Source organism: Arthrobacter sp. V1I7, assembly GCF_030817015.1.
Classification (GTDB): domain Bacteria; phylum Actinomycetota; class Actinomycetes; order Actinomycetales; family Micrococcaceae; genus Arthrobacter.
Map to the genome: position 1 here is coordinate 510821 of NZ_JAUSYS010000001.1, position 54867 is coordinate 565687.

58 protein-coding genes and 3 pseudogenes (1 of these 61 running past the window's edge) are annotated in these 54867 nt (G+C 66.5%); 40 read left to right on the forward strand and 21 right to left on the reverse strand.

Going from position 1 to position 54867, the window contains the following annotated elements:
* On the reverse strand, positions 1-408 hold the beginning of the coding sequence (locus tag QFZ69_RS02395) for an IclR family transcriptional regulator (protein WP_306999881.1). Its footprint begins 417 nt before the window's first position; only the first 408 of its 825 coding nucleotides appear in the window; it begins with the start codon at positions 406-408; its stop codon lies off the left edge, out of view.
* 464 nt (positions 409-872) lie between these two features.
* Between QFZ69_RS02395 and QFZ69_RS02400 the strand changes: the two genes are divergently transcribed.
* The 11 genes from QFZ69_RS02400 to QFZ69_RS02450 all read left to right on the forward strand — a co-directional run bounded on the left by QFZ69_RS02400 (position 873) and on the right by QFZ69_RS02450 (position 9978).
* Positions 873-2225: an MFS transporter gene (locus tag QFZ69_RS02400; RefSeq protein ID WP_306915399.1), complete on the forward strand. Its 1353-nt coding sequence runs from the start codon at positions 873-875 to the stop codon at positions 2223-2225.
* Positions 2226-2240: 15 nt separating this feature from the next.
* Complete coding sequence (locus QFZ69_RS02405; RefSeq protein WP_306915401.1) at positions 2241-3059, forward strand: N-acyl homoserine lactonase family protein; 819 nt, start codon at positions 2241-2243, stop codon at positions 3057-3059.
* Positions 3056-3913 carry an SDR family NAD(P)-dependent oxidoreductase gene (locus QFZ69_RS02410; RefSeq protein WP_306915403.1) on the forward strand — a complete coding sequence of 286 codons (858 nt, stop codon included), beginning with the start codon at positions 3056-3058 and terminating at the stop codon, positions 3911-3913. Before QFZ69_RS02405 ends, QFZ69_RS02410 begins: the two co-directional genes overlap by 4 nt.
* Positions 3910-4857, forward strand: a complete 948-nt coding sequence (locus QFZ69_RS02415) for an NAD(P)-dependent oxidoreductase (protein WP_306915405.1) — start codon at positions 3910-3912, stop codon at positions 4855-4857. Before QFZ69_RS02410 ends, QFZ69_RS02415 begins: the two co-directional genes overlap by 4 nt.
* Positions 4854-5258 carry a cupin domain-containing protein gene (locus tag QFZ69_RS02420; RefSeq protein ID WP_306915407.1) on the forward strand — a complete coding sequence of 135 codons (405 nt, stop codon included), beginning with the start codon at positions 4854-4856 and terminating at the stop codon, positions 5256-5258. Before QFZ69_RS02415 ends, QFZ69_RS02420 begins: the two co-directional genes overlap by 4 nt.
* A 2-nt stretch (positions 5259-5260) precedes the next feature.
* Positions 5261-5665 (forward strand): 4-carboxymuconolactone decarboxylase, encoded by a 405-nt coding sequence (gene pcaC / locus QFZ69_RS02425; RefSeq protein ID WP_306915408.1) that lies wholly within the window; start codon positions 5261-5263, stop codon positions 5663-5665.
* Complete coding sequence (locus tag QFZ69_RS02430; RefSeq protein ID WP_306915410.1) at positions 5662-6552, forward strand: NAD(P)-dependent oxidoreductase; 891 nt, start codon at positions 5662-5664, stop codon at positions 6550-6552. The genes pcaC and QFZ69_RS02430 overlap by 4 nt, the downstream gene beginning before the upstream one ends.
* Positions 6553-6588: 36 nt before the next feature.
* Positions 6589-7287, forward strand: coding sequence for a GntR family transcriptional regulator (locus QFZ69_RS02435; RefSeq protein WP_306915411.1), 699 nt, complete (start codon positions 6589-6591; stop codon positions 7285-7287).
* A 112-nt stretch (positions 7288-7399) separates the two neighbouring features.
* The gene (locus tag QFZ69_RS02440) at positions 7400-8179 is read left to right on the forward strand and encodes a carboxymuconolactone decarboxylase family protein (protein WP_306915413.1); all 780 of its coding nucleotides are present in this window, start codon (positions 7400-7402) and stop codon (positions 8177-8179) included.
* 103 nt (positions 8180-8282) lie between these two features.
* The gene (locus QFZ69_RS02445; protein WP_306915414.1) at positions 8283-9272 is read left to right on the forward strand and encodes an Ldh family oxidoreductase; all 990 of its coding nucleotides are present in this window, start codon (positions 8283-8285) and stop codon (positions 9270-9272) included.
* A gap of 115 nt (positions 9273-9387) precedes the next feature.
* Entirely contained in the window at positions 9388-9978 is a 591-nt protein-coding gene (locus QFZ69_RS02450) for a DUF1992 domain-containing protein (RefSeq protein WP_306915416.1), read from the forward strand.
* On the opposite strand, the gene QFZ69_RS02455 is transcribed toward QFZ69_RS02450, so the two are convergent.
* Entirely contained in the window at positions 9975-10733 is a 759-nt protein-coding gene (locus tag QFZ69_RS02455; protein ID WP_306915418.1) for a FadR/GntR family transcriptional regulator, read from the reverse strand. The genes QFZ69_RS02450 and QFZ69_RS02455 overlap by 4 nt on opposite strands.
* A gap of 210 nt (positions 10734-10943) precedes the next feature.
* Between QFZ69_RS02455 and QFZ69_RS02460 the strand changes: the two genes are divergently transcribed.
* The 6 genes from QFZ69_RS02460 (at position 10944) to QFZ69_RS02485 (ending at position 17149) form a co-directional block, all read left to right on the forward strand.
* Complete coding sequence (locus QFZ69_RS02460) at positions 10944-12308, forward strand: MFS transporter (protein ID WP_306915420.1); 1365 nt, start codon at positions 10944-10946, stop codon at positions 12306-12308.
* 137 nt (positions 12309-12445) lie between these two features.
* Positions 12446-14194: a dihydroxyacetone kinase family protein gene (locus QFZ69_RS02465; RefSeq protein ID WP_306915422.1), complete on the forward strand. Its 1749-nt coding sequence runs from the start codon at positions 12446-12448 to the stop codon at positions 14192-14194.
* Positions 14191-14661 carry a ribose-5-phosphate isomerase gene (locus QFZ69_RS02470; protein ID WP_306915425.1) on the forward strand — a complete coding sequence of 157 codons (471 nt, stop codon included), beginning with the start codon at positions 14191-14193 and terminating at the stop codon, positions 14659-14661. Before QFZ69_RS02465 ends, QFZ69_RS02470 begins: the two co-directional genes overlap by 4 nt.
* Positions 14645-15475, forward strand: a complete 831-nt coding sequence (locus tag QFZ69_RS02475; protein ID WP_306915427.1) for a triose-phosphate isomerase family protein — start codon at positions 14645-14647, stop codon at positions 15473-15475. Before QFZ69_RS02470 ends, QFZ69_RS02475 begins: the two co-directional genes overlap by 17 nt.
* Entirely contained in the window at positions 15472-16287 is an 816-nt protein-coding gene (locus tag QFZ69_RS02480; RefSeq protein ID WP_306915429.1) for a sugar phosphate isomerase/epimerase, read from the forward strand. The genes QFZ69_RS02475 and QFZ69_RS02480 overlap by 4 nt, the downstream gene beginning before the upstream one ends.
* A gap of 1 nt (position 16288) precedes the next feature.
* The gene (locus QFZ69_RS02485) at positions 16289-17149 is read left to right on the forward strand and encodes a phosphogluconate dehydrogenase C-terminal domain-containing protein (protein WP_306915431.1); all 861 of its coding nucleotides are present in this window, start codon (positions 16289-16291) and stop codon (positions 17147-17149) included.
* Between the two features lie 179 nt (positions 17150-17328).
* Here QFZ69_RS02485 and QFZ69_RS02490 read toward each other — a convergent pair whose 3' ends face one another.
* From QFZ69_RS02490 to QFZ69_RS02520, 7 genes and pseudogenes are all read right to left on the reverse strand, one after another.
* Positions 17329-18630 (reverse strand): ammonium transporter, encoded by a 1302-nt coding sequence (locus tag QFZ69_RS02490; RefSeq protein ID WP_373463158.1) that lies wholly within the window; start codon positions 18628-18630, stop codon positions 17329-17331.
* A 223-nt stretch (positions 18631-18853) separates the two neighbouring features.
* Positions 18854-18985 (reverse strand): hypothetical protein, encoded by a 132-nt coding sequence (locus QFZ69_RS02495; RefSeq protein WP_307000494.1) that lies wholly within the window; start codon positions 18983-18985, stop codon positions 18854-18856.
* Between the two features lie 84 nt (positions 18986-19069).
* Positions 19070-19333: pseudogene (locus tag QFZ69_RS02500) on the reverse strand (hypothetical protein); the annotation flags it as partial.
* Positions 19326-20702, reverse strand: a pseudogene (locus QFZ69_RS02505) (S8 family serine peptidase); the annotation flags it as partial. The pseudogenes QFZ69_RS02500 and QFZ69_RS02505, both read right to left, overlap by 8 nt.
* A 100-nt stretch (positions 20703-20802) precedes the next feature.
* Positions 20803-21120, reverse strand: coding sequence for a DUF6221 family protein (locus QFZ69_RS02510; RefSeq protein ID WP_306915435.1), 318 nt, complete (start codon positions 21118-21120; stop codon positions 20803-20805).
* Positions 21121-21285: 165 nt separating this feature from the next.
* Positions 21286-22402 (reverse strand): annotated as a pseudogene (locus tag QFZ69_RS02515) (AI-2E family transporter).
* 160 nt (positions 22403-22562) lie between these two features.
* The gene (locus QFZ69_RS02520) at positions 22563-22814 is read right to left on the reverse strand and encodes a DUF2630 family protein (protein ID WP_306915437.1); all 252 of its coding nucleotides are present in this window, start codon (positions 22812-22814) and stop codon (positions 22563-22565) included.
* Between the two features lie 200 nt (positions 22815-23014).
* Between QFZ69_RS02520 and QFZ69_RS02525 the strand changes: the two genes are divergently transcribed.
* Positions 23015-23581: a type 1 glutamine amidotransferase domain-containing protein gene (locus tag QFZ69_RS02525; protein ID WP_306915439.1), complete on the forward strand. Its 567-nt coding sequence runs from the start codon at positions 23015-23017 to the stop codon at positions 23579-23581.
* 145 nt (positions 23582-23726) lie between these two features.
* Positions 23727-24140, forward strand: a complete 414-nt coding sequence (locus QFZ69_RS02530) for a VOC family protein (RefSeq protein ID WP_306915440.1) — start codon at positions 23727-23729, stop codon at positions 24138-24140.
* Between the two features lie 38 nt (positions 24141-24178).
* On the opposite strand, the gene QFZ69_RS02535 is transcribed toward QFZ69_RS02530, so the two are convergent.
* Positions 24179-24424 carry a hypothetical protein gene (locus tag QFZ69_RS02535; RefSeq protein ID WP_306915443.1) on the reverse strand — a complete coding sequence of 82 codons (246 nt, stop codon included), beginning with the start codon at positions 24422-24424 and terminating at the stop codon, positions 24179-24181.
* Positions 24425-24645: 221 nt separating this feature from the next.
* On the opposite strand from QFZ69_RS02535, the gene QFZ69_RS02540 reads away from it, so the two are divergent.
* The 4 genes from QFZ69_RS02540 to QFZ69_RS02555 all read left to right on the forward strand — a co-directional run bounded on the left by QFZ69_RS02540 (position 24646) and on the right by QFZ69_RS02555 (position 28570).
* A complete protein-coding gene (locus QFZ69_RS02540; protein ID WP_306915445.1) occupies positions 24646-25470 on the forward strand; it encodes an alpha/beta fold hydrolase in 825 nt (274 codons plus the stop codon).
* The gene (locus tag QFZ69_RS02545) at positions 25467-26138 is read left to right on the forward strand and encodes a triacylglycerol lipase (RefSeq protein WP_306915446.1); all 672 of its coding nucleotides are present in this window, start codon (positions 25467-25469) and stop codon (positions 26136-26138) included. Before QFZ69_RS02540 ends, QFZ69_RS02545 begins: the two co-directional genes overlap by 4 nt.
* Before the next feature lie 197 nt (positions 26139-26335).
* Entirely contained in the window at positions 26336-27688 is a 1353-nt protein-coding gene (locus QFZ69_RS02550; protein WP_306915448.1) for a phosphoribosyltransferase, read from the forward strand.
* A gap of 9 nt (positions 27689-27697) precedes the next feature.
* On the forward strand, positions 27698-28570 hold the full coding sequence (locus tag QFZ69_RS02555; protein ID WP_306915450.1) for an NAD(P)-dependent oxidoreductase: 873 nt from the start codon (positions 27698-27700) through the stop codon (positions 28568-28570).
* Between the two features lie 100 nt (positions 28571-28670).
* Here QFZ69_RS02555 and QFZ69_RS02560 read toward each other — a convergent pair whose 3' ends face one another.
* Positions 28671-29507 (reverse strand): FadR/GntR family transcriptional regulator, encoded by an 837-nt coding sequence (locus QFZ69_RS02560; RefSeq protein WP_306915452.1) that lies wholly within the window; start codon positions 29505-29507, stop codon positions 28671-28673.
* Between the two features lie 139 nt (positions 29508-29646).
* Between QFZ69_RS02560 and QFZ69_RS02565 the strand changes: the two genes are divergently transcribed.
* From QFZ69_RS02565 to manD, 7 genes are all read left to right on the forward strand, one after another.
* The gene (locus QFZ69_RS02565) at positions 29647-30942 is read left to right on the forward strand and encodes an ABC transporter substrate-binding protein (protein WP_306915453.1); all 1296 of its coding nucleotides are present in this window, start codon (positions 29647-29649) and stop codon (positions 30940-30942) included.
* Positions 30943-31054: 112 nt separating this feature from the next.
* Positions 31055-32008, forward strand: coding sequence for a carbohydrate ABC transporter permease (locus tag QFZ69_RS02570; protein WP_306915455.1), 954 nt, complete (start codon positions 31055-31057; stop codon positions 32006-32008).
* Positions 32005-32898, forward strand: a complete 894-nt coding sequence (locus QFZ69_RS02575; protein ID WP_306915456.1) for a carbohydrate ABC transporter permease — start codon at positions 32005-32007, stop codon at positions 32896-32898. Before QFZ69_RS02570 ends, QFZ69_RS02575 begins: the two co-directional genes overlap by 4 nt.
* Positions 32899-32905: 7 nt before the next feature.
* The gene (gene dgoD, locus QFZ69_RS02580; protein ID WP_306915457.1) at positions 32906-34054 is read left to right on the forward strand and encodes a galactonate dehydratase; all 1149 of its coding nucleotides are present in this window, start codon (positions 32906-32908) and stop codon (positions 34052-34054) included.
* Positions 34055-34107: 53 nt separating this feature from the next.
* Positions 34108-34797, forward strand: a complete 690-nt coding sequence (locus tag QFZ69_RS02585) for a bifunctional 4-hydroxy-2-oxoglutarate aldolase/2-dehydro-3-deoxy-phosphogluconate aldolase (RefSeq protein ID WP_306915458.1) — start codon at positions 34108-34110, stop codon at positions 34795-34797.
* Positions 34794-35780 carry a sugar kinase gene (locus tag QFZ69_RS02590; RefSeq protein WP_306915460.1) on the forward strand — a complete coding sequence of 329 codons (987 nt, stop codon included), beginning with the start codon at positions 34794-34796 and terminating at the stop codon, positions 35778-35780. The genes QFZ69_RS02585 and QFZ69_RS02590 overlap by 4 nt, the downstream gene beginning before the upstream one ends.
* Before the next feature lie 79 nt (positions 35781-35859).
* On the forward strand, positions 35860-37089 hold the full coding sequence (gene manD, locus QFZ69_RS02595) for a D-mannonate dehydratase ManD (RefSeq protein WP_306915462.1): 1230 nt from the start codon (positions 35860-35862) through the stop codon (positions 37087-37089).
* A 107-nt stretch (positions 37090-37196) separates the two neighbouring features.
* On the opposite strand, the gene QFZ69_RS02600 is transcribed toward manD, so the two are convergent.
* Both QFZ69_RS02600 and QFZ69_RS02605 read right to left on the reverse strand, forming a co-directional pair.
* Positions 37197-37406, reverse strand: coding sequence for a hypothetical protein (locus tag QFZ69_RS02600; protein WP_306915464.1), 210 nt, complete (start codon positions 37404-37406; stop codon positions 37197-37199).
* Positions 37407-37764: 358 nt separating this feature from the next.
* Positions 37765-38553: a sigma-70 family RNA polymerase sigma factor gene (locus tag QFZ69_RS02605; protein ID WP_306915466.1), complete on the reverse strand. Its 789-nt coding sequence runs from the start codon at positions 38551-38553 to the stop codon at positions 37765-37767.
* Between the two features lie 301 nt (positions 38554-38854).
* Between QFZ69_RS02605 and QFZ69_RS02615 the strand changes: the two genes are divergently transcribed.
* Entirely contained in the window at positions 38855-39070 is a 216-nt protein-coding gene (locus QFZ69_RS02615; RefSeq protein ID WP_306915467.1) for a hypothetical protein, read from the forward strand.
* Between the two features lie 183 nt (positions 39071-39253).
* Here QFZ69_RS02615 and QFZ69_RS02620 read toward each other — a convergent pair whose 3' ends face one another.
* Positions 39254-39583, reverse strand: coding sequence for a YegP family protein (locus tag QFZ69_RS02620; RefSeq protein WP_306915469.1), 330 nt, complete (start codon positions 39581-39583; stop codon positions 39254-39256).
* A gap of 355 nt (positions 39584-39938) precedes the next feature.
* Here QFZ69_RS02620 and QFZ69_RS02625 point away from each other — a divergent pair, with 355 nt between their 5' ends.
* Positions 39939-40721 carry a phosphatase PAP2 family protein gene (locus QFZ69_RS02625; RefSeq protein WP_306915471.1) on the forward strand — a complete coding sequence of 261 codons (783 nt, stop codon included), beginning with the start codon at positions 39939-39941 and terminating at the stop codon, positions 40719-40721.
* A gap of 41 nt (positions 40722-40762) precedes the next feature.
* On the forward strand, positions 40763-41071 hold the full coding sequence (locus tag QFZ69_RS02630) for an MmcQ/YjbR family DNA-binding protein (RefSeq protein ID WP_306915474.1): 309 nt from the start codon (positions 40763-40765) through the stop codon (positions 41069-41071).
* Positions 41072-41091: 20 nt separating this feature from the next.
* Here QFZ69_RS02630 and QFZ69_RS02635 read toward each other — a convergent pair whose 3' ends face one another.
* Positions 41092-41427, reverse strand: a complete 336-nt coding sequence (locus QFZ69_RS02635) for a MerR family transcriptional regulator (RefSeq protein ID WP_306915476.1) — start codon at positions 41425-41427, stop codon at positions 41092-41094.
* 143 nt (positions 41428-41570) lie between these two features.
* Between QFZ69_RS02635 and QFZ69_RS02640 the strand changes: the two genes are divergently transcribed.
* From QFZ69_RS02640 to QFZ69_RS02650, 3 genes are all read left to right on the forward strand, one after another.
* On the forward strand, positions 41571-41996 hold the full coding sequence (locus QFZ69_RS02640) for an Hsp20/alpha crystallin family protein (protein WP_306919572.1): 426 nt from the start codon (positions 41571-41573) through the stop codon (positions 41994-41996).
* Between the two features lie 216 nt (positions 41997-42212).
* Complete coding sequence (locus tag QFZ69_RS02645) at positions 42213-42602, forward strand: hypothetical protein (protein WP_306915478.1); 390 nt, start codon at positions 42213-42215, stop codon at positions 42600-42602.
* Positions 42603-42704: 102 nt separating this feature from the next.
* A complete protein-coding gene (locus tag QFZ69_RS02650) occupies positions 42705-44249 on the forward strand; it encodes a glycoside hydrolase family 1 protein (RefSeq protein WP_306915480.1) in 1545 nt (514 codons plus the stop codon).
* A gap of 70 nt (positions 44250-44319) precedes the next feature.
* Here QFZ69_RS02650 and QFZ69_RS02655 read toward each other — a convergent pair whose 3' ends face one another.
* Positions 44320-45390 carry an App1 family protein gene (locus QFZ69_RS02655; protein WP_306915483.1) on the reverse strand — a complete coding sequence of 357 codons (1071 nt, stop codon included), beginning with the start codon at positions 45388-45390 and terminating at the stop codon, positions 44320-44322.
* A 25-nt stretch (positions 45391-45415) separates the two neighbouring features.
* Entirely contained in the window at positions 45416-46183 is a 768-nt protein-coding gene (locus QFZ69_RS02660) for a DUF72 domain-containing protein (RefSeq protein ID WP_306915485.1), read from the reverse strand.
* Between the two features lie 136 nt (positions 46184-46319).
* On the opposite strand from QFZ69_RS02660, the gene QFZ69_RS02665 reads away from it, so the two are divergent.
* A complete protein-coding gene (locus tag QFZ69_RS02665) occupies positions 46320-48113 on the forward strand; it encodes a glycoside hydrolase family 15 protein (RefSeq protein ID WP_306915487.1) in 1794 nt (597 codons plus the stop codon).
* A gap of 150 nt (positions 48114-48263) precedes the next feature.
* Positions 48264-48998, forward strand: a complete 735-nt coding sequence (locus QFZ69_RS02670; RefSeq protein WP_306915489.1) for an HAD family hydrolase — start codon at positions 48264-48266, stop codon at positions 48996-48998.
* Between the two features lie 16 nt (positions 48999-49014).
* On the opposite strand, the gene QFZ69_RS02675 is transcribed toward QFZ69_RS02670, so the two are convergent.
* Complete coding sequence (locus QFZ69_RS02675) at positions 49015-49908, reverse strand: CHAD domain-containing protein (RefSeq protein WP_306915491.1); 894 nt, start codon at positions 49906-49908, stop codon at positions 49015-49017.
* Positions 49909-49969: 61 nt separating this feature from the next.
* On the opposite strand from QFZ69_RS02675, the gene QFZ69_RS02680 reads away from it, so the two are divergent.
* Both QFZ69_RS02680 and QFZ69_RS02685 read left to right on the forward strand, forming a co-directional pair.
* Positions 49970-50284, forward strand: a complete 315-nt coding sequence (locus QFZ69_RS02680; protein WP_306915493.1) for a hypothetical protein — start codon at positions 49970-49972, stop codon at positions 50282-50284.
* Between the two features lie 91 nt (positions 50285-50375).
* On the forward strand, positions 50376-51137 hold the full coding sequence (locus QFZ69_RS02685) for an SDR family oxidoreductase (protein WP_306915494.1): 762 nt from the start codon (positions 50376-50378) through the stop codon (positions 51135-51137).
* A gap of 38 nt (positions 51138-51175) precedes the next feature.
* On the opposite strand, the gene QFZ69_RS02690 is transcribed toward QFZ69_RS02685, so the two are convergent.
* Genes QFZ69_RS02690 through QFZ69_RS02700 form a run of 3 tightly spaced genes read right to left on the reverse strand, consistent with a single transcriptional unit; the run spans position 51176 to position 54251 of the window.
* On the reverse strand, positions 51176-51598 hold the full coding sequence (locus tag QFZ69_RS02690; RefSeq protein ID WP_306915495.1) for a sterol carrier family protein: 423 nt from the start codon (positions 51596-51598) through the stop codon (positions 51176-51178).
* A gap of 8 nt (positions 51599-51606) precedes the next feature.
* The gene (locus QFZ69_RS02695; RefSeq protein WP_306915496.1) at positions 51607-52623 is read right to left on the reverse strand and encodes an asparaginase; all 1017 of its coding nucleotides are present in this window, start codon (positions 52621-52623) and stop codon (positions 51607-51609) included.
* A gap of 35 nt (positions 52624-52658) precedes the next feature.
* A complete protein-coding gene (locus tag QFZ69_RS02700) occupies positions 52659-54251 on the reverse strand; it encodes a molybdopterin-dependent oxidoreductase (RefSeq protein ID WP_306915497.1) in 1593 nt (530 codons plus the stop codon).
* Between the last annotated feature and the right edge of the window lie 616 nt (positions 54252-54867).

Consider the following 54867-nt stretch of genomic DNA (forward strand, 5'->3'; position numbering starts at 1 on the left):
GCGCATGCCGACTGAGGAACCAAGTCGCATGCCGCCGGGCGCCTGGCTGATGGCGATGTACACGTTCTCGACGCCGTCCAGAAGGGCGAGCTGAACGGTCTCCCCGAGCGATGCGGAAAGCCGGTCCATTACCGGCTTCGCGACGTTGGCGAGCGTCTGGTGGCCGGTATACAACTGGCCGACCTGCCAGGCCCGCAGCCCCAGTGAATACTGTTTGTTCCCCGTGTTGTGGTGCAGCCAGCCGGCTGCGCACAGGGTATTCAGCAGTCCATGCGCGCTTGAACGCGGCAGGTGAAGGCCCTCGAGGATTTCGGTAAAACTGGCGGAACCCTTGCCCGCGACGAATTCGACCACCGTGAGCGCGCGGTCCGCTGATTTAACGGTCGGGTTGCCCCGGTCTTCACTCATGTCTGCTCCCGGGAATCTGGGCGTGCGGCTCGACGCTTACGCTCGAGTGATGTGACGGACCTGTTCACATACTTGAATTGTAGACGGGCGACTGAGACGGCGCTTCCGGGCGAGACCGGACCGCACACAGACTCTACCGACGCCGTCCTGCCGCCACTGCTGTCTCCGCCGGAACTGGTTCCGGCGTCGCCGTAGTAGCCGCGGGGGCGGGAGCGGCGGGCCACCTCCTGAGCTCCCTTCCCTGCCCGAGGAGCGGGCAGGGAACTATCTGTGCATCCGGCTGCCGATCGCGCCGAGCTACTGAGCGCCGGATGGAAAGGCATAGTCGGGGCCGGGACTGCTGCTGTAGCTGATTCAGAAAACCGTCGCCATCTATTGACGGACTGTACGATTGTCGTACAATTTAGGACAGCGGTCATCGCAATGGAGCGGCCGCTCCATCGGGAGTTACGAGGAGGTAACTAGTGAGCATTAATGAAGCTGATATGCAACACAAGAAGCTGGGCCAGGCCGCTTTCGCAGTCGGCGTTGGCAACTTCATGGAGTGGTTCGATTTCGCCGTGTACGGGTTTTTCGCCGTCATCATCGGCCAGCTTTTCTTCGCGGACCAGAGCCCCGTGGTGTCCCTCCTGTCATCCCTGGGCGTTTTTGCAGTCGGCTTCCTCATGCGGCCGCTCGGCGGGTTCATCCTGGGGCCGATTGGTGACAAGTACGGCCGCCGCGCGGCCCTGAGCTTCTCGGTCCTGGCAATGGGCCTGGCCACCACGATGATCGGATTCATTCCAACTTACGCGGCCATTGGTGTCGCCGCTCCGCTGTTGCTGGTGTTCCTGCGCTGCATCCAGGGGCTTTCCGCCGGCGGAGAGTGGACTGGGTCAGCTGCCTTCCTGATTGAAGGAGCCCCCCGCAACCGCCGGGCCACCTATGCCAGCGTTATTTCGGCAACGGCAGCCCTGGCCACCGTCGCCGGCAGCGGATTCGCCCTCTGGCTCAACAACATCCTGACCAAAGAACAACTTATGGACTTCGGCTGGCGGATCCCCTTCTGGGCTGCCGCTCCCCTGGCGCTGGTAGGGCTCTTCGTCCGGCTGCGGCTGGACGACACGCCAGTCTTCAAGGAAATCAAAAAGACCCGCGAATCGTCCGCGGCTCCTGCGCCGAAGCTCAAGCGCAACATGAAGGCCGTCGGCCTGACCATTTGTTTCGCGGCAGTCCAGGGCCTTGGCTACTACTACCTGGCGACCTACGTGGTGAACTACCTCGAAGTGACCCTCAAGATCCAACGCCCCAACGCACTGATGCTCAGCGCAATCGGCCTGCTCATCTACATGATCTTCTGCCCCATCGCAGGCATCATCTCGGACAAGTATGGGCGGCGCATCCCGAACCTCGTGGGCACCTTGGGATATGTGCTCCTGCCGGTTCCGGTGTTCTTGTTGATGAGCACGGCTAACCCGGCACTCATCATCCTCGGCCTGGTCCTCCTGGGCGCAACGCAGTGCCTTGTCTCGGTCACCACGGTGGTCATGCTCGTAGAGCTCTTCCCGGCGTCCACCCGGGCCACGGGCAGTGCGATTGGCTTCAATATTGCGCTCGCTTTCATCGCCGGCCCGGGCCCCTACATCGGCGCGTTCCTGGCCTCCAGCACCGGCAGCCCCATCGCCCCGGCCTTCTACCAGGTCTTCATCGCGCTGATCGCCCTGTTGGTGCTGCTCAAGTGGCTCCCGGAGAGCAGCAAGCAGGATATCTTCAGCGACGAGATCCACTGGCACGCGAAGACACCCGGGCCGGTCGAGCCTGACAAAGTCACTGCCTAAGCGAGGATTACGAGCATGACGAACAGCGATACGTATCAAGTCAGCATTGTGAAGTTCGGTACCCGATCCACAGTGAAGAGTGACGTGTACCTGAACTTCCACATCTACAAAGCGGCTGATGAGCCTGTGGACATGGATTACTTCTTCTGGGTGATCCGCAACGGGCAACGTACCGTCGTCGTCGACACCGGATTCTCCCGGCACGGCGGGGAGGTGCGGAACCGCACATTCCTGATCGAGCCGGCGGCGGCATTTGCGGCGCTGGGCGTGGATCCCGGAGACGCGCCGCAGGTGGTGGTCACTCATGCGCACTACGACCACATCGGTAACCTGGATCTGTTCCCGGAATCGAACATCATCATGGCCGGCTCTGAACTCGATTTCTGGCTCAGCAGCTTCGCCGCCCGCAAGCAGTTCCAGCACTCGATAGAAACCGAGGAACTGGACTACCTGAAGCGGGCGGCGGGGGAGGGCAGGATCACTACCTTCGACGACGACTACCCCGTTGCCCCCGGCATCCGCATCACACGCGTCGGCGGCCACACCCCGGGCCAGTCGATCGTCACCGTGCAAACCACCGAGGGCCAGGTGGTGCTCGCCTCCGATGCCATCCACTACTACGAGGAATTTGAACAGGACCTGCCGTTCATGTTCGTCAATGACGTGCGGGAAATGTACGCCGCGTTCGACACCATCCGGCAGCTGATGGATACGACAGCCAGCCACCTCGTGACAGGCCACGATCCCTCCACACTGGAGCGGTTCACCCCCGTCACGGACGGCCCCCTGGCGGGACTGGCAGCAACCATCGGCAGAAAGGAAGAACAGTCATGACCATTCAGCGCTTTGATGGCAAAGTGGCCGTCGTTACCGGCGCGGCCGGCGGCCTGGGCAAAGCCTCCGCCTGGCGGCTCGCCGCGGAGGGCGCGCACGTCGTTGTCGTCGACATCAACGCCTCCGCCGCCGCCGCCGTGGCCCAATCCCTGCCCACCCGGTCCATCGCCGTGGCGGCCGACGTGGCGCGGGAGGCCGACGTCCACCGCTACATGTCGAAGGCGCTCGACGCCTTCGGCCGGGTGGACCTGCACCACCTCAACGCCGGGATCTTCGGAAAATTCGCGGCCCTGCCGGACGTCGAGGTGGAGGATTTCGACCGGGTCATGAACGTCAACGTCCGCGGGCAGTTCCTGGGCATGCGGGCGGCCTTCCGGCAGTTCGCCGCGCAAGGCACCGGCGGCAACATCGCCATCACGGCGTCCATCGCGAGCCTCACCGGGGCGGCGGACCTGCTGGCATACCACACCTCCAAACACGCCGTCGTGGGACTGGTCCACGGCGGATCCGTCTACGGCGGCCCGCTGGGGATCCGGGTCAACGCGGTGGCGCCCGGAATCGTGCCCACCGAACTCTTCGCCGCCGCCGCAACCACCAGTGGGGGCAAGAACGACATGGAGCAGCGCGCCAGCACCACCCCGTTGCGCCGGGCCGGCACCGCCGAGGAAATCGCCGGCGTCGTGGCGTTCCTGCTGAGCGACGACTCCGCGTACGTGACCGGCCAGGTGATCGCGGCCGACGGCGGTGCCTCCATTGTGAACACCGTCCGGCCCAGCGGCGGCGCCGGGGCCTGGGACACCGCCAGCGTGGACGAGGCCATCTACGGCAACGACTTCCAAAGGACAGGACAATGAGCGAACTCCGTATCGGGTTTATTGGCCTCGGCAACATGGGCGGCCGCATGGCCACCTGCATCACCAAGGCCGGACAAGACGTGCTCGGCTATGACCCCGTCGCGGCAAATGCCTCCGCCGCCGGCGCCACCCCCGCCGGAAGCGCGGCGGACGTGGTTGGCGGCTCGGACATCATCCTCCTCTCCCTTCCCAAGAGTGCGGTCGTGGAGGCCGTGATGCTCGGTGACGGCGGCGTCCTGGAGCACCTCCGGGACGGCCAGATCGTCGTCGACCTGAGCACGTCCGCCCCCGCCTCCACCCGCATGATTGCCGGTAAGGTGCTGGCCGCAGGCGCGAACTACTTGGACGCTGGCATTTCCGGCGGAGCCGCCGCCGCAGAAAAAGGCCAGTTGGTGCTGATGGTGGGCGGCGAGGAGAGCGTTCTTGAGCTTGCCCGGCCGGCGCTGGAGCTCTTCTCCAGCAAGATCTTCTACACCGGTGCATCAGGGGCGGGCCACACGACCAAGCTCATCAACAACTTCCTGAACGCCATCACCCTGTCCGCAACGGCGGAAGCCATGGTCGCCGGCAAGAAGGCCGGCCTGGACCTGGAGGTGCTGCTGGACGTCATTAACAACAGCTCAGGAGTCAGCTTCGCGTCGCTGAACAGGTTCCCGAAGATCATCAGGGGGGACTACCTCAAGGGCGGCCTCACCAACGCCCTGATGATGAAGGACGTGTTGGCCTACGTCGAACTGGCCGGGGACCTCGGTGTGGCAAGCCCCAATTCCGCCGGGCCGCTGGCGAGTTTCGGCCTGGCCAATGCCCTCGGCTACGCCGAGCAGATCAGCAACACCGTCGTCGATGCCATCGGCGATGTCTCCGGCGGCGTCCGGCTCTTCGACCCCGCTCCCGCCGGCCCCGACGTACCCGAAGACCCGCACGCAGCGAAGGAGCAGCCATGAGGATCATCAATGGACCCGTACAGGACGGCACGGCAGGCAAGGCCGGTTCGCAATTCAGCGGCACCGCTTTCCCATACCTGACGATGGCGTCCACAGACGGCGTCACCATCAACACCGTCAACTTCACCCCTGGCGCCAGGACGTACTGGCACCACCACGAAAGCGGCCAGATCCTCCAGGTGCTGGCCGGGCGCGGTCTCATCCAGGCAGAGGGAGAAGATAACCCCCGCGTGCTCAACGCCGGCGATACCGTGTGGTGTCCGCCGGGGGAACGCCACTGGCACGGAGCCGCAGCGGACTCCTTCATGACGCACACCGCGATCTCCCTAGGCCAGACCAATTGGGCCGAACCGGTCGAGGAATCCGACTACACCAAGACCGCAGACCTCCGGAAGGAATAACCATGGACAGCAAAGACACCCGCGCCAGCACGTACGAAGAGGGACTGGCCACCCGCAAGGAGGTCCTTGGCGCAAGCCATGTGGAGCGATCCCTCGGACAGGTGTCCGAGTTCAGCCGACCCATCCAGGAACTGGTCACCGAGTACTGCTGGGGCGCCGTCTGGACCCGCGAAGGCCTTGACCGCCGGAGCCGCAGCATGATCAACCTCGCGATGCTCACCGCCTTAAACCGGCCCCATGAACTCGGGGTCCACGTCCGCGGCGCCATCAACAACGGTGTCTCGGAGCAGGAAATCCAGGAGGTACTTATGCAGACAGCCATATACGTCGGGGTCCCCGCTGCCCTGGAGTCGTTCCGGATCGCCGAGACGGTGCTCAATGAGCTGAAGGTGAGCGAGACGATATGACCACAATCGCCTTTATTGGCCTCGGCAACATGGGCACCCCGATGGCGCAGCGACTGCTGGCGGCAGGCCACACCGTGAGGGGATTCGACGTCTCCGAGCAGGCAAGGGACAGGCTGACGGAGGCAGGAGGCACCAGCTGCACCTCGCCGGCGGAAGCCGTGGGCGGCGCGTCCGCCGTCATCCTGATGCTGCCCAACTCCGACGTCGTCGAGGGTGTCATCAGGAGTCCCGAAGTGAACGCCGGGCTGGCTGCCGAAACCCTGGTCATCGACATGAGCTCAAGCGAACCGCTTCGCAGCAGGGCGCTCGACCAAATCCTGCGGCAGAAAGGCATCCGCTTCGTCGACGCCCCCGTATCCGGAGGCGTAAAAGGGGCGGAAAATGGAGCGCTGACCATAATGGCAGGCGGAACTGACGAAGACCTGGCAGAGGCCTCTGTCATCCTGGACTGTTTCGGAACAGTCAAGCGTGCCGGGACCGTGGGCGCGGGCCACGCGGCGAAGGCACTGAACAACCTTATGTCCGCCACCCACCTGCTGGTCAGCAGCGAGGCGATCCTGGCCGGGCAAAGCTTCGGGGTTGACCCGGAGCTCCTTTTGCAGATCGTCAATGGCTCGAGCGGCAAGAGCGGCTCGACCGAGAACAAATGGCCCAACTTCATCCTCCCCGGCACCTACAACTCGGGCTTCGCCCTGAAGCTGATGCTCAAGGACATGAAGATCGCAGTCGACCTCGCCGACCAGGTCCACGCCGCTTCGCGGCTCAGCCACGCCGCAGTCCAGCTCTGGGAGGAAGCGGCAGCGGAACTGCCGGACAACGCCGACCATACAGAAATTGCCCGATGGGTGGCTGCGACTTCACGAGAGTCCGCAGTGAGCCACCGGTAGGATTGCGCAGATCCGCGCACAGGAAGAAGGAACACGATGACCGTGATCAATTCGTTGGCCGACTCATGGGCCTCCGAGCCCCTGGGACGCGTGGCCGCGCCGGTGCGCGAACAAGTGGCGGACCGGCTCCGGAGCGCCATCACCGGGCTTCAGCTCAAACCCGGCCAGCGCCTCGTGGAGCGGGAGCTGATGGAGCAACTCGGTGTCTCCAGGACCACCGTCCGGGAAGCTATCCGCGAACTTTCCTCTGAGGGGCTGGTGACCGTTGTTCCCCAGAAAGGCGCGATTGTCAGCCGGCCCACACGCTCGGAGGCCGAGGACCTCTACGAGGTGCGTGCAACCCTGGAGTCGCTTATTGTCCAGCGGTTCATCGAACGCGGAACGGACCCGGAGCTCGACAACCTCCGCACGGCCACTGCGCACTACCGCAATGTGACGGAAAAGCACATCGATGATATGCGGGCGGTGCTCGCGGCTAAGGATGGCATCTACGCCGTGTTGATTGCGGGCGCCCGCAGCGAACCGTTGCGGCAGCTCATCGAGCAGATCCAGGCCCGCGTGCATGTACTGCGCGCGGCTTCCCTCTCCCACCCTGGCCGCGCCCTCGAAGCCGTCGAAGAGATGGAGGCGATCGTCGCGGCCGTCGCTAAACGGGATGTGCCGCTGGCCACCGCCCTCTACGCGGCCCACGTCCGCCGTGCCGCACGCACCGCCCTTGCCGATTTCGACGACTAGCTCACCTACGCGTACCAAACACCGGAGCAACGCGAGTTGCTTCGCCCTGCCCGAAACGGGTCAGCCGCGGTAAATCCGTGGGCTCCCGACCCATTCCAGAGAAGGTCCAACCATGGAACTGACAGCCCGCCAGCAGCAAATCAAGCAAGACTTCATCAGCATCCGCGGAACATGGGGTGACTCATGGGAGGCCATTTTGGCGCTCAGCCCCGAGTTCCTCGCCGGGTATCTATCCCTGTCCTCCGTTCCGTGGAAGAAGAACCATCTGGAAGATAAGGTCAAGGAGTTCATCTACATCGCCGTGGACAGCGCGGCAACCCATATGTACCTGCCGGGCGTCCGGCAGCATGTCCGGGCCGCGTTGCGGCTTGGTGCCACTTCGGCAGAGATCATGGAGGTCGTGGAACTGGCCAGCACCCTCGGCGTGCACGCCATGAACGTCGGGGTGCCCATTCTCTGCGAGGTTCTGGACGAAACCGGCGCGCGGCCCGCCAAGCAACCCCTGACCGAGTTCCAGGAGCGGGTCAAGAAGGAATTCACCGTGAACCGCGGCTACTGGAACAAGACCTGGGACGACACGCTGGACTTGGACCCGGAATACCTTGAGGCATACACCGAGTTCTCCTCCGCCTCCTGGAAATATGGGCCGCTGGAGCCCAAAGTCAAGGAATTTATCTACATTGCATTTGATATTGCGGCCACCCATCTTTATGAGCGCGGCACGAAACTGCACATGGAGAATGCACTGCGCTACGGCGCGACAGTGGAGGAAATCATCGAAGTGATGGAGATCGCCAGCGTCATCGGCATCCACGCAGCCACCACCGCGGCTCCGATCATCCTCGAGGAACTAGCCGCGTTCGAGGCAGAAAAAAACCTCAGGGTGACGTAGCACCAGTGTTCCGCAGCCAGCCGATGAGCCCGCCGGTTACAGGTCCACACAGTGTGGCACTCGGGCTGCGACCCTCGTTACAGACCGATCGGAAGGCAGCAGGATGTTTGTAGGATTGGATGCCGCCAGGGAAGTCGGCTTCAACGCCCTGAGGGGTTTGGGGCTGTCTGAACCCGAAGCAGATGTCACCGTGCGCCATCTCCTCGATTGTGAGCTGAGGGGCTTGTCCTTCAGTGGATTGGCCCGAATCCTGAGCATCGGCGAGCGGCTGGCAGCGAAGCCCTTGGGCAGAGACGCCATCCGCATCACGCGGCAAACGCCCGTCTCGGCCCAACTGGATGGCGGAGACCGACTCGGTTACGTCGTGGCGCAGCAAGCCGTGGAGATCGCCATCGACAAGGCAGCAGGCATCGGCCTCGCAGTCGTCGGAGCGAGCAATACCTGGTACACGGGAATGCTGTCCTACTATGCCGAGATGATCACAGCTCGAGGGCTCGTCGCCCTGATCGCCTCGAACTCGACCCCTTGGGTGGCTCCGTTTGGCGGGACGGAGGGCCGGTTCGGCACGAACCCGTTTTGTCTGGGGTTTCCCAGCGGTTCGACACCGGTCGTTTGGGACATCGGGATCTCGGAGGTCATCCATGCCCAGGCTGTCCTTGCGCAGCGGCTGGGGCACCAGTTGCCGCCCGGCGTCGCCTACGACGCCAACGGCCAACCGACCACCGATCCGGCACAAGCCTTGTCCGGAGCTTTCACTGCCTGGGGCGGACACAAGGGCAGCGGCCTCGGCGTCAGCGTCCAGTTGCTGGGAATGCTGGCCGGGTCGCCCGTTTTCCCCAAGCCGCTGGAGGACTTTGGCTTCTTTGTCCTCGCAATTCAGCCTGATCTGCTGACACCCGGGGACGAATTCAAGGCGAAGGTCTCGGAGTTTTCGCAGACCATGCGGACAACCCGGCGGACGGATGAGGAAGTTCCCGTCCGCATGCCCTTCGAACGGTCTGCCGCCCGGCGGGACGCGCAGCGTGCAGCCGGAGGATTCGACGTCGATGCCTCGGTCCTCGAAGCGGTTCGGACCCTGGCCGCTCAGCGCTAGTGTGGCAGGCGCATCCGGGCGGGGTGGTCGACACGGCAACCCGGCAGGCCTACCGTGGTCACATGAGGGAATTCTCCACGGATGGAGTTTTGGCCGGTGACGGCCGTAACGGCTCATGAACAGCGGCGGAAGCGCGTTCCGGCGCCGGGTGGAACGGGCCGCCGAGCTCCGTGCGGTGCGGGCCAGCGGCAGTACCGCCCGGGAGAACGACGAGCTGACTGCCGCGGAGGAAGAACTCCGGCAGAAACGCGCGAAGGTGGACGACGCCGCGAAGGCGGAATACCTCATCCGCGAGGCCATGGCGCAGGGGAAGTTCGACAACCTGAAGTACGCCGGCAAGCCCATCCCGGGACTGGGGGAGGCCTACGATCCCGACTGGTGGGTCAAGGGCCTGCTGCAACGCGAGAACATCACCGGCCTTGGCCCGAAAGCCATTCTGCTCCGCACCGAGGACGCCGGACTCGACGCCAGGCTCGATGCCCAATTCTCCGAGAAACAGGTGCGGGACATCCTGGAAGACTTCAACCGGCGCATCATCGACGCGCGGCGGCAGCTCCAGGGCGGGCCGCCCGTGATCACAAAGACCCGCGACGTCGACGCCGAACTGGAACGCTGGCACGCCCGCCGGGCGGCCACCGCTGCTGCTGCCCCACCGGAGCCGGAGAAGAAGGGTCCCTGGTGGCGCCGGATCTGGCACACTTCCTAGGCGCCGGCCTCGGCTTGGTCGGCATCGAAGCCCGCCAGCAGGCGCCGCGCGGCCGTATCCATGTGCGAGCGCATTGCGGCCGTGACGGCAGACTCGTCCCGTGCTTCCAGCGCGCGGAAGATCTCCCAGTGTTCGGCCAGGGCTGCCGCCGCATGGCCCTTCTCGGTCAGCGCCCGGTCCACCCAGATACGCAGCAGTGAGCGGATGCTTTGAAGCAGTTCCTGCAGGACCTGATTGCCTGAACTGGTTGCGATTTCACGGTGGAAGGCGGCGTCGGCCTCCACAAAGACGCCCAGGTCGTCCAGGCTGCCCTCCATCGTGGCGAGGTTGCCGCGCATCCGCTCCAGCGCCTCATCGGTGATCCGCTTGGCCGCAAGCTGCCCGGCCTGCACCTCGAGGCCGCCGCGGAGTTCCACCAGTTCCCGGGTGCGCGGGGCGCCCAGCATGAGTCCCCAGCTGAGGGTGCGGGGGAGCAGTTCGGAGATGCCGTCGCGAAGGTAGGTTCCGGAGCCGGGCCGGACAATGACGATCCCCAGGATCTCGAGGGCAGCCAACGCCTCCCGGACGGCGGAGCGGCCGACACCCAGGGACGCAGCGAGCTGGCGCTCCGCAGGCAGCCGGGTTCCGACGGCGATCTCACCGCTGGTGAAGTAGGCCAGCAGGCGTTCCGCTACCTCGGACACCACGGAGCCCTGCTCCATGGAACCGAGCGCGGCACTGATTTTGGCCGACGAGGCGGCGGAGTTAACGGACACACTGAAAGCGTAACAACCTCAGCCCTTGGGCAAAGTCTCCGGCAGGCCGACGAAACATACATGTCAACCGGTTGACCAATTTTCAAAATCGTCTTATGGTGTTAATCACAGGCTTACTCGCGGGCCGGCCAGCTTCGCGGAAACAGGCCTTGAGACACCTCCCCGGCGTCCGGCGAAGGACGCTCCGGAGACCAACATCTAGGAGTCAATGTGGACACCGCACAATCGGTGGTCGAAAGATCTGCAATCAGGAAAGTGGCGGTCCGGCTGGTGCCGTTCGTTGCTTTGATGTTCTTCATCAACTACCTGGACCGGACAGCGATCTCGTTCGCCGGTCCCAATGGCATGAACACCGACCTTGCCCTCTCGGCAGCTCAGTTCGGTTTCGCTTCCGGCGTCTTCTTTATCGGCTACATCCTGCTGGAGGTCCCCAGCAACCTGGCGCTGCACAAGTTCGGCGCCCGGCGCTGGCTTGCACGCATCATGGTCAGCTGGGGCATTGTCTCGCTGCTGTTCACCTGGGTGGGCAACGTGGAGCAGCTTTACGTCCTGCGCTTCATCCTGGGTGTGGCCGAGGCCGGCTTCTTCCCCGGCGCCATTCTCTTCCTTAGCCTCTGGGTTCCGTCCCGGCACCGCAGCAAGATCCTTGCCCTGTTCTACTTGGCCCAGCCGCTGACCACCGTGATCGGTGCCCCGCTCGCCGGCCTCCTCATCCAGCAGCACGGACTCTTCGGACTCGCCGGCTGGCGTGTCATGTTCTTCGGCGTGGCCATCCCCGCCATCATCGTCGGCATCATCGCCTGGTTCTACCTGGCTGATTCCCCCGCGAAGGCCAAATGGCTGACCCAGGAGGAGAAGACCTGGCTGACCGCGGCCCTGGAGACGGAAAAGAAGGCAACCGCGGCCAGCAACAAGCACGTCAGCGTCCGCACCGTCTTCGGCAACGGCCGCGTCTGGATGCTGTCGGCCATCTACTTCGGTTTCATCTACGGCCTCTACGCGCTGGCGTTCTTCCTGCCTACCATCATCGCCGGCTTCGAAGGCATCTACGGCACCAAGTTCGATGTCTTCCAGAAGGGCCTGATCACCGCGATCCCGTACCTGCCTGCAGCCTTCGCGCTGTACTTCTGGTCCAAGGACGCCACCAAGCGCGGCGTCAAGACCTGGCACATCGCCCTGCCTGCCCTGATAGGCGCGGTCAGCATCCCGCTGGCCCTGTTCGCCGGATCGCCGGCCGCCACCATCGCCGTCATCACCATCACGGCCATGTCGATCTTTGCCGCGCTGCCCAACTTCTGGACGGTGCCCACGCAGTTCCTCACCGGCGCAGCTGCGGCTGCTGGCATCGCCCTGATCAACACCGTGGGCAACCTCGCAGGCTTCAGTGCCGGCTACATCACCGGCTGGCTCAAGGACCTGACCGGCGCCTACACCGTGCCGATGTTCGTCGTCGGTGGCTTCATGCTCCTTTCGGCCATTCTCATGGTGGTGCTGAGCCGCTCCGGCAAGGTCAGCGAAGGCATCCCCGCGGAAGCCCTGGACCCGACGGGAGCCGGGCACCACGCCGAGCCGTAACAGACCCGGAGGCGTCCCCCTCACCGGGGACGCCTCCGTACCAATCCGGACCGGCCGGGCGCACACCGCCGCCGCCAACACCTCACCCCGTCCCACCCGAACCACGACTTCCCCTTAGTTGGGCCCAGGAGCTCCCCATGACCCGCTTGTTCAATGAACCTTCGGCGTTCGCTGATGAAATGATCGAGGGCTTTGCCGCCTCCCACGGCCGCTGGGTGAAGCGTGTCTCCGGCGGCGTTGTCCGCAACACCAAGAGCACCCCGGACACGGTGGCGCTGGTGATCGGCGGGGGCTCCGGCCACTACCCGGCGTTCGCAGGCCTGGTGGGCCAGGGCCTGGCGCACGGCGCCGCTATGGGCAACCTGTTCGCCTCCCCGTCCGCCCAGCAGGTCTACAACGTGGCGAAAGCCGCCAACAACGGCGCCGGCGTGCTGCTGGGCTACGGCAACTACGCCGGCGATGTCCTGCACTTCAACCAGGCCCAGGACCGCCTCCGCAAGGAAGGCATCGAATGCCGCAGCATCGCCGTCACCGACGACGTCTCCTCCGCCCCGCTGGCCGAACGCACCAAACGCCGCGGCATCGCGGGGGACCTCACGGTCTTCAAGGTGGCTGCGGCAGCGGCCGAGGCCGGCTATTCCATGGACGACGTCGTCGCGGTCGCGGAGCGCGCCAACGACCGGACCCGCTCGTTCGGCGTGGCCTTCACCGGCTGCACCCTGCCGGGCGCCGAACATCCCCTGTTCTCCGTCCCGGAAGGCCGCATGGCTGTGGGCATGGGCATCCACGGTGAGCCCGGCATCGACGAAACGGACATCCCGACGGCGGATGAACTCGCCGAACTGCTCGTGGCTAAGCTGCTCACGGAAATCCCCGACGGTACAAGCGAGAGCCTGCGCCGCGTGGTCCCCATCCTCAACGGACTCGGCAGCGTCAAATACGAAGAGCTCTTTGTCGTCTACCGCCGCGTCGCACAGCTCCTCGCCGAGGCCGGCCTCCAGCCCGTAGACCCCCAGGTGGGTGAGCTGGTGACCAGCTTCGACATGGCAGGAACGTCACTCACGTTGTTCTGGCTCGACGACGAACTTGAATCCCTCTGGACTGCTCCCGCCGACACCCCTGCGTTCCGCCGCGGCGCCGTCACGGCCGAGGCGCTGGAAACCCAAGGCAGCGGGTATCTTGCCGCTGAGCCGACCGTGGAAATCCCGGACGCCAGCGAAGACTCCCGCGCCGGGGCCGGCCGCATACTAGCCGTTCTGGGCGCGGCGAAAACAGCGGTGGATGCCAATGTCGAGGAACTCGGCCGGATCGATGCGATCGCCGGCGACGGCGACCACGGCATCGGGATGGAACGTGGAATCGGAGCGGCCGTGACGGCCGCCGCAGACGCCGTTGCCCGCGGGGCAGGGGCCGCGACCACGCTGCATCTCGCCGGTGACGCGTGGGCCGACAAAGCCGGCGGGACCTCGGGGGCGTTGTGGGGGATGGCGCTCCGCGCCGTCGGCGACTCCCTCGGCGACTCCAGGGCTCCCGACGCGAGCGCTGTCGCCGATGGCGTGGCCGGCGCTGCCGCCGCGATCATGGAATTCGGCAAGGCAAAACCGGGCGACAAAACACTGGTGGATGTCCTGGTCCCGTTCCGCGACTCGCTCAGCGCCGGCGTCAGTGCCGGCAGAACCCTCGGCGTCTCTTGGGGCGTGGCAGCCACAGTTGCCGAGCAGGCGGCCGAAGCCACCGCACAGTTGCTGCCGCTCATGGGGCGTGCACGCCCCCACGCCGAAAAGAGCCTCGGCACCCCCGACGCCGGCGCCGTCTCCATGGCGCTGATCGTACGAGCCATTTCCAACACGCTCATCGAGCGGACCACCATTAAGGAGAAAGCATGAGCGCCAAACTGCGCCTGGTGATCGGAGCCGACGACGCCGGTTTCGACTACAAGGAGGCCCTGAAGGCCGATCTGGTAGCGAGCGATCTCGTTGAATCGGTCCAGGACGTGGGCGTGGATGCCACCAGCCACACCCCTTACCCGTCCGTCGCCATCGCCGCCGCCGAACTCATCGCCGCCGGCAAGGCCGACCGTGCCCTGCTGGTCTGCGGCACCGGCCTGGGCGTCGCCATCGCCGCGAACAAGGTCCCCGGCGTGCGGGCTGTCACTGCCCATGACAGCTTCTCGGTGGAGCGCTCCGTCCTGAGCAACAACGCCCAGGTGCTCACCTTCGGCCAGCGCGTCGTCGGACTGGAACTGGCCCGCCGGCTGGCCCGCGAATGGCTCACGTACACCTTTGACGAAACCTCGGCCTCGGCGGAGAAAGTCACGCTGATTAAGGACTACGAGGGTGTCACTTCCTGCTAAGGGCCCCACGGGCCCCACTCAGCCGAGGGCCATCATCGGCGTCAGCCTGAAGATGTACTTCGGCCACGAACGCACGCTCGACTGGTGCCGCGGCGTCGCCGGGATCGCGGTGGACCACCCCGCCGTCCGCAGCGGCGAGATCGAACTCTTCGCCCTGCCGGCCCATCCGGTCCTCGCCGAAGCGGCACGGATCCTGGGCGCTGCCGGGGCGGCCTCCGGGGCCCAGGACATCTTCTGGGAGGACGAGGGTGCGTTCACCGGCGAGGTCGGTGGCAAGATCATCGCCGAGGTCGGCGGACGGTTCGCGGAAGTGGGCCACGCCGAGCGGCGCCGCATCTTCGGTGAAGACGATGACGTGATCGGGTTGAAGACCGCGGCCGCCTACCGCAATGGTCTGACCCCGGTCCTGTGCGTTGGGGAACCCGGCCACGGGACGGCCGCAGATGCCGTGCGGCACTGCATTCGCGAAATCGATGCCGTGCTGAACCGGGCCGAGAGCCTCGGCCAGTCCGGCCGGACCATCGTCGCGTACGAACCGCAGTGGGCCATCGGCGCCGCCGAACCCGCGACGCCGTCCTTTATCAGCGACGTGATCCGCGGCCTGGACGCGCACCTCCGCAGCCGGACCGGGCAGGCGGACAGCCGGGTCATCTACGGCGGCAGCGCCGGACCCGGACTGATCGGCCAGCTGGACCCGGCCGTGGCCGGGCTCTTCCTGGGCCGTTTCGCCCACGACCCGAAGGCGCTCCGGACCATCCTGGATGAGACCGCCGAACGGCTGGGGCTCCTGGCCGGAATGAAGATGACAGCATGAGCAGCCCCGCCGGCGCCGGCACGATCGGCCTCAGCAGCTACGCCTTCTTCTGGCAGCTCTCCGACAAGGTCGCGGAGCCGCTGAGCCTCCACGAGGCGCTGGAACGGACCGCCGCCTGGGGCGTCGACCTGTTCCAGATCTGCGACTACGAACCGCTCGAATCCATGAGCGCCGCGGAACTCAAGGACGTGCGGGCTACCGCGGACTCGCTGGGGATAGCGCTGGAACTGGGGACCAAGGGGATCCGCCCGGAGCACCTCCGGAAGTTCCTGCGGATTGCCGGCATCCTCGGTTCGCCGCTGCTGCGGACGATGTTCAACAGCGCCGGCCATACCCCCGCAACGGAGGAGGCCATTGCAATCTTCAGGGAGGTGCTGCCGGAGTTCGAGGCGGCCGGGGTGAAGATCGCGGTGGAAACCTACGAGCAGGTCCCCACCGCCCGGGTCCTGGAAGTCATCCGCAGCGTTGACAGCCCGAATCTGGGAATCTGCAGCGATCCCGCCAATACGGTGGCGGCCCTTGAGCTGCCCCGTGAGGTGATTGACGCCGTCGCGCCCTATGTCCTCAATATGCACATCAAAGACTTTGCATTCAGCCGCAAGGAGGGGTGGGTCGGGTTCACGTACTCCGGCGCGCCGCTCGGCGAGGGCCTTCTGGACTATGACTACATGGCCGGAAAGCTTCAGCCCAAAGAAAGAAACATCAACCAGATTGTCGAGCACTGGCTGCCGTGGCAGGACTCCGAGGAAGAGACCATCCGCCTCGAAAACCAGTGGACCCAGCAAAGCCTCGATTTCCTAAGGAGCAAGTGAAATGTCAGCAGAACAATTGACCGTCGCCGTCATCGGGGCCGGAGGCAAAATGGGGTTGCGTGTTTCAGCCAACCTCCAGAAGAGCGCCCACAACGTCTTCTACAGCGAGAACTCGCCTGCCGGACAGGAACGCGTCCGCGCCGAAGGACGCGAGATCAGCAGCACCGAGGACGCCATCAAGGACGCCGACGTGGTGATCCTCGCCGTCCCGGACACCGTGCTGGGCATCGTTTCCCAGGGCGTGGTTCCCCAGATGAAGTCCGGCGCCATCCTCCTCACGCTTGACCCCGCCGCCGCCTACGCCGGACTTTTGGCCAAGCGCGACGACGTCGTCCAGGCCGTGGCCCACCCCTGCCACCCGTCCGTGTTCCTGGAACGCACCACCAAGGAGGAATGGGCCGATACCTTCGGCGGCCAGGGCGCCCCCCAGAACGTCGTCGCCGCCATCGACGAGGACGCCTCCGAGGAGACCCGGGCCGCCGCCGAAGCCACCATCAAGGTGATCTACGCGCCCGTGATCGACGTCCACTGGGTCACCGTGAAGCAGTTGGCCATCCTGGAACCCACCCTGGTGGAGACCGTGGCGTGCATGATCGGCACCCTGCTCAACGAGGCCCTCCACGAGACGGTGCACACCGCCGGCGTCCCGGAGGAAGCAGCCAAGGCCATGCTGTTCGGCCACGTGCAGATCGCCCTGACCAACGCCCTGCGCGGCTCCAACCCGTTCTCCGAGGCCTGCGAAATCGCCATCCAGTACGGCAAGGACACCATCATCAAGGACGACTGGAAGAAGATCTTCGACGACTCCGAGCTGGACAGTGTGATCGCCAAGATGCTCAAGCTGGACTCCGTCCAGCGCTGAGTCATCCGGCCGCGCCGGCTTCGCCGCGGCCGGACAGCAAGTTCTGAGGACGACGGCGGGATGCTCCCGCCGTCGTCCTCTTTGCGTGTACGCCCAGCAGCTCGTCCGCGTCGCACCAGCGCCGGTCTTCACCGGGTTCGATGCTCCGCGTCGCCGGGCGGCCGCTGCGTCGAAGTTGGCTAGACGAGGCTTTCCTGCGTGTCGCGCTGGTCCGCTGCGGCCGGCGGGGTCCGGACCAGGTGGGACTGAACGTGCTGCCCGAAGGGGCTGAAGCGGCCTTGGCCCAGGTCTGCGAAGTCGTACGCGCTTTCCGCGTGTTCAGAGCGGTCCACACCGGAGGCTTCGGCTTCGGGGCTGACCCGGAATCCGATGGTCCTATGGATGGCCAGCCCGATGACAGCCGTCCCGAGCCCGGACAGCAACACGGTGAGGACGACGGCGACCAGCTGGGCGGTCAGTTGCTGGAGCCCGCCGCCGTAGAACAGCCCGCCGCCGACACCGTCGACCGGCAAGGCGATGAAGCCCAGCGCGAGAGTGCCGATCAGTCCGCCGCCAAGGTGGACGCCGACGACGTCGAGCGAGTCATCAAAACCGTATCGGTACTTCAGGTCCACAAACACGGCGCAGGCGGCGCCGGCGAGCAGGCCCAGGCCGACGGCGGCGATCGGACTGATGTTGGCGCAGGATGGGGTGATGGCAACGAGACCGGCGACAACGCCGGACGCGGCGCCGAGGGAGGTGGGGTGCCCGTGGCGGATCTTTTCCGTGACCAGCCAGCTGAGCAGGGCCGCGGCCGGAGCAGCCAGCGTGTTGATCCAGATCAGGCCCGCCTGCTCGGCCGTCGTCGCGGCGCCGGCGTTGAAGCCGAACCAGCCGAACCACAGGATGCCGGCGCCCAGCATGATGAAGGGTATGTTGTGCGGGCGGTGGGCGGGGTCCTTGCCGAACCCCTGGCGGTTGCCCAGAATCAGCACCAGGACCAGCGCGGCGGTGCCGGAACTGATCTCCACCACGGTCCCGCCGGCGAAGTCGATCACCTGCCCGAAGACCGCGCTGACGGCTCCATGCTGGCTCATCAGGCCACCGCCCCAGACCATGAAGGCGAGCGGGCAGTAGACAACCGTGATCCAGATGGGCACGAAGAGGGCCCACGAGGTGAACTTGGCGCGGTCGGCGATGGCGCCGCTGATCAGTGCCACGGTGATGATGGCGAAGGTCGCTCCGTAGCCGGCCTTAATCAGTTCCGGTGAACCGAGGAGGCTCTGCAGACCGAAGCTGGCGAACGGATCGCCGAAGATACCCAGCACGCCGTTGCCGCCGGTCATCGAGTAACCCCAGAGGATCCAGACGACACCGACGGTTCCCGCAGACACGAAACTCATCATGATCATATTGAGCGAGGCTTTGGCCCGCGTCATGCCGCCATAAAAGAGGCCCAGGGCCGGTGTCATCAGCAAGACGAGCCCTGCCGAAACCAGCATCCAGACGTTTCCCGCAGTGAGCTCCACGTGCGTGTCCCTTCTCCACAAATCGCCTACCGGGGCGCATCACCTCCGGCCCCCAGTCCGGCTTCAATGCTCCCGGGTTCGTGTTTCCGGGAGTGGGAAGGAATATTGCAGGGAAGTTACGGGAAACGGGCCGGCATTAAGATCACGTGACGGTCATGTTTCCGGGATATTAACGGGTGCTCATGAGGGGCCTGGGTTAGAACTTCGCGAGCTGGGTCAGATAGCCGTAGTACTGCTTATCCTTCGGGCGGATCGGGTCCCCGTCGAAGCCGTGGTCATGGTCCCTCTTGTTGAAGTTCTCGGCCCGGTCCAGGAAGTCCTCCATCACGTCTTTGCCTGAGCCGCGGCAGTCGTCCTGGCTGATGCACCGTGCTACCGAGCCTGCCACGGCGGGGCTCGCAAAGCTCGTTCCGTGGTTGACGCCGTAGTGGCCGCCCGGCGCGGTGGACAACATGCAGACGCCCGGTGCGGCGACTGTGTGGCGCTTGTCCCTGGAGCGCGTGGCGAAATTCGAGAAGAAGGCAGGGCTGGTCGTCGCGTTGTCCGACGTCGGCCCAGTTTTCAGGACCGCAGACCGGCGCAGCAACTCCACCGGGACGTCCGTCGAAGTCTGCCATTGCCGTCGCGGTAAGCACCTCGCGATAGGCGGCCGGCACGGTGCCGGCGATATCGGCACCCGCGTTGCCGGCAGCGACCGCGTACGCGACCCCGGCCCTGACCGAGCGGCAGATCGCGTAGTGCATCGGATCCGAGCCGCGACCGCAGTCGGCCGTGTCGCTGCCCGGACCGCCGATGCTGATGTTGGCCACCTCGATGTCGTTGCCGCCGTCATCGTCCCTACGCGTCGACGTCACCCAGTCGATGGCGCAAATCAGGCTCTCCTCGGTGATCACGTCGTAGTCGTCAACCACCCGGACGGACCACAGCGGTGTGCCGGGAGCCGTGCCGATGATCCCGAGGTTGTTGTTCCGGGCGCCGATGATGCCTGCCACCGCGGTCCCGTGACCCAGCTTGTCGATAGGGCTCACCGCGACCGGCGTTCCCGTGGAGCAGTCAACGCCGCCCCGCACGTTGAGGTCCGGGTGGGCGCCGTCGATTCCGCTGTCAATGACGGCCACATTCACGTCGACCGAATCCGGCGCATCCCCGCTGCTGCCATCTCCGACGGTCTTGTTCCTGGCCTCGTCCACGGTTCCGCCGATGCGCAGCCACCAGAACGGGGCGACCTCGGCGTCGGAGGGTACAGGGTCGTTCGGCGTGTCAAAGGTACGGCCCATGGTGACGAACTCAACGTCAGGTTCGATCGCGACGGCCTGCGCCTCCGACGCAGTCATCGTGCCGGCATAGCCGCTCACCGCGTGGCGGTAGACCCTGGCTGCCGTGAAGCCGTATTTACCTTGGTGGGCAGCTGCAACAGCGCCCGCGTCCGGTACCGTGTCTTTGAGGACCACAATGTAGCTTTGCTCTGCCCCGGCGCCGAGCGACGGGGCCGCGGCAACCACACCGCCACCGAGGGCCAATGCCATCGCGGCAAGAATCCCCAGCATCCGCCGGCGCCACGCTCCCCGGGTCGGCGGATACGCGGAACTCCAACGCCGCCGCGGCCGGACCGCCCCCGAGGGTAGACGTGATTGGGCAGAATGACCCGGGACCTGACTGTACATTGTGGCCTCCCATGACGCGTCTTCGCTATCGAGTGCCCCCTCTCCGATGGTAGGCCCTTTGAAAAACCTTGGACAGCGTTGACGACCGTAAATTAGGGGCCAAGATCCAGCTCGTGAGGTTAGGAAACGGCTGCGTGGTCCGCGTCCTCCGGCCCGACGAACGCGCATGAACCCCCGTGCCGCGCCGGACGGGTGCAGGTACGTCCAGTGGGGAGATGGACGTTGGCGCAGCGGCCCGCCATGGCGACGTCCTCGCGGACATGGGGGCTGCTCAGATCGGGCCGGACCTCTCCGTGTTCGGTCGTTGGAGGGATATCGGCCAAGTCGTCGTCGTGACTGTTCATATCGGCGGAACTCCTCTGCAGTTGCTGATTGCAGCATGGCGGGCAGTCTCGGACGAGTCCGTTACTCCAGACTCACACAGCCGGATTAACGTCGGGTTACAAGCCCGTTAGATCCAGGTCACGGACGTTGACTCGCCCTACAGTTGGAGCCAGTGCCGTTCAAAGTCGGGATGATCAAGGTAGGGCAAAGCGAGGGCATTGAGGGATAGCGTGGTCCATTCGAGGGCCTCCGGACTCCACGGGGCATCCCCGTCCGAAGCGCGGACCATCGCAGCCAGGGCCGCCTGGCGGGCGGATTCGACGATGCCGATCAGCCGTTTTTTGGCCTCACATTCCAACAGGAGGCGGCGCTCGTACCATTCGCCAGACCGGGAGAGTGATCTGGCATTGAGCAGATTCCGCGCCGCCGCCTCGTCTTCGGCGATCCGCTGGGACAGGAACTCGACAACGTCCACACCTCGAGATTACGCGCCCCCTGTGTTCCTCCGATATCTGGGGAGACCCGACCCTAAGGCGGAGTATGGCAGGCCATTCCCGCTGCTCCCGCTGCCCAGTTCGGCGATGAGCATCCACCATCGAGCCGGCAGGGCTGTCGGCTCGAACCGTTCTTGAGAATCGCCCTAGACAGGCTGGCTGCCGGCCTGGGGAAGGTCCGGATTCATGGGCTTGAGGTCCGGGTCTTCCGCTGTCCAAACCTGGATGATCGCCCATGCCACTGCGGCGATGGGTACGGACAGCACGACCCCGATGATTCCGGCGAGGATGGTTCCGGCCGTCAGTGCCAACAGGATGACCAAGGCATGGACTTGGAGGGAATTGCCCATGACGATCGGCTGCAGCAGGTCCCCCTCCAGCTGGTTCACGGCGATGACGACGGCCGCGACGATGAGGGCAACCACGGGGCCGTTGGCGACGAGCGCCACGAGCGCGGCCAGGATTCCTGCCACCGTGGCTCCACGAGCGGTACGAACGCTCCGATGAATACGATGATGGCCAGCGGAATGGCCAGGGGAACCTGCAGGATCAACAGCGCGATGCCGATAGCCACAGCGTCGACCAGCGCAACGATTGCAGTTCCACGGACGTAGCCGCCGAGTACTTCCATGGTGCGGTGTCCCACGCGACGGAGCCTGGCCGCCCTTAGTCCGCCGTAGGGGCGAAGCAGGAAGTTCCAGATCTTGGCACCGTCCTTGAGGAAAAAGAACAGTATGACGACCACGAGGCTGGCCCCGGCGAGGAACTCGGTCACCAGCGAAAGGCCGGAGGCGGCTCCGGAGAGAAGCTGGCTGCTCGTGGCGAAATCGACGATACCTGCGCGCGCCTGCGCAAGCTGTTCAGGGTCGACCGGGATGGGACCGGTCAAAAGGAAGCTTTCGAGCTCGTCCAGCCCGGACGCTGCCCGGGTGAACAGCTCGTCCCACTGGTTACGCACCGAAAGGATGATCACGCTGATCACGGATGCCAGCAGCAGCAGAGGGTCACATACGCGACGCCAGTAGCCGCGCCACCCGGCACTCCGCGTCGCCGCAGCATATTCACGAAGGGGCCAATCGCGGCAGCCAGGATGAGGGCGATCACAAGCGAAATCACCAAAAGGCGGATCTGCAGCAGTCCGTAGACCGCCACGACGACAAGTGCCAGGACCAGCAGCACCTGTGCGGAGCGCATGCCTGCCCGGCCCAGACTGTCGCTCCAGACATCGCGGGCACTGCGGGTCGAAGGGGCTGTTTCCGAGATGACTTCTCCTTCCAAGCGGCACTCCTGGTTGCCCCGGGGGACTCCGGGCTGTGAACGTCCATGCCACGTCCGGTGACTTCTTCCAGCTTGGCCTCGGGACAGCCGCCAGCCGTTCCGGCCACGGTCTACGCGGCCAGCGCCAGCGGATCCTCGTCGAGGGTCAGGACTCGTAGCCTTCCACCTGATTGACGGGCCGCACTGCCGCCTCGTCCGGGTTCTCGCCGTACTGGCGCTTGGCCCGCCGTTGCCGGAGGAGGTCCCAGCACTGGTCCAGGTCCTCTTCCAGACGCTTCAGCCGCTCGTGGTCGGGTCCGTGCTCGTAGTCGGGCGAGGAGGACGGCGCCTTCTCGCGCAGTGCCTGCTCCTCTTCCACCAGCGCCGAGATCCGGTTGAGGATGTCCCGTTCGTCCATGACGGCCTTCTTTCTTCGGTAGCGTCCTTCCGCCAGCGTAGTGAGGTGGAGGTGCGGTGGCCAGAGCTCCCCAACGCATCATCAGCTTGCTTCTTAGTTTGGGGCTTCCTAGAGTTGGAGATGTAAGCCATTCCAGTCTCCGCAGGGCGTTTTGAGCGGCGACGCGCCCTCTGGACCCTCGCCCGGCATCAGGAGGACATATGTCAGAGCACAACATTGCAGGCAAGAAGGTCGCATTTCTGCTGACGGACGGCGTGGAGCAGGTGGAGCTCACCAGCCCTTGGGATGCCGTAAAGGAAGCCGGCGGCGAACCCACTCTGGTGGCGCCCAAAAGCGGCAAGCTGCAGGGCTACCACGGCACTGAAAAAGGCGGGACCTTCGACGTCGACCTCACGGCGGCCGAGGCCAATGCCGCAGACTTCCACGCCCTGGTGATTCCCGGCGGCGTCGTCAACGCCGACCACCTTCGTGTGGACAAGGACGCCCAGGCGTTCACGCGTGCCTTCTTCGAACAGCACAAGCCGGTGGCCTCGATCTGCCACGGACCATGGTTGCTGATCGACGCCGGCGTCATCAGCGGCCGGAACGTCACTTCCTACCACACGCTCCAGACCGACCTGAAGAACGCCGGGGCCAACTGGAGAAACGAGGAAGTGGTAGTGGACCAGGGCCTGGTGACCAGCCGGAACCCCGACGACCTTGCCGCCTTTAACGACAAAATGCTGGAAGAGATCGAAGAGGGCGAGCACGCCGGGCAGACGGTTTAAGCCGCCGTCGGCGGAGGGCCAGCGCAGGAGTACCCCTACCCAGTCTCTCCGATCTGGGGCAGGATATGCCCTGTAACTGCACCCGTCCCGCCGTCGCCAACCGGCCTCGCGGCGGGCGCCCCCGACGCCGCAAGGAGTTCCGGACATGATCACGCTCAATCCCTACCTTGGTTTCCGCGACAACGCGAAAGAAGCCATGACCTACTACCAGACGGTGTTCGGCGGTGAATTGAGCATGAGCACGTTCGGCGAGTTCCACGCCAGCGAGGACGTGGCCGAGCAGGACAAGATCATGCACGCCATGCTGACTGCCGAGAAGGGCATGGTGCTGATGGGCGCCGACACCCCGAACGGGATGGACTATACGCCGGGCAACAACATCTCGGTGTCCCTCAGCGGTTCCGACGAGGCCGAGCTCCGCGGCTACTTCGACAAACTGGCCGACGGCGGCACAGTGGCGATGCCTCTGGAGAAGGCGCCCTGGGGTGACACCTTCGGGATGTGCAAGGACAAGTTCGGAATTGACTGGCTCGTCAATATCGCCCCGTCCACCACATAGCGCAGGCGTCACGTAGCGCAGGCGTCACGGCCGTGGGCTCAGTCCGGACTTGAATCCGTGGTGAGGCCACGGTCGTCGCCGGTCTGTTCGTCCTGCTCCTCCGCCGGACCTGCCGCCTTATTGGCATCCCCCGACCCGACGGCGGCCTGCTGCCCGGTAGCGCCGGTCCCCTCGTGGGCGGCCGCCTGACCTTCCTCGCGGGGCACCGGATTCCCACCGGCCGGCGATCCCTGCTCGACCCCGTCGTTGACGATGTTCTCTGGTTCCTTGGATCCGGTGCTCATCGATTCCTCCCGTTGCGGCATGCGGCTGCGTTGCAGTAGTTCCCGTGGGCTCTCCTCCCAAAGTTACAGGCACCGGCAGTCCCCGTACAGGACGGGGAGGCCGGGCACTATGACCTCGATGAGGAGCTCGGTGAGCGGGATAGGCGGGACGACTGGGGAGCGGTTCTGTCAGTATGCTTATTTGGAGGCCATTTAGCGGTTCTGAACAGAAATGAGTCCCCATGATCAGGCCCGTCCGCTCCGAGATCGAGGCCGCGGGTCATCTCGGCCATGTGTATGCCTCCCGCCGGCCGCTTGCCCAGGCCGCCGGCGGCGATCCGGACGCCGCGCAGTCCGGGCCCGCCGTCGTGCTCGTCCATGGAATCGGGGTCTCGCACCGCTACCTGCGGCGCCTGCACCGGGCGCTCGCCGCGTCGGTGGACACCTACTCGATCGACCTGCCCGGATTCGGGGCCACGCCCCGGCCGGATCACACCCTCCCGGTCGCGGACCACGCCTCGTACATCCTCGGGGCTATGGAGCAACTTGGCGTGCTCGATTTCGTCATCGTGGGGCACTCAATGGGAGTCCAGTTCGCCATCGACGCTGCCCTGCAGCAGCCGGGGCGGATTCCGTACCTGGTCCTGATGGGTCCGGTCGTCGACTCCAATCGCCCCACCGTGGCGCAGCAGGCTCTGGCGCTGGGCCGGGACAGCCTGTTCTTCGAAAGCCCCTCCTCCAACGCCGTGGTGTTCTCGGACTACCTACGGTGCGGACCGGGCTGGTACCTCAAGAACCTGCGCGTCATGATGGACTACCCCACGGAGCAGCGAATCGCCGAAGTTGCGGCTCCCGTCCTCGTGGTCCGCGGCGCGCACGATCCCGTGGCCTCCGCGGACTGGTGCCGGCGGCTGGCCGGGCGGGCCGCCATGGGACGGCTGGTTGAAATACAAGGAACCGGGCACGTCGCGCAGCACAACCGCTCGGCCGAGGTGGCCGAAGCCATCCTGTCCTTTGCCGGACTTCCCAAAGCAGCAAGCAAGGCATCCCGGGAATTCAAGGCATGAGAGCGACCTTGCAGGCTGCCCGCTGGTGGGCGGAGGACTATCTCTACGCCGCCGTCCGGCAGCTGAACAGCGCGTTTTCGCGTGCCCGCCCGCATGAGTTCCTCAGCGGCACCGGCCGACCCGTCGTCGTGATCCCCGGGATCTATGAGGACTGGCGCTTCCTGCTGCCGCTGGTCAGGCGGCTGCACGAGGCGGGGCACCCGGTGCACGTGGTGACGGTGCTGCAGCGGAACCGGCTCGCCGTGCCCAAAGCCGCCGAGCTGATTTCCGGGTATATCCGCAAACAGAACCTCGAAGACGTGATGATTGTTGCGCACAGCAAGGGCGGCCTGATCGGCAAGTACGTGATGATGTCCCAGGACCCGCAGGCGCGAATCAGGGGGATGGTGGCCATATGCACCCCGTTCTCCGGTTCCCGGTACGCAGCTTTCATGCTCCTGCCGAGCCTGCGCGCCTTCTCGCCGCGGAACGCGGTCGCCCTGCAGCTCTCCCGCGAGGAGCGCGTCAACGAACGCATCAGCTCCGTCTATGGGCTCTTCGACCCGCACATCCCCGAAGGCAGCGTGCTGCCCGGTGCCCGGAACATCCAGCTGCAGACCGGCGGCCATTTCCGGATCCTGAGCCACGAGGACACGATCCGCACGATCCTGGCGGAGACCGGCGGCTAGCCCTCGAAGCGGTGCGGGCCGAACCCCGTGCGGGGAACCAGGCCCCACATCGCAATTGGGGCACAAAGGCCCTCACCTGCTGCGGCGTCCTGACCGATAGTGGGAGGGAGAGGCCATCTGCTCCCTCCGCGCGGCTTTCCGGTGCCCTGCCGGGAGGCGGCCTAGGGCGGACGAGGTCTCACAGGGAAGCCTTGGCGATGAGCATTTTTGAGGACAGGGTCGACGCCGGTCGGCAGCTGGGGCGGCAGCTCAGGGAACTGCGCGGACAGGACATTGTGGTCCTGGGGTTGCCCCGTGGCGGGGTTCCCGTCGCCTTCGAGGTGGCGGCGGCACTGGACGCGCCCCTGGACGTGATCGTGGTCAGGAAACTGGGCCTCCCGTACCAGCCTGAACTCGCGATGGGCGCCATCGGGGAGGGCGGCACCCGAGTGCTGGAAGAGCGTGTGCTCGCGCAATCCCAGGTGTCCGAAAGTGAGATGCAGGCTGTCGAAGCGCACGAACGGGCCGTACTGGAGACCCGGGTAAGCCAGTTCCGGAAAGGGCGGACCCGGCGGGACCTCACGGGCCGCATCGCGATAATCGTGGATGACGGGATCGCCACTGGATCAACCGCCCGGGTCGCCTGCCGGATCGCCCGGAAGCTCGGCGCCGCGCGGGTGGTTCTCGCCGTGCCAGTGGCCCCGGCCGACACCCTTGGTGCCCTGACCGAGCCGGACGAAGTCGTCTGCCTGGCGACGCCGCGGCACTTCTCCGCCGTGGGCTACCACTACCGTGACTTCTCGCCGACCGAAGACGACGAGGTGGTCCAGCTGCTCGACGCCGCCGCCAGACGGCTGCAGGACTCAGCCCCGGGGGCCAACGGGCCGGATGACGACGGACTCCAGCCGGCGGAGTTTGACGGAGAAGTCGAGATACCGTCCCGCGGCGTCCGACTCCAGGGGCAGCTGCACCTCCCTGTTGCAACGCAGGGGGTCGTTCTGTTCGCGCATGGCAGCGGCAGCGGCAGGCACAGTCCACGGAACCGGTTCGTGGCGGGTGTGCTCCAGCAGGCGGGTCTGGGCACCCTGCTGTTGGACCTGCTGACCCCGGGGGAGGAACACAACCGCGCCAACGTCTTCGACATTGAGCTGCTGGCCCGTCGGCTGTCCGCCGCAACGGAGTGGTTGGCCACCCGGGAAGACACCGCTTCCTGCAATGCCGGCTATCTCGGTGCGAGCACCGGCGCGGGGGCTGCGCTGTGGGCGGCCTCCGAACCTGTAGCCAGGGTCGCGGCGGTCGTGTCCCGCGGCGGGCGCCCCGATCTGGCCGGGCCGCGGCTTTCAGCCGTGAGGTCGCCGAGCCTCCTGATTGTGGGAAGCCTCGACTACGAGGTGCTGGAGCTGAACCGGAAGGCGAAGTCCATGATGCGCTGCCCCAACCAGCTGGCCGTGGTGCAGGGCGCAACCCATCTCTTTGAAGAACCCGGCACGCTGGCGGCCGCCGCCATCCTCGCCCGGGACTGGTTCATTAAATATCTCCTGCCCGCCGCCGAAACCCCAACCCAGGTGTAAGGGCCCCTGATGAGAATTGCTGTTACCGGAGGAAGCGGAAAGCTGGGCCGGAGCGTTGTCCGCCGGCTACGGGAAGACGGCCATGCGGTTACCAACCTGGACCGTACCGGCATGCGGGGCTCCGGCTTCGCCGAGGTGGACCTGCGCAATTACGGCCAGGTCGTGGATGTGTTCCTGGGGCTCGAGGACCGTTCCACCGGCTTCGACGCCGTCGTGCATCTGGCCGCGATTCCTGCTCCGGGGCTTGCGCCGGACGCCGCCACCTTCGAGAACAACATGCAGGCCACCTACAACGTGTTCCAGGCCGCGCGCCGGGCCGGGATCAAGAGGATTGTCTACGCCTCCAGCGAGACGGTCCTGGGACTGCCGTTCGACGTCGACCCCCCGTATCTTCCGGTCGACGAGGAATATCCGGCCCGGCCGGAAAGCACGTACTCGCTGGTCAAGCACCTCGAAGAGCAAATGGCCATCCAGCTCACCCGCTGGGACCAGGACCTGAGCATCACAGGTCTGCGCTTCTCCAACGTCATGGACCCGGAAGACTACGAGGAATTTCCCTCCTTCGACTCCGACGCGAAACTGCGCAAGTGGAACCTCTGGGGCTACATTGACGGCCGCGACGGCGCCCAGGCGGTGGCCCTCGCCCTGGAGCACGCCGGCCCCGGCTTCGAGGTGTTCATCATCGCTAATGAGGACACCGTGATGGGCCGGTCAAGCGCAAGCCTCGCCGCGGAAGTTTTCCCGAACGTGAAAGTGGTCAAGGACCTGGGCGAGCACGAGACCATGCTCTCGATCGACAAGGCGAAGCGGGTGCTGGGCTTTGCCCCGGAGCACAGCTGGCGGAGCTACCACCCGCTCCGCACCACCCCGACGGAAGACTGACCCCGGCCCCCTCGAGCCAGACCCGAGGAGTTCCCTGCGTTACCGCAGCCGGAAGTTCGACGGCGGCCGCTGACCGTCAAGGGCCTGCCGCGCCGGCGTGTCACGCCGTGGCGACCCCAACTGCGGCCCCAACGGCAGCGCTGCCAGGAGCCGCTCCCGGGGCTGCGGCCGGCGCTGTTGTCGGCGCTGTCGTCGGCTCTGTTGTCGGCTCTGATGGATGGTGGCTGGACCAGATGTCACCCATTTCCTCGGTGGACTGCTCCACGATCCGGCTCATGGCGGCGTGCGCGGCGTTTGCCTCGCTGCGCTGGATGGCACTGGCCACGTCCACGTGCAGCTGCAGGGCCTCGTGGTCCGGCAGTTGCGGCATCAGGCCGTGCTCGGTGCGCCCGGTCAGCACCTCGGCGACGAGGTTGTGCAGTTGGGAAAACATCGGGTTGCCGGAGGCCTGGAGCACCGCGGCGTGGAACTCGATGTCCAGCCGGAGGAATTCATCCCGGTCGCCGCGCTGGCCGGCCGCCCAGAGCCGCGCGGCCTGGGACACCAGATCGCTGCCGGCATCCCACGAGGCGCGCTCGGCGGCGAGACGGGCAGCTTGCGGCTCAATCGCCCCGCGGAGTTCGTTGAGCGCCCGCAGCTGCTCCAGCCGCCGGGAGGAGGCGAGGCGCCAGCGGATGACCTGCGGGTCGTAGAGGTTCCAGCACTCTTCCGGCTGCACCACCGTCCCCAGCCGGCGTCGTGATTCCAGCATGCCCTTGGAGGACAGCACCCGGGTGGCCTCCCGGACCACGGAACGGGACACGTTGTGCTGCGCCTCGAGCTCGTCCAGGCGCAGGATCGAGTGCGGCGCCAGGCCGCCCTCCGCGATCGCGAGCCCCAGGTTCTCGACCAGCACGGAATGCAGGTCTGCTGGTATCGCCGCCTTTGGCATTTTCATAAATAGATCATACGGGTGAGCGCAAGGGTCTTGTATAAGTCTGCTTTATTTCTCTATGATCGTTTACAGAGCAGATGTAAAGATGCATGTGCGGATGGCCGGGCGCAGACCGCCGGCCCTGAAAACCAAGGGAGTCGTAATGAAGCGGCGTTCAATTGTGAAGTACGCGGCCGTCGCCGCGGCCTTGTCACTGGGCCTCACCGCCTGCGGTGGCGGCAGTGGCAGCGACGATGCCAAGGCGGCGGGCACCGTGCGGGTGACGCTGGCCAACCACGTCTGGACCGAGGGCATCAAGGCAGCCATCCCGGAATTCGAGAAGTCCAGCGGCCTTAAGGTCGAACTGACCCAGCTCGGCGAAGACCAGCTCTCTGATCAGTACAACGTCAAGCTCAACGCCGGCAGCGACGAAATCGACGTGATGATGTACCGCCCGCTGCAGGAGGGCAAGGCGTTCGCGAAGAACGGCTACCTCGCGGACCTGACGTCCAAGGTGTCCTCGGACGCCAACTGGGACTGGAAGGACTACCAGGAGGGCCCGGTCAAGGCCACCACCGCTGACGGCAAGGTCGTGGGCGTCCCGATCATCACCGAACGCGAAGTGCTCTACTACCGCAAGGACCTGCTGCAGGCCGCCGGCCTCGAGGTTCCCAAGACCATGGAAGAGCTCGAAGCTGCCGCCAAGGCCATCAAGGCTTCCTCGCCGGACACCGCAGGCTTCGTGGCCCGCACCGGCAAGTCAGCCGCCGTCACCCAGTTCTCCAGCTTCCTGTACAGCTTCGGCGGCGACTTCACCGACTCCAGCGGCAAGTCCGCCGTCAACTCCGACGCCGCCAAGACGGCCTACGCGTTCTACGGCGGCCTGATCCGGAACTACGGCCCGGCCAACGTCAGCACCGACATGAGCTGGCCCGAGGCGATGGCAATCTTCACCCAGGGCAAGGCCGCCTTCTACACCGAAGCCGACTCGCTCTACAAGAACGCCACCGACCCGGCCAAGTCCAAGGTCGCTGACACGGTCGGTTTCGCGGCCATGCCCGCCGGCCCGGCAGGCTCCAAGCCGTACAACATCCCGTCGTGGGGCCTGGCCGTGAACCAGGCTTCGGGCAACCAGGATAATGCCTGGAAGTTCATCCAGTGGGCCACGAGCAAGGAACGCACCCTGGCCGCGCAGAAGGCCGGTGTCCCCGGGCCGCGCGCCTCCGTCTGGTCCGATCCCGAGGGAACCTCCACGTACCCGAAGGACCTCGCCGAGGCCATCGCCGCCAGCGCCAAGAACGGCGTCGGTCACGACCGCCCCGAGGTTGTCACCGTGGGCAAGGCCCGCGAAATCGTGGGCGGCCCGATCGTTGCCACCATCACCGGCGCGGACGCGTCCGCCGCCGCTGACACGGCCCACGAGGACTTCCAGAAGTTCCTGGACACCGAAAAGAAATAACGCCCCGGGCGCGCTACGCGCCGGAGCGCACAACAGCCCGGCGGGACGGCAGTCCTGCTGCCGTCCCGCCGCGGCCCGCTCTTCACTTCACCCCCGACTCCTTAGGTGAACCATGTCTGTACTGAACCCTCCCCGCAGCGCGCCTGCCCGCAGCGCCGGCCGCCCTCCCGGTGCGCGTGAAAACTTCTCCGCCTGGGCCAACCGGCACCGCAAGTGGCTCTTCGCCGCCCCCGCGATGATTTTCGTCGGCGTCCTGATCGTCTTCCCGCTGGCCTGGACTCTCTACCTGAGCCTCACCGACTCGCAGGGGTCTGTCCGTGCCGCCTCCGAATTCATCGGCCTGCAGAACTACCTCACGGTCCTGTCCGACGTGGACCGCTTCTGGCCCGCCGTTGGCCGCACGCTGACCTTCACCGGCGTCGCCCTGGTCTGCGAAGTCGTGCTCGGCATGTGCATCGCGCTGCTCCTGTGGCGCCCCTTCCGCGGCGAAAAGTGGGTCCGCGTGGCCATCCTGCTGCCGCTGGTCGCCACTCCGGTGGCCGTCGGCATGATGTGGCGGCTGATCTTCGATCCCAACATCGGCTTCGCCAACCAGCTGCTCGGCATGATCGGCATCCCGCCCCAGCCCTGGCTCTCCGGCCAGGACACGGCGCTGGGCACCACGATCTTCATGGACGTGTGGCAGTGGACTCCGATGGTCGTGCTGATCCTGCTCGCCGGCCTGACCTCCCTCTCCGAGGAACCCGATGAGGCGGCCCGGATGGACGGTGCCAACTCCTTCCAGCGCTTTTTCTACATCACCCTGCCGCTCATGATGCCGACAGTGATCGTCGCCATCCTGCTCCGGGGCATCGACGCGCTGAAGACCTTTGACATCCTGTACGCCACCAAGGGCAAGGGCGGCGGTTCCTTCCACGAGGTGGAGACCCTCAACGTCTACGCCTACGGCCTGAGCTTCGACTACAACCAGTACGGGCTGTCCTCCGCGGTGCTGATCCTGTTCTTCATGATCATCATCGGCTCCATGTGGCTGCTGACCATGCGCAAGAAAGCGGTAAGCAAATGACCGTACTGAACGAAAACATCGAATCCCAGACCGGCTCCGCCGCCGGGACCCCACGGGTCCGGCGTCGCCGGAAGCCCCTGGCCACCCGCGCCTACAAGGTCTTCCGCGTCGTGGCCCTGATCGCCGTGGTGCTGTTCCTGATCGCTCCGCTGTTCTGGATGCTGCTGGCCTCCTTCAAGACCAACGTGGACATCTACGACACCGGCAAGGCGCTGCTCTTCAGCCCCACCGCCGAGAACTACGCCAATGTGCTGCAGCGCAACAACTACTTCATCTTCATCTTCAACAGCTTCTGGGTAGCCTTCGTCTCCACGGTCCTGTCCCTGGTCCTGGGCGTCCCGGCGGCCTACGCGATGAGCCGCTTCACGATGCACCGCTCGGCCCTCGTGGTCCTGATGGCCCGCGTCATCCCCGGCGTCTCGCTGCTGGTGCCCTGGTACTACGTGTTCTCCAACCTGAGAATGGTGGGCGGCTTCGAGGTGCTGATCCTCAGCCACATGTTCGTCTCGCTGCCGCTGATTGTCTACATCATGATGAGCTACTTCGATTCGATGCCGCTGGAGCTGGAGGAATCGGCCCAGGTCGACGGGCTCACCCCGATCGGCGCCTTCCGCCGCATCACGCTGCCGCTCTCCGTCGCCGGCATCGCCACCGCCGCCATCCTGTCCTTCATCTTCTCGTGGAACAACTTCATGTTCGCCCTGGTGCTCTCCGGCTCCAAGACGAAGACCCTGCCGGTCGCGATCTTCGACTTCGTCTCCTACGCCAGCATCGACTGGGGCGGACTGATGGCGGCCGCCACCGTGGTCACCATCCCGATCATGATCATTGCGCTCTTCACGCAGAAGTACATCGTCTCCGGCATGACCGCCGGGGCGACCAAGGGCTAGGCCATAGATGACACTCATCAGCAGGATTGAAACCTTCCTCGTAGCGCCGCGCTGGCTGTTCGTCCGGGTCGAGACCGACAGCGGGATCGTCGGCTGGGGCGAGGCGACGTGCGAGGGCCGCAGCGAAACGGTGCGCACCGCCGTCGAACAGCTCTCCGAGCTGCTGATCGGCAACGATGCGCTCCGGATCGAGGACCACTGGCAGGTGATGACCAAGGGCTCCTTCTACCGTGGCGGCCCCATCCTGGCCAGCGCCGTCTCTGGTCTGGACCAGGCCCTCTGGGACATCGCGGGCAAGCACTTTAACACCCCCGTGCACCAGCTCCTGGGCGGCCACGTCCGGGACCGGATCCGGATGTACGGCTGGGTCGGCGGCGACGAACCGAACGAAGTCGCCGACCAGATCAGCGCCCAGCTGGAAGTCGGCCTCACCGCCGTCAAGATGAATGCCAGCGGCCGGATGAGCCCCATCGCCTCCGTGGCCGAGCTCGACGGCGTCGTGCGACGGGTCGCCGCCGCCCGCGAAGTCCTCGGCGAGCACCGGGACGTCGCGGTCGACTTCCACGGCCGCTTCAGCCTCGCCAACGCCCGCCGCGTGGCGCCGCTGCTGGAACCGTACCGCCCCTTCTTCCTCGAAGAGCCCGTGGTTCCGGAAAACACCCACCTGCTGCGCGAGTTCACCTCGTCGACGACGACGCCGGTCTCCACCGGTGAGCGGCTGTACAGCCGGCAGGAATTCCTGCCCGCGCTGCAGGCCGGTATCGCCGTTGCACAGCCGGATCTCTCCCACGCCGGCGGCATCACCGAGGTCCGCAAAATCGCCTCGCTGGCCGAAATCTACGAGGTGCAGCTCGCCCCGCACTGCCCGCTGGGCCCGCTGGCTCTGGCCGCGTGCCTGCAGGTAGGCTTCGCGACGCCCAACTTCCTGATCCAGGAACAGAGCATCGGAATCCACTACAACAAGGGCGCCGAGGTCCTGGACTATGTGGTGGACAAGTCCCCGCTGAAGTTCGTGGACGGGCACATCGAACGGCTCACCGGCCCGGGCCTGGGCATCGAGATCGACGAGGCCGTGGTCCGTGCCGCGGACAAACGCGGGCATGCCTGGCGCGGCCCGGTCTGGCGCCAGCCCGACGGCGCCTTCGCGGAATGGTGACGGCCGGGATCACGGGCACGGCGATGGACACCCCTATGAAGGAGAAGCCCAGCATGGAGAGCACCAGCATGGAGAAGACACTGACCCCGGAGGCGCTGCTGGCCGGGATACGGCAGGCCCGCCTCGTCGCGATCGTGCGTGGCACGCGCGGATCGGCCGCGGCGAAGGCCGCCCTCGCGGCGATGGAGGAGGGCTTCCGCTATGTCGAAATCGCGCTCACCACTCCGGACGCCCTCGAGGCCATCGGCGAGGTGCGGGCAGCGGCTCCCGCGGGGTGCTTCGTCGGCGCCGGCACGGTGCTCACGAAGCAGGACGTGGACAACGTCGCCGCCGCTGGCGGCCAGTTCATGGTCACGCCGTCGCTGGCGCCGTCCATCGAAGAATCGGCCAGCCGGGGCATCCCCGTCCTGGCCGGGGCACTGACCCCGAGCGAGGCCTTCGAGGCCATGAACCGCGGCGCCACCGCGGTCAAGCTCTTCCCCGCCTCCATCGGCGGCCCGGGCTACCTCAAGGCGCTGCGCGATCCGTTCCCGGACATCCCGTTCATCGCGGTCGGCGGCGTCGGGCTCGAAGAGGCGGCCGGCTACTGGGGCGTGGGTGCCATCGCCGTCGGACTCGGGGGCCCGCTCTTCGGCGACACCGGCTCGGGCGGAGACCTTGCTCCCATGCGGGAGCGCGCCCGCAGCTTCGTTGCCCTGGCCACCGAGTATGACCGCCGGGCCGCCGCCGAGAGCCTGCGGTGACTGCCGCCGTCGGGCTCGCTTCGGTCGACCTCCTGACCTTCGGCGAATCCATGGTCTCGCTGCGCTCCGCCGGGCCGCTGTCCGCCGGCGGCGCCCTGACCATGCATGTCGCCGGTGCCGAGTCGAATGTGGCGGTCGGCGTCGCACGGCTCGGGCACAGCGTCAGCTGGGCCGGTGTGGTGGGCGCCGACCCGCACGGCGAGTTCATCCTCCGCCAGCTCCGCGCCGAGGGCGTCGGGCTGCAACACCGGGAGGACGCCACACGCCGGACCGGGGTGATGTTCCTCGAACAGCGCACGGCCGATGTCACCCGCGCCTTCTACTACCGCTCCGGTTCCGCCGGGTCAACGCTGAACCGGGAGGACGTGGACCGTGCCCTGCAGCCGGGGGCTCGCATTCTGCACCTGACCGGCATCACGGCCGCGCTGAGCCCCGAGTCCCGGAAGGCCGTGGAGTACGCAGCCGAGCGCGCCGCCGGGGACGGCACGGTGGTGTCCCTGGACGTCAACTACCGCAGCAAGCTCTGGTCCCGGGAGGAGGCGCGCGACGTGCTCACGCCGCTCGTCCGGCACGCCAGCATCCTGATCGCCTCCGACGACGAACTCGGCCTGGTGGCCTCCGCGCCGGCAGGCACGCGGGACCCCGACGCGCTCGAATCGGCGATGGCAGCCGAACTTCTTGGCCTCGGAGTGAGCGAAGTTGTTGTCAAGCGTGGCGCCGCCGGCGCCGGCGTCCACACCGCCGACGGCCGGTGGGAAACACCCGCCGTGCCCGTGACCAGCATCGATACCGTGGGAGCCGGAGACGCCTTCACCGCCGGCTACCTGTCCGCCCTGCTCGACGGCGCCGAGGTGGCGGGCCGCCTGCAGCGCGGGGCCCTCACCGGAGCCTTCGCTGTCAGCACCGCCGGGGACTGGGAAGGCCTGCCTGCCCGTGCGGAGCTGGCCCTGCTCGGAACCACTTCCGGAACCACACAACGCTAAGTCCCCGCGGGCCGCTCCGGCCCGCTCCACCTCCGAATAAGCCCGCCCCATCCCCCCGAATAAGAAAGCCTGGATTGTTGTGAAAATCATTGCCGCGGAAGTCTTTGTGACCAGTCCCTCCCGTAACTTCGTGACGTTGCGGATCACGACCGAGGACGGGGTGACCGGGATCGGGGATGCGACCCTGAACGGGCGTGAGCTCGCGGTCGCGGCGTACCTGAAGGAGCACGTTGCGCAGCTGCTGATCGGGAAGGATCCGCACCGGATCGAGGACACCTGGCAGTTCCTGTACCGGTCCTCGTACTGGCGGCGGGGTCCGGTGACGATGGCCGCGATTGCCGCGGTGGACATGGCGCTGTGGGATATCAAGGGCAAGCTGGCGAACATGCCGGTCTACCAGCTCCTCGGCGGGGCGTCCCGGAACGGGCTGCGGGCGTACGGGCACGCCTCGGGGGCGGACCTGGAATCGTTGTTCGATTCGGTGCGGGAGCATCTGGAGCTGGGCTATAAGTCGATCCGGATCCAGACCGCGGTGCCGGGGATCAAGGCCGTGTACGGGGTCGCGGCGCAGGCGCAGGCCTCGGGGGAGCGGTATGACTACGAGCCGGCCGGGCGGGGGGCGTTCCCGCTGGAGGAGGACTGGGATACCCGGGCGTACCTGCGGCACCTGCCCTCGGTGTTCGAGGCGGTCCGGAACGAGTTCGGCCCGGAGCTGCCGCTGCTGCACGACGGGCACCACCGGATGACTCCGATCCAGGCCGCGAAGCTGGGCAAGGCGCTGGAACCGTATGACCTGTTCTGGCTGGAGGACTGCACACCGGCGGAGAACCAGGAGGCGCTGCGCCTGGTCCGGCAGCACACCACCACGCCGCTGGCGATCGGGGAGATCTTCAATACCGTGTATGACTACCAGAGCATCATCAAGGAACAGCTGATCGATTATGTCCGCGCCGCGTCGACGCACTTCGGCGGGATCTCGCCGCTGAAGAAGGTGATGGACTTCGCCGCGCAGTACCAGATCAAGTCCGGCTTCCACGGGCCAACGGACATCTCCCCGGTCGGGTTCGCCGCGCAGCTGCACGTGGGCCTGGCGATCCATAACTACGGGATCCAGGAGTACATGCAGCATTCGGACGCCACGAACACCGTGTTCGAGCAGTCGATGACCTTCGTCGATGGCTACCTGCACCCCGGGGACAAGCCCGGCATCGGCGTCGAATTCAACGAGGAAGCCGCCGCGGCCTACCCCTACCAGCAGGCCTACCTGCCCTACAACCGCCTCGTCGACGGAACGGTCCACGACTGGTAGCGGTTCGTACCCATAAAGAGCGCCAGGCACAAAAAAGGTCCCGGGCGGCGAGTCTATGCTCAGCCGCCCGGGACCTGGCTTGTTAGATCCGGGCCGTCCTTCGACGGTTAGTGAACCAGCTCGCGCGTCATGCCGAAGGGCACCTGGTCGGACAGTGCCGCGCTGTAGTGGCCGGGCTTGTGCCGCGTGAGCAGGATGCCTTGGGTTCCACTCTCCATCGCGAGCTCCTGCAGTCCCTGCACGGCATCGGTCAGCCGTTCGTCCAGGACCTGCCGGCTGTCGACTTGAATCTCGATGCGGTCGGTAATTGTGGTCATTGCATTAACTTTCTTGGCGTACTGTTGCTCGGCCCCAATGATTGAAGCGACAATAACGTCCTCTTTGTCGGCCGGTCAAATCGCGTCGCCGGCCTGCTCCGGCGCAGGAACCGGCAGGCTGTACGGTCCCGGCTGTTGACCTGCAGTTCCATCCCGGGAACGGCTCCGATCGTGAGGGTGGTCACCCTCGATCGCTCCAGGCAGGGCGACAGGTGCTCGTGGCGCCTGGGCTGAACGCCGCGAAGTAGGCCAGGGTGTCAGTGGCCGGAATCATTCCGGAACGGGCGGGCGCCGGCCCTGAACCCCGGTGGGCTGGATAGGAGCGGCCCGTTCCACTGTCGGGGTCTGCCGCCCCGGGTCAGGATGTTTTGGAGGAGCTTATCGTTTCCGATCCGGGTTCAGGGTCGAGGAGGGCCCGTTGGAGCTGGACGAGTATTTTGGCGAGCCGCCGGGAAACCTGCATCTGGGTCATGCCGAACCGCACGCCCAAGGCCGCCTGCGTCTCTTCGCAGGAATAACGGTGGTACAGCAGGTTCCGGTCCGCATCGGACAGTCCGCGCATGGCCTGGCCTAGTGCTATCAGTTCCTCAAGGCGGTCCGCTTCCGAATCCGGGGCAGGAAGACCTGCCAGGGATGGGCCGGTGCCGTCGGGGCCGGACGCGTCGATCGAATCAGGCCTCATGCTGGTGTGCGCCATTTGCGCTTCACGGACTTCTGCGGAGCCGGTGCCCAGCTCCTTCGCCAGTTCCTCATCCGTGGGCGCCCGCCCCAGGGCCTGGGCAAGAGCGGGTGCGGTATGCATAATGAGTGTGCGCAGATCCTGCACCGGCCGCGGAGGCCTGACAACCCAGCAGTGATCCCTGAGGTACTTTTTTAATTCGCCCCGGATCGTGGGGGCGGCATACGCCGGAAAACTTCCGCCCCGTTCCGCGTCGAACCCGTGGGCTGCTTTGATCAGGCCCAGGTATGCCACTTGTCTCAGATCCGCCTGGTCCCGGCCACGGGCATAGCGTCGGGCCAGGGACTCAGCCAGATCCAGGTGTGCCATCACCAGGTCCTCCCGCAAGGCCTCCCCGATTCGCCCGCCACCTCGGGGCGGATCATGCTTTGGGCGGCACTCAGGGCTCCGTCGGACAGGTTCCTGCATGGCGGTCCTTTCCTCCAACGCTTAGCTCCTGCGGTAAGGCCTGGCCCCAGCCAAACATAGAGCTCCGCACTGTTGCAAGACTCCTCCAGGTCCGCCGCCTGCCCGTCATCGACGGACACAACGTCATCGGAATGCCCAGTCAGGCCGACATTGCCCGGAATTATCTCGAAGACCGGGTCGGGGAAACTCGTCGAATTCATCTCTTACTGAGAATGGCGGAAGCCACCAAACCACTCCAACGGCAACGAGCAATCCTGACGTCAAGGACCTCGCCAACCACCAACCACGGTGAGATCCGCGAATGGGCCGAGCAAACGGCGGAAAGCCTGCCGGCGTCAAAGGCACCGCCGAAGGCAAGGACCCCGGGATGCCTCCAATCGATTTCCCCGGCTGCTCGGGCGAAGAAACCCTGGATGAGATCGGCTGGGAGGACTGCGCGGTAAAAGTTTCCGGAGCCGAGGCGCCGGCCGGAAGTTACTCGATGCGGTCGGTGAATGCAGCAACACTGGTGTGGTGATCGATCTGATCCGGGTTTCACCCTGACCATAAGCGCCTGGCGTTCCCGAAAACCGCCGGCAAGCGCTTCGACTGGCTCGGGGATCTTCTACCTCATACGATGCCGGGCGTATTGCGCGAGCACTTCCGGGTCGCGTTCACCGCAACCAGTGCCTCCAGAATCGCCCGGTAGAGGAGACGACTGTCAGGTCACTGACGACTTTGGAGAGCTTGATGCCAATGCCCTCCAGAACTTCTCCAAGCGGTGGATCTCCCGGGTCCGCAGATAGCCCGGTCCCTTGTCCACTTTTGAAACCCGATCTGGTTCCCGTGACCCCCCTTCGACAGGGCTGGGTGGGCAAAGATCTGTAATCAAACCCATTCCGGCGCACTCACGGACGACGCGGATTCCCTCGACAGCCGACGCTTTGTCCCGGAACTGTCCGGATACCGCCACAACTGTCCCGTCGGGAGCCTTCAATCTAAACCCGAAGGACAAGTCCCCCTCATGAAAAAGCTCGAATATTCCGGCCATAGTTGCCCCCTCTGGACGCCCGGGGCGGAAGGACCTCGGGCTACGTCATCAAATCCGAAACGCAACGCTGCATTCCGGCTGGCCCTATCGGGACGGGGCGAACCCCATGTGACTCCAGCCACACCACCCTTTACGGTAGGGACGAAATCGCTTACTAGCGAGTAGGTGGCAGGCTGGGACCGCCATTCACGTCGCACTTCCCCACAAATGCCTCGTGCGGCGCCCCGGCCGGTGGGAACCGTCGTTTTACAGCCGCGGAGGCGGGAGCCGTCCTGCGGCCCAGGACTACGATTGGCGGAAGCGCGGTAATCTTCAGCAAGGACGTCTACACCCTGCACGGAGGCGGAAGCGCAGCATGGCTGGGAAACAAACCGGGGATTCCCCGGGCCGGTGGCGGGTCTTCCACAACAAATTCGTCGTGGAAGAACGCTTCATGAGTGAGGCTGCGCGGAAGAAGCTTTACCGGATTGCCGTCGTTCTGATGATCGTCGGGGCCGCGGTGTTTTCCGTCATTCTGGCCGGCGTTCTCGTGCGGGGCGGAGTCAGCGAGGTCGATGAGCCGGTGCGGTCCTGGCTTCTGACCCTGCGCTCTGAACCTCTGACGGCCGTCATGATCATCCTTGCGATCGTCTTCGGTCCGGTTGCCCTGCCGATCATCATCCTGGTGGTGACCGTTGCGTGGGGGCTGCTGGCCAAGCACGCCTGGCGCCCCCTGTTGCTCGCGGGGGCGATGCTGACAGGCGTGATCCTGGCGCAGGTTATCGGCCGGACGGTGGGCCGGCAGCGTCCTCCGGTGGACCTGATGCTCTTCGGCGAAGATACCACCTTCGCTTTCCCCTCCGGACATGTCCTCGGGGCCTGCGACTTCCTGCTCGTGACGACGTACCTCATCTTCTCTCGGCGGCGCAATCCCAGGTCCGCCGTCGTCGGCTTCGCAGTGGCCGGGATCGGGATTTTCCTTGCCGCGGTCAGCCGCCTCTACCTGGGGTACCACTGGACCTCGGACGCGCTGGCCTCGCTGGCCATCTCCTTCGTGGTGCTGGGGGCCGTGATTGCCCTGGACACTTGGCGGACCGCACGGATTCCCGGCGAACGCATCACCGGAATCCTCTCGAAGGCCGACACCAGCCAGGACTAGTCCGCCCTTGTCCGGACCGGCCGGCGATGCCACAGTGGTCCATGGCCACTGAAGACGATGTCCGCAGAGCCGCCCTTGCCCTGCCGGGAGTAGTGGAGCGGCCAAGCTGGGGCAGGCCCGCGTGGTTCGCGGCCACCCTGCTGGCGCGGATCTGGGACGATGGGGTGCTGACGGTCAAGACGGAGGAGCGCGAGGCGCTCGCGGGGACGGATCCTGAAACCTACTTCTGGACGCCGCACCATGACCGCTCGCCACAGCTGGTCCTCGTCCGGTTGGACCGGATCGGCCCCGAGGAACTCGGTGAGCTCCTGGATGAGTCACACCGCCTCGCCGGTGGCCGGCGGCGGTAGCGGCTGCCCCGGGTGCCGGATCAGGTGGCGGCGCCCGCCTCCTTGTCCATGGTCCCGGGGTCAGGGCGGGCCCTCGCCCGGGCCCGTTTCAGTTCTGCCCGCAGCCGTGCGTTGGCGGCCTCCAGTGCCAGCACCTTTGCCACCCCGGCGAGATTGAGCCCTTCGTCGAGCAGGCCGCTGATCCGCCGGAGGACGGCGAGGTCCGCCTCGCTGTACTGCCGCGTCCCGCCCGCGGTCCGGTCCGGGGTCAGGAGTCCCCGGCGCTCGTACAGCCGGATGTTCTGCTGCCCCGTACCGACGAGTTGGGCCACCACAGAGATCGCATACAGTCCCATCTGCGGTCCGCGTTCGTCCATGGTCCTCCTTCGTCCGGTTAAAAAAATTTCCTGTTGCATCAGTCTTGCACCAGTGCTATAAAAAATCTATATCCATCGCCATAGAAGCTGATGGTGTGGATGCAGGAAAATATCTGGATTCTAGTCAGAAGGAGTGGATTATGATGTTGATGCGCACGGACCCGTTCCGGGAACTGGACCGGCTGACCCAGCAGGTCTTCGGAACGGTGGCACGGCCCGCTGCCATGCCGATGGACGCCTGGCAGGAGGGCGACGAGTTCGTCGTCGCATTCGATCTTCCAGGCGTCAACGTTGACACGGTTGATCTTGATATTGAGCGCAACGTCCTGACGGTCCGGGCTGAGCGGCGTGACCCGACACAGCCCAACGTTGAGCTGATTGCCTCGGAGCGGCCGCGCGGCGTCTTCAGTCGCCAGCTGATCCTGGGCGATACCCTGGACACCGAGAAGGTCAAGGCCACATACGCCGAAGGCGTCCTGACGCTCCGCATCCCGGTGCTGGAGCAGGCAAGGCCGCGCAAGATCGAGATCGCCCGCACGGAGGACAAGCTGCAGGAGATCGGGAGTTAACGCATAGTAGCGGCCGGACCGGCAATCCTTGGCGCCGGCCCGGCCGCCTTCGTACCGCCTCAGCCGCCCCTGCCGGAGAATGTCCTTAACTCGTGGTGCCCCCATAAACGCCGACCCGCGAGGTTACTACGCGGCCGTGCACCTGACGCCGGCAACGGGTTCCGTGGCCAGGGCGCAGCCAGCCAGCAAGAACAGCACGAGAGAAGGAGGACTGCCATGAGCGCATGGCGCCGCTACGATTCGCATCTGATGCCGGTCTTCCACGAACGGTTCGAGGAACGGTGGGGGCAAGGCACAGCACCGTTTCTTGACCCAGAGGCGCATGAGGCCCCACTTCCAAGAGCCCAGTGGATCAACATCGAGACGGGCGCCGCGCTTGCGGTGGTCCCCATCTGGACCGCCGACGATAGTCAACATCGCTCCTTCGGCGTGTTCTTCCTCCCGCCGGCCGGCGATATCTGGGTCCTGCGCCCGGGCTACACCGGATATCTGGAACCGTCGGCAGACGAGGCCCAGCATCTCCTCTCCCTCAGGAACGATGCCTTCAAGAAGGCAGTGGACCATGCCAAGGAATTCCTCTACGGTCCGGAAGGCTCCATGCATTAGCCTGCGGTAGGGACGCCGCACCGAGCGTGTACCGTGGCACGCGCCGGCGGGTCGGCCTAAGATCAAGCGACCACTTACGCGACTACCGGGGAGACTCCGCCGATGAAAGCCTCCGCCAAAGAGCTGGCAGCCCTGCTGCCGCCCGGCTTCACCCTGGGGGTGGCGACTGCCGCTTTCCAGATCGAGGGCGCGCTGGACGAGGACGGACGCGGGCCCTCGGGCTGGGACGTTTTCGCGGCTAAGCCGGGATCGATCGTTGACGACCACAGCCCCGCGGTCGCATGCGACCACTACCACCGGATGCCCGAGGACGTGGCCCTGCTGAAGGAACTGGGGGTCGATTCCTACCGCTTCTCCCTCTCCTGGTCCCGCATCCAGCCCGGGGGCAGCGGCCCGGTGAACCCCGCCGGACTGGATTTCTACGACCGCCTGATCGACCTGCTGCTGGCCAGCGGGATCTCGCCGATGGCCACCCTGTATCACTGGGACACGCCATTGGAACTGGACCAGGCAGGCGGCTGGATGAACCGTGACACGGCCTACCGGCTGGGTGAGTTCGCGGCGATCGCCGCCGCCGCCTACGGCGACCGGGTGGCGCGTTGGGTCACCGTCAACGAACCCGCCACCGTGAGCACCAACGGCTACATGCTGGGCCTGCACGCGCCCGGCGAAACGCTCATGCTGAAGGCGCTGCCAAGCGTCCACCACCAGCTGCTGGGCCACGGACTGTCGGTTCAGGCGCTCCGGGCCGCCAATGTTCCGGGCGAAATCGGCATCACCAACGTGTATTCACCGATGGTCCCGGCCTCGATCAACCCGCTCGACAAGGTCAGCGCGGGCCTGATGGACGTGGCCCAGAACCGGATCTATGCGGACCCCGTCCTGCTGGGAAAGTATCCGGACCTGATCCGGGCCGCCACGTTCTTCTCTTCCTTCAACCCGTCCAGCGAGGACATGGCACTGATCTCCCAGCCGCTGGACTACTACGGGCTGAATTACTATATGCCCACCCGTGTAGCCTCCGGCCCCGGGGAAGGTGCCGTGCCCGAGGGCATGGCCGCGGCGATGGGCGATGACCTGAGCGGCACCGCCGCCGGCGCTCCGTTCCACATTGCCACGTTCCCGGACACCGAAACCACTGCGTACGGGTGGCCGATCAAACCGGAGTACCTGTCCGTGGCGCTCGCGGAAATGAGCGAGCGCTACCCCGACCTGCCTCCGGTCTACATCACGGAGGGCGGTGGGAGCTTTGAGGACCTCGAGATCCGGGACACGAAGGGCCGGCTCATCATCCCGGATGAACGGCGCGTACGCTTCCTGGCGGACCACATCGCCACTGCCATCGAAGCTTCCTCACCGGGCGGGGCGGCCGAGAAAATCGACCTGCGCGGCTACTACGTCTGGTCCCTGTTGGACAACTTCGAATGGTCCGGCGGTTACAAGCAGCAGTTCGGCTTGCTGCACGTGGACCGCGAGACCCAAGTCCGCACGCCCAAGGCCTCGTTCTACTGGCTCCAGGAGGTGCTCGCGGCCCGGCACAAGGACGCGGTCCCGGAGGCACCCGCCGGAGCGGCGCTCGCCGATCTGCCCCACGCCGGGGAGCCGGCGGGTTCGCCCGACACCGAACGGCCCCAGCCGGTTAGCTGACGTCGCTCCGGCGTCGAACGCCCCCAGCCCGAACGGCCCCAGCCGGCGGGCGGAAGACGTGCGGGCGGGGCTAGAGAAGGTTCAGTTCCCGCAGGCCTTTCGCCAGGCCTGCGCCGTCGGGAGAGTAAAACCACGGAACGGACGAACCGCTGTGGTCGCCGGATTCCGAGTGTCCGCCTGCCAGCACGGCTTCGCCGGCCGAGAGCTGGCGGATGCCGATGGCGGCCACGCGGTCCCCGTGCTGCTGGGCGAACTGCGAGTAGATCGCTTCGTCGTGCTGGCCGTTATCCCCGAAAAGCAGCCAGCGCATGTTCGGGAACTCTTTCGCCAGCAGTTCCAGGTTCCGGCGCTTGTGCTCCTGGCCGCTGCGGAACCAGCGGTCGTTGGTCAGGCCCCAGTCTGTGAGCAGCAGGGCGCCCGGCGGGTACATGTTGCGGGTGATGAAGCGAGCCAGGGTGGGAGCCGCATTCCACGGCCCGGTGGACAGGTAGATCACGGGCGCCTCCGGATGCTTCACCAGGAGACGGTCCATCAGCACCGCCATGCCGGGCGTCGCCATCCGGGCACGTTCGTTCAGGACGAAGGTGTTCCACAGCGCAAGGAAGGGCCGGGGGAGCGCCGTGACCATGATCGTGTCGTCGATGTCCGAGACGATCCCCAGCTCGGTGTCCGGAGAAATGACGAAGATCTCCGACTTCACCGGCTCGGTTCCTTCGGCGCGCAGTTCCGCCGTGTGCCAGCCGGGAGCGAGGGACACCTGGATGACCGTGTCCACCAGCCCGCCGCGGTCCGCGTGCACCAGGGCGGTGACGCCGCCGATTTCGATTTCCACTTCGGTGAACTGGATCGGCACGCTCGTGAACGCCCGCCAGCCCCGGACATTCTGGTTGCCGTTCTGGGCTGCCTGCTCCGCCGGGCTGCCGGGCTTCGGCTTGCTTGTGAGCACGACCCGCCCGATGACGCGGACCCAGCTGGTGGAACCGTACCCCTGGTATGCGACGGTCTGCGGAATGAAGTGCCAGCGCCTGGCCGCCTTCAGCCACAGCCCGTTGACGGTGTCCGAAAACCGGTGGGCGAAGCGGAAGACCTTGTTCCCGGACACCGACGGTTGCTGGGGTGAGTGCTGCGACGCCAATTCCATGCCTCCACTCTCCCACAGCCGCCGGCTATTCAAACGGACTGCGTCCGGCGGAACTGCCGCTTGGGGCCCCGTCCAACAGCCACCGCAGCGTAAGGGCATTGCGCACGGCGTTGCCGCCGCCGTCGTTGTTGAAATACACAAAGACGTCCTTTCCGGTGGCCCGCCATTCCCCGATCCGGTCCGCCCACCAGCGCAGTTCGTCGTCCGAATACGACCCGCCATAGAGGTGCTCGCGGTCCGGTCCGTGCAGCCGGACGTAGACGAACGGTGCGGTGGCGCGGAGGATACAGGGAAGCCCGGCGCCGCTCATGACACAATAGGCGGCACCGTGCCGTTCCAACAGGGCATAGACCTCGGGGTGGTCCCAGCTGGGGTGGCGGAACTCGACGCTGACGCGGATCCAGGCCGGCAGCGCCGCGAGGAAATACCCCAGCCGGGCGTCGTCGCGCGCGAAATCCGGCGGCAGCTGGACCAGCAGCACGGCCCGCTTGTCGCCCAGCTCATGCCAGCAGCGGATGATCCGCTCCACCCAGACCTCGGGGGAGGAGAGCTTCTTGCCGTGGGTCAGGCCGCGCGGGGCCTTCACCGACAGGAGGAATCCCGCCGGCAACCGGCGGCGCCAGCTCGCGAAGGAAACGTCCCGCGGCCAACGGTAGAAGCTGGCGTTCAGCTCCACCGTCGTGAAGCGGGCCGCATAGTGGGCCAGCCGGTCCCGCGCCGGCAGCCCAGGCGGGTAGAGCACGTGTTCCCAGTGGTCGTAGCTCCAACCGGAAGTGCCGATCTGCAGCGTCACCCTGTCCCCGCCTCCGTTCCTGCGCCCGCTGGGATCCGAGGCGCCCCGGACTGCTCCCGGCCCCGGCTGTCCGGGACTGGGGTCCAGCCCCCTTGGATCCTAGTCTCGGGCAGAGGCGTGTGGCACTGTAAGTCTTATGGCCCGCATCGAGGATTATGCAATGGTCGGAGATCTGCACACCGCGGCCCTGATCAGCACGGAAGGATCCATCGACTGGCTGTGCCTGCCGCGCTTCGATTCGCCGGCCTGCTTCAATGCGCTGGTGGACACCCCGGAGGCGGGGCGTTGGCTCCTGGCCCCGGAGGGCGGCGGCGAATGCACCAGGCGGCACTACCGCAGGGGAACGCTGATCCTGGAAACCGAGTGGGAGACACCCACCGGCAAGGTCAGGGTCATCGACTTCATGCCGCCGCGCGATGCGGTAGCGGACATCGTGCGGATCGTGGTGGGGGTCCGCGGTGCTGTCCGGATGCGCGGCGAGCTGACCCTGCGTTTCGACTACGGTCACATCGTCCCCTGGGTCCGCCATGACGAACACGGGATCCACGCCGTCGCCGGACCCGACGCCGCCTACCTCGTGACGGACGCGCCGCTGCGGGGCGAGCGGATGCAAACGATCAGCGAGTTCACCGTCCAGGCCGGGGATCGGGTGCCGTTCGTGCTGACCTGGACGCCGAGCCACCTGTACCGCCCCCGTGCCGTGGACCCCGAGAAGGTCCTCGCCTCCACCGAGTCCTTCTGGCAAGAGTGGTCCGCCCGGTGCACCGTCACCGGCCCCTACCGGAAGGCCGTCCAGCGCTCGCTGATCATCCTGAAGGCCCTGACGTTCGCTCCGACCGGCGGGATCGTGGCCGCCGTGACCACCTCGCTGCCGGAGGAACTGGGGGGCATCCGCAATTGGGACTACCGCTTCTGCTGGCTCCGCGACGCCACCCTCACGCTCCAGGCGCTGCTGGCAGCCGGCTACACGGAGGAGGCCGCCTCGTGGCGGGACTGGCTGCTCCGGGCCGTGGCCGGAGACCCGGCGGACCTGCAGATCATGTACGGCATCCACGGCGAGCGCCGGCTGCCGGAAATGGAACTTCCCTGGTTGCGGGGCTACGAGGGCTCTTTTCCGGTGCGGATCGGAAACGGCGCGGCCGCGCAGCTGCAGCTGGATGTCTGGGGCGAGGTTCTGGACTGCCTGTCGCTGACGAGGAACTCGCTGCTGGAGCACACGGACGAATCCTGGGATGTCCAGGTGGCGCTGATGGAGCATCTGGAAAAGGCCTGGACCTGGCCGGACAACGGACTCTGGGAGATGCGCGGACCGAGACGGCACTTCACCCATTCGAAGGTCATGGCCTGGGTCGCCGCGGACCGCATGGTCAAGGGCGTCCGGGACTTCGGACTGGCAGGCCCGGCCGACCGCTGGGAGGAACTGCGGGACACCATCCGCGCCGAGGTGATGGAAAAAGGCTTCGACGCCGAACGCAACACCTTCGTGCAGTCCTACGGGAGCCCGGAACTGGACGCCAGCCTGCTGCTCATCCCCCGGGTGGGATTCCTGCCGCCGGATGACCCGCGGGTGATCGGAACAATCGACGCCGTGCAGCGCGAGCTCACGCACGACGGTTTCCTGATCCGTTACAAGCCAGCAGAAAGCGACGACGGCCTGCCGGGCGGGGAGGGCGTGTTTCTTGCGTGTTCGTTCTGGTTGGTCGAGGCCCTGCTGGGGGCGGGCCGGCATCACGAGGCCAGGAAGCTGTTCGAGCGGCTGCTGGCGCTGCGCAACGACGTCGGGCTCCTCAGCGAGGAATGGAGCGTTGAGGACGGCCGGCAGCTCGGGAACACCCCGCAGGCGTTCAGCCACTTTGCCCTCGTGCTGAGCGCCCTCGAACTGCATGAAGACGCCGTGCACCGCAGCGACACCCCGCTCGCGGGCGGTTGACGCGTTGTCGAGCTTCAATGCCAATGACCTGGAGAGGGCCCAACGTGGGGAAGAGGATGTAGGAGAGTGCGATGGCTGGATATTTCGGGCTCGTGGACGCGCCCGACGGCGGATACCCGCGTCGGGCGCTCGCGGCTGGAAGGAGGGCACGTGCACGCAACTGATCCCGCCGCAGACGGCCAGCCACAACACGGCGGCCGGCGCAGAGCGGCGGTACTATTCGACGTCGACGGCACCCTGGTCGATTCGTCCTACATCCACACCCTGGCCTGGTGGCAGGCCTTCCGGCAGGCGGGCCACGACGTTCCGATGGCCCGCATTCACCGCTCGGTCGGGATGGGCGGGGACAGGATCGTCGACAGCCTGCTCCCGTCCGACCGGGATGCCTCCGAGGACAGCACGATCTTGGCCTCGCACGCGGCGGTGTTCGCCACCTTCTGGCCCGCCCTGCGTCCCTTGGAGGGCGCCAAGGAGCTGCTCGCGCAGTGCCATGAAAGCGGCCTCGCCGTCGCCCTGGCTTCCTCGGCCCGGGAGCGCGACCTTGAGGCCCTTCGGGCCACCATCGCGGCGGACGCCTTCATCGACGCGGCCACAAGCTCCAGCGACGCGAAGGAGAGCAAGCCCGCCCCCGATATCATCGTCGCGGCACTGAAAGCCCTCGGCGTGCAGGCTTCGGATGCCGTCTATGTGGGCGACGCCGTCTGGGACATCTACGCGGCCGGGAAGCTCGATATTCCGGCGATCGGATTGACCTGCGGCGGCACGAGTGAATCGGAACTGCGCGAAGCCGGCGCTGTTGAGATCTACGCCACCCCCCGGGTGCTGCTGGAGAATCTCGCTTCCAGCGCGATCGGGAAACTCAGCGCCCGCCTGCAGCAGCCCTGACCAACGGCTCCTGGCGCTACGGGCGACCGGGAAACTTCCGCCACATCCTGACGAAGTCCGCTTCCGCGCCGGCTGCCAGGCTTTCCTCCCTGGCATGCAGCCGGCCGAAGCTGAAACCGCTCCCGCCGGTGGGCAGGGACCGCAGGCCCAGCTCGGCCAGCAGGGTCCGGGACATCACGGTGTCGTGGTGCAGGCCAAGCGTGGTCTGGATCCGGCGCGCCGCCTTGGCTGTCTTCCGGGCCCGCTTTCCGGCGCGGCCCCGGCCTCCGCGGACGGTGGCCGCGAGTTCGGCGAAATAGCGCAGTCGCTTCGCCGCCTTCCGGACCTCGTGCAGGCGCGCGTCCCGGACCGGGGTGTTGCCGTGGGAGGCGGCAGGAAGGTCCGCCACCGCACGGACCAAGCGGGCGGTATCCCTGGAAACGGCCTTCCTGAAGGCCTTGCGCGGGGGCCGCGAGGCCCGCCCTGACAGCTTCCCGGCGGTGAGCAGTGACTCAAGGCCGGTGATCAACCGGGCGTAGCGCTCGCTGTCCAGTGCCGCGAGGACGTCTTGATGTCCGGCCGCGGCCGCCGCGCCGAGTTCCGCGTCGATGAGCCGGGCAGGCCGCCCGTGGGTGAGTTCCTCGGGTTCGGCCGCGAGCAGCTCCCGGAGCCTCGCCTGGACGACCCGGGGGTCCCGGGCCGCGCCCAGCGACCCGGAGAGCCAGCGCAACTCGGAGCGGATGTCTTCGGCCTCGCCGGTACTGAACAGCTTGCGGCTGCTGGCCAGCAGGGATCGGAGCCTGCGGGCCGCCACCCGCATCTGGTGCACGGATTCTGCCTCGTCTTCCCGGACTCCGGGTGCATGCCGCCGCAGTTCACTGAGCTGTTGTTCCAGATAGCTCAGCAGAACGTCCCCGGCGGTGGTGGCCATGCTTCACTTTACGTCTTGGACGCAAGCCCCGGATGCCCCGCGACGGCGTTAGAGTGTGTCCATGAATCGAGTCGGGGATGACCGTGTAGGGCCGGGGCGGAGGCAGCTCGTTGCCGGCCTGGCGGTGCCCCTGCTTGCCGTGTCGCTGCTCCTGGCCGGGCTGATTCTGACGTCGCTGCCGGTGCGCTCGCAAGACGTCGGCTGGTTTGCCTACGCGCCGCTTTCGCAGCAGACCTTCCAGCTCCAGGGCCTCACCATGATCGGTCCCGAGGCCTGGACGGGAATCGCAATGATCAGCCTCGGGCTGCTGATCCTCGCCTTCTGGTCCGGCTACCGCATCGGCACCCGCAGCCGGCAATCCCGCGGCCTGCCGTGAGCCGGTCTCCCGGCATACGCTGGCCCGGCATACGCTGGCCCGGAAGCCAGCATCCCGCACCCGTCCCGCCACCACCACCGAGGAGCTCCGCATGACACGACAGCACCAGCCCGGCCGCGTCGCCGTCGTCACCGGTGCAGGTTCGGGAATCGGGCGGGCGGTCGCCCGGCTGATGCTGGCCGAGGGTTACCGGGTCGTGCTCGGCGGACGGCGGGAGGCGCCGCTGCAGGAGACCGCCGCGGGCCACGCCCAGGCGTTTGTGGTGCCCTGCGACGTGACCGTGCCCGACGACGTCGAGCGGCTGTTCGCTGCGGTGCACGAACGCTGGGGCCGGGTGGACGTGCTGTTCAACAACGCGGGGGTGTTCGGCCCGGCGGCTTCGGTGGACGAGATCAGCCTTGCGGACTGGGACGCGACCGTAGCGGTTAACCTCACCGGGTCCCTGCTCTGCGCCGCGGCCGCGGTCCGGGCGATGAAGGCGCAGTCCCCGCAAGGCGGGCGCATCATCAACAACGGCTCGATCGCCGCGCACTCGCCCAGGCCGCGGACGGTCGCGTACACGGTCACGAAGCATGCCATGACCGGGCTGACCAAGAGCATCGAGCTGGACGGGCGCGGCTTCGGCATCACTTGCGGGCAGATCGACATCGGCAACGCCGCCACGGAACTCATGGACGAGATCGGTGTCGGGTCCGGCGCGCTGCAGGCCGACGGCAGCCGCCGCGTGGAGCCGACGTTCCCGGTGGCGGACGCCGCCCGTGCCGTGCTGCTGATGGCCGGGATGCCAGCGTCGGCAAGTGTCGGGTCCGTGCTGATCACGGCCACGGGAATGCCGTTCATCGGGCGCGGTTAAGCCCGCTGCTCCCGGCGCTGCTGGCCGGCCCCGCCAGGCTAAAGCGGCAGCAGACCGGACAGATCGGCGCGCAGTCCCGAGGCGGCGACCCGCCCGCTGCTCACGGCGTCCGCCCAGCTCAGCTGCCCGCCGACCATGGCCAGCCAGGTGGCGGCGTCGCACTCGATGACGTTCGGGGGGGTGCCGCGGGTGTGGCGCGGTCCCTGCACGCATTGCGTGACACCGAACGGCGGGACCCGGACCTCGACGGAGTTTCCGGGTGCCCGGGCAGTGACTTCCTCGAGCGAGTAGCGCACCGCCGTCGCGATCGTGCTGCGCGGGACCGCGCCGGCGGCGCCCGGTACGACGTCGCCGCTGGGGTCCTGGCTGCCTGGGTCCCGGGCGCCGGTGCTGGCTTCCAGCCAGGCGGCCAGCGCCGAGCGGCCCTCCTCGACTGCGATCCGGCGTCGTTGAACTCCCACTGACCCGCCTAGTCCAGCAGCGCCGAGACGGCACGGCCCAGACGGATCTTGCCTACCGGACGGCCCCCGCCCAGCACCGGCTCCACCACCTTCTCCAGCACGCTGGAGACTTCCGGGATCTCGACGGCGCCGGCGGCCGCGAGCATGGTCAGTCCCACGAGCGTGGTGGCCCGGATGTTGCCGTCCAGGACCTTGATGGCAACGGAGACGCCCTGCGGGGTGGCCATCCCCAGGACACCTTCGGCGCCGATCTTGGCGAGGATGCCGAGCTCATCCATGACGATGGTGTTGGACTCCCCACGACCCTGCACCGCCCACGGGTAGTCCAGCATGGACGTGGCGATGGTCGCGGCGCGGGCGTTGGAGTTCTTGTCCCCCGGGGCCTTGGCCAGCTTCGAGAACGCCCGGGCCAGACCGGTCAGCGAGACGGCCGCCACCGGGGCCCCGCAGCCGTCGATGCCCAGGTGGGCGATGCTTTCCCCGCAGTACTCCTCGATTACGGACCGGATCCGCTGCTGCAGGGGGTGGTTCGGCTCCAGGTAGCTGTGGGTGTCCCAGCCGTTCTCGGTGCAGGCCCACAGGAAGGCGGCGTGCTTGCCGGAGCAGTTGAACGCCAGGCGCGACTTGCCCCGCTCGGAGTGGACCAGCCAGTTCCGGGCGGACTCGTCCTGCGGCCAGTCCGCCGGGCACTGCAGCTGTTCTTCCTTGACGCCGGCGGCCTTCAGCATGCCCTCGACCACGTCCATGTGGTCCAGCGAGCCGACGTGGCTGCCGCAGGCAATCGCCGCCTGGGCGCCGCGCAGGGGGACACCGGACTGCATCGCGGCCAGGGCCTGCAGCGGCTTGAGGGTCGAGCGGGCGAAGATCGGGGTGGTGATGTCGCCGAGTTCGGTGACGACGGTGCCGTCGGCGGACATCACGACGGCGGAGCCGATGTGGCGGGACTCAACGAAACCGCTGCGTTCAACAACTGCCAGTTCGACGGCGGACTCGACGGTGAAGGTGGCATGCGAATTCAGGGGCATGTGGTCAGTCTATGGTGCCTCGCGGGATACTCCGGTTATTGCACGGTCACCATAACCGACTGCCAGCCGGAGGCACCGTCGGGAACTGGATCCGCACGCCTTTCCGTCTGCACTTCTCCGGTGCCGTCGGTGGCGCGGGCCTTGATGTAGTGCGGGCCGGGGGTCGCCTCCCAGTCGAAGGACCACTGCCGCCAGGTGATGAGGGAAGCCTCGGCGGAGAGCGTGGCCTCGGTCCAGGGGCCCTCGTCGATCTGCACCTCGACCTTCGTGATGCCTCGTGTCTGGGCCCAGGCGGTGCCGCCGATCGCGACCCGCCCGGCCGGGACATGGGCGAAGGATTTGGGGACCTCAACGCGGGCCATGGTTTTGATCGGGCCGCGTTCGGACCAGCCGCGCTCGGTCCAGTACGCCTTGCTGTCGGCAAAGCGCGTGACCTCGAGGTCCACGACCCATTTCGTGGCCGAGACGAAGCCGTACAGCCCGGGAACCACCATGCGCACCGGGTAGCCGTGTTCGAGCGGGAGGGCCTCGCCGTTCATCCCGATGGCCAGCATGGCGTCGCGGTCGTCCTGCAGTACCTCCAGCGGGGTGGAGGCGCTGAAGCCGTCGATCGAGGTGGAGAGCACCATGTCCGCACCGTCCTTGGGCCGGGCCATCTTGAGCACATCACGGATGGGCAGGCCGAGCCATTTGGCGTTGCCGGCCAGGTTTCCGCCGACCGGATTGGAGACGCAGGTCAGGCTCACATGGGATTCGATCAGCTCCGCGTCGAGCAGGTCCTGGAAGCTGAGCCGGACCTCCTGTTCCACGAGGCCGTGGACGCGCAGTTCCCACTCCCGAGCGTTGATTTCCGGCACGCTCAGGGCGGTGTCAATGCGGTAGAAGTCCTTGTTGGGCGTCAGCCACGGCGTGACTCCCGGTGCCTTGGACTGCACCCCGGCGGGAACGGCCGGGGCGGCCTTGGCCGGCGCGGGCAGTTGGAGGGATTCGCGGGCTTGGGCCACGTTGCTGCGGGCCGCGCTGAGCAGCCGGCCGCCCGTCGCGGCGATGGCCGAGGCGGCTGCGGTGACGCCCGTTGCGGCGAAGAAGGCGCGCCGGCTGGCGGCGGGGCGTTCCGGTTCCTTGGCGGCGACGTCCGAGGCCATTTCCGGCCATTCCCGCATCCGCCACAGCCGGGTGACCAGGAGCCGGAGCACGATCAGCCCGGCGAGGGTGCCGATCAGCGAAGGAATCGCGTCCAGCGGCTTGACGCTGGCCCGGGTGACGACGCTGGCCACGATCACGGCGCCCATCAGCAGCACACCGGCCACGCCCAGGGCCCACTTGCGGTAGGCCACCACGCCCAGCACACAGGCAAGCAGCAGGATGGTCACGCCCATGCCGACGAAGAGTGCCGCCTTGTCGTTCGTGCCGAAGGTGGCGATCGCGAAGTCCTTCATCCATGGCGGAGTGAAATCGATGAAGGTCGAGCCTAGGGCGATCAGCGGCGTCGCCCGCGCCGTGAAGAAGGCGCCGATCAGTTCCGCCACGGACAGGACGACGGCGGCCGCGGCCACGCCGGCCAGCGCGGCCAGCGCGATGGGATTTCCGAGCCGTTTCCGGGGCTCCTGCCGGGCGTGGTTCTGCATGCTGGGCTTCTTCATACACTGTGTTCGTAGCCGCACGCTCTGCGGATTGTCCCGCCCCACAGGACATGCCCTCCGCTCGTGCCCAGCCACACTGCCGCGCCGAAGGGACATGCCCTCCGACCGCGCCCAGCGGTGGACATAATGCCATTGTGTCCATCGCTCGCGGCCAGGAGTGGGCATGTCCCGCGTTCGCAGGCCTGAGGACTGGACATGTCCCACGCTGCCCCGCCGCCCAGGACATGCCCTCCGCCCGGCCCCGCGGCCACGACTGGGCAAGTCCAGCTCGTGCCCGACTCCTCCCGCCTGTAGGACATACCCTCCGCCCCGCGCTGCCCCGCGCCACAGGACATGCTCTCCGCTCGCGCCCAGGACTGGGCAAGTCCAGCTCGTGCCCCCGACCCCTCCCGCCTGTAGGACATACCCTCCGCCCCGCGCTGCCCCGCGCCACAGGACATGCTCTCCGCTCGCGCCCGGGGATGGGCATGATGCCATTGTGTCCATTGTTCGCGGCCAGGACTGGGCATGTCCCGCGCTCGCAGGCCTGGGCATCGGGCATGTCCATCGCCCGCGGCCAGGATTGGGCATGTCCCGCAGTCAAGGACGTCACCACTGGGCA

Coding starts and splice junctions, on each gene's coding strand:
- QFZ69_RS02405 (WP_306915401.1), top strand. CDS start 2,241: ATGACGAACAGCGATACGTATCAAGTCAGCATTGTGAAGTTCGGTACC.
- QFZ69_RS02410 (WP_306915403.1), top strand. CDS start 3,056: ATGACCATTCAGCGCTTTGATGGCAAAGTGGCCGTCGTTACCGGCGCG.
- QFZ69_RS02415 (WP_306915405.1), top strand. CDS start 3,910: ATGAGCGAACTCCGTATCGGGTTTATTGGCCTCGGCAACATGGGCGGC.
- QFZ69_RS02420 (WP_306915407.1), top strand. CDS start 4,854: ATGAGGATCATCAATGGACCCGTACAGGACGGCACGGCAGGCAAGGCC.
- pcaC (WP_306915408.1), top strand. CDS start 5,261: ATGGACAGCAAAGACACCCGCGCCAGCACGTACGAAGAGGGACTGGCC.
- QFZ69_RS02430 (WP_306915410.1), top strand. CDS start 5,662: ATGACCACAATCGCCTTTATTGGCCTCGGCAACATGGGCACCCCGATG.
- QFZ69_RS02435 (WP_306915411.1), top strand. CDS start 6,589: ATGACCGTGATCAATTCGTTGGCCGACTCATGGGCCTCCGAGCCCCTG.
- QFZ69_RS02440 (WP_306915413.1), top strand. CDS start 7,400: ATGGAACTGACAGCCCGCCAGCAGCAAATCAAGCAAGACTTCATCAGC.
- QFZ69_RS02445 (WP_306915414.1), top strand. CDS start 8,283: ATGTTTGTAGGATTGGATGCCGCCAGGGAAGTCGGCTTCAACGCCCTG.
- QFZ69_RS02450 (WP_306915416.1), top strand. CDS start 9,388: ATGAACAGCGGCGGAAGCGCGTTCCGGCGCCGGGTGGAACGGGCCGCC.
- QFZ69_RS02465 (WP_306915422.1), top strand. CDS start 12,446: ATGACCCGCTTGTTCAATGAACCTTCGGCGTTCGCTGATGAAATGATC.
- QFZ69_RS02470 (WP_306915425.1), top strand. CDS start 14,191: ATGAGCGCCAAACTGCGCCTGGTGATCGGAGCCGACGACGCCGGTTTC.
- QFZ69_RS02480 (WP_306915429.1), top strand. CDS start 15,472: ATGAGCAGCCCCGCCGGCGCCGGCACGATCGGCCTCAGCAGCTACGCC.
- QFZ69_RS02485 (WP_306915431.1), top strand. CDS start 16,289: ATGTCAGCAGAACAATTGACCGTCGCCGTCATCGGGGCCGGAGGCAAA.
- QFZ69_RS02490 (WP_373463158.1), bottom strand. CDS start 18,630: ATGCTGGTTTCGGCAGGGCTCGTCTTGCTGATGACACCGGCCCTGGGC.
- QFZ69_RS02520 (WP_306915437.1), bottom strand. CDS start 22,814: ATGGACGAACGGGACATCCTCAACCGGATCTCGGCGCTGGTGGAAGAG.
- QFZ69_RS02525 (WP_306915439.1), top strand. CDS start 23,015: ATGTCAGAGCACAACATTGCAGGCAAGAAGGTCGCATTTCTGCTGACG.
- QFZ69_RS02530 (WP_306915440.1), top strand. CDS start 23,727: ATGATCACGCTCAATCCCTACCTTGGTTTCCGCGACAACGCGAAAGAA.
- QFZ69_RS02535 (WP_306915443.1), bottom strand. CDS start 24,424: ATGAGCACCGGATCCAAGGAACCAGAGAACATCGTCAACGACGGGGTC.
- QFZ69_RS02540 (WP_306915445.1), top strand. CDS start 24,646: ATGATCAGGCCCGTCCGCTCCGAGATCGAGGCCGCGGGTCATCTCGGC.
- QFZ69_RS02545 (WP_306915446.1), top strand. CDS start 25,467: ATGAGAGCGACCTTGCAGGCTGCCCGCTGGTGGGCGGAGGACTATCTC.
- QFZ69_RS02550 (WP_306915448.1), top strand. CDS start 26,336: ATGAGCATTTTTGAGGACAGGGTCGACGCCGGTCGGCAGCTGGGGCGG.
- QFZ69_RS02555 (WP_306915450.1), top strand. CDS start 27,698: ATGAGAATTGCTGTTACCGGAGGAAGCGGAAAGCTGGGCCGGAGCGTT.
- QFZ69_RS02560 (WP_306915452.1), bottom strand. CDS start 29,507: ATGAAAATGCCAAAGGCGGCGATACCAGCAGACCTGCATTCCGTGCTG.
- QFZ69_RS02565 (WP_306915453.1), top strand. CDS start 29,647: ATGAAGCGGCGTTCAATTGTGAAGTACGCGGCCGTCGCCGCGGCCTTG.
- QFZ69_RS02570 (WP_306915455.1), top strand. CDS start 31,055: ATGTCTGTACTGAACCCTCCCCGCAGCGCGCCTGCCCGCAGCGCCGGC.
- QFZ69_RS02575 (WP_306915456.1), top strand. CDS start 32,005: ATGACCGTACTGAACGAAAACATCGAATCCCAGACCGGCTCCGCCGCC.
- dgoD (WP_306915457.1), top strand. CDS start 32,906: ATGACACTCATCAGCAGGATTGAAACCTTCCTCGTAGCGCCGCGCTGG.
- QFZ69_RS02585 (WP_306915458.1), top strand. CDS start 34,108: ATGGAGAGCACCAGCATGGAGAAGACACTGACCCCGGAGGCGCTGCTG.
- QFZ69_RS02600 (WP_306915464.1), bottom strand. CDS start 37,406: ATGACCACAATTACCGACCGCATCGAGATTCAAGTCGACAGCCGGCAG.
- QFZ69_RS02605 (WP_306915466.1), bottom strand. CDS start 38,553: ATGCAGGAACCTGTCCGACGGAGCCCTGAGTGCCGCCCAAAGCATGAT.
- QFZ69_RS02615 (WP_306915467.1), top strand. CDS start 38,855: ATGGGCCGAGCAAACGGCGGAAAGCCTGCCGGCGTCAAAGGCACCGCC.
- QFZ69_RS02620 (WP_306915469.1), bottom strand. CDS start 39,583: ATGGCCGGAATATTCGAGCTTTTTCATGAGGGGGACTTGTCCTTCGGG.
- QFZ69_RS02625 (WP_306915471.1), top strand. CDS start 39,939: ATGGCTGGGAAACAAACCGGGGATTCCCCGGGCCGGTGGCGGGTCTTC.
- QFZ69_RS02630 (WP_306915474.1), top strand. CDS start 40,763: ATGGCCACTGAAGACGATGTCCGCAGAGCCGCCCTTGCCCTGCCGGGA.
- QFZ69_RS02635 (WP_306915476.1), bottom strand. CDS start 41,427: ATGGACGAACGCGGACCGCAGATGGGACTGTATGCGATCTCTGTGGTG.
- QFZ69_RS02640 (WP_306919572.1), top strand. CDS start 41,571: ATGTTGATGCGCACGGACCCGTTCCGGGAACTGGACCGGCTGACCCAG.
- QFZ69_RS02645 (WP_306915478.1), top strand. CDS start 42,213: ATGAGCGCATGGCGCCGCTACGATTCGCATCTGATGCCGGTCTTCCAC.
- QFZ69_RS02650 (WP_306915480.1), top strand. CDS start 42,705: ATGAAAGCCTCCGCCAAAGAGCTGGCAGCCCTGCTGCCGCCCGGCTTC.
- QFZ69_RS02655 (WP_306915483.1), bottom strand. CDS start 45,390: ATGGAATTGGCGTCGCAGCACTCACCCCAGCAACCGTCGGTGTCCGGG.
- QFZ69_RS02665 (WP_306915487.1), top strand. CDS start 46,320: ATGGCCCGCATCGAGGATTATGCAATGGTCGGAGATCTGCACACCGCG.
- QFZ69_RS02675 (WP_306915491.1), bottom strand. CDS start 49,908: ATGGCCACCACCGCCGGGGACGTTCTGCTGAGCTATCTGGAACAACAG.
- QFZ69_RS02680 (WP_306915493.1), top strand. CDS start 49,970: ATGAATCGAGTCGGGGATGACCGTGTAGGGCCGGGGCGGAGGCAGCTC.
- QFZ69_RS02685 (WP_306915494.1), top strand. CDS start 50,376: ATGACACGACAGCACCAGCCCGGCCGCGTCGCCGTCGTCACCGGTGCA.
- QFZ69_RS02695 (WP_306915496.1), bottom strand. CDS start 52,623: ATGCCCCTGAATTCGCATGCCACCTTCACCGTCGAGTCCGCCGTCGAA.
- QFZ69_RS02700 (WP_306915497.1), bottom strand. CDS start 54,251: ATGCAGAACCACGCCCGGCAGGAGCCCCGGAAACGGCTCGGAAATCCC.